This is a genomic window from Klebsiella ornithinolytica (genome assembly GCF_030505655.1).
Taxonomy (GTDB): domain Bacteria; phylum Pseudomonadota; class Gammaproteobacteria; order Enterobacterales; family Enterobacteriaceae; genus Klebsiella; species Klebsiella ornithinolytica.
In genome coordinates this window covers 1-40,525 of sequence record NZ_CP130155.1, presented here as the reverse complement: position 1 = coordinate 40,525, position 40,525 = coordinate 1, and the positions used below count along the sequence as shown (strand labels likewise).

General features: G+C 48.4%; 46 protein-coding genes and 2 pseudogenes. 25 read left to right on the top strand and 23 right to left on the bottom strand.

Annotated features, from left to right (window positions below):
* Positions 1–77 precede the first annotated feature (77 nt).
* Positions 78–449 carry a hypothetical protein gene (locus Q1L34_RS28360; protein WP_053389858.1) on the bottom strand — a complete coding sequence of 124 codons (372 nt, stop codon included), beginning with the start codon at positions 447–449 and terminating at the stop codon, positions 78–80.
* A gap of 308 nt (positions 450–757) precedes the next feature.
* On the opposite strand from Q1L34_RS28360, the gene Q1L34_RS28355 reads away from it, so the two are divergent.
* The 3 genes from Q1L34_RS28355 to Q1L34_RS28345 all read left to right on the top strand — a co-directional run bounded on the left by Q1L34_RS28355 (position 758) and on the right by Q1L34_RS28345 (position 3,103).
* Entirely contained in the window at positions 758–1,012 is a 255-nt protein-coding gene (locus Q1L34_RS28355) for a hypothetical protein (protein ID WP_053389859.1), read from the top strand.
* A gap of 184 nt (positions 1,013–1,196) precedes the next feature.
* Positions 1,197–1,388 (top strand): ribbon-helix-helix domain-containing protein, encoded by a 192-nt coding sequence (locus Q1L34_RS28350; RefSeq protein WP_072161072.1) that lies wholly within the window; start codon positions 1,197–1,199, stop codon positions 1,386–1,388.
* Positions 1,389–2,479: 1,091 nt separating this feature from the next.
* On the top strand, positions 2,480–3,103 hold the full coding sequence (locus Q1L34_RS28345; protein WP_234857347.1) for a tyrosine-type recombinase/integrase: 624 nt from the start codon (positions 2,480–2,482) through the stop codon (positions 3,101–3,103).
* Positions 3,104–3,127: 24 nt separating this feature from the next.
* Here the strand turns inward: Q1L34_RS28345 and Q1L34_RS28340 are convergent, their stop codons facing one another.
* The gene (locus Q1L34_RS28340; RefSeq protein WP_001143760.1) at positions 3,128–6,133 is read right to left on the bottom strand and encodes a Tn3-like element Tn3 family transposase; all 3,006 of its coding nucleotides are present in this window, start codon (positions 6,131–6,133) and stop codon (positions 3,128–3,130) included.
* A gap of 163 nt (positions 6,134–6,296) precedes the next feature.
* On the opposite strand from Q1L34_RS28340, the gene Q1L34_RS28335 reads away from it, so the two are divergent.
* From Q1L34_RS28335 to Q1L34_RS28325, 3 genes are all read left to right on the top strand, one after another.
* Entirely contained in the window at positions 6,297–6,854 is a 558-nt protein-coding gene (locus Q1L34_RS28335; RefSeq protein ID WP_001235713.1) for a recombinase family protein, read from the top strand.
* A 182-nt stretch (positions 6,855–7,036) separates the two neighbouring features.
* Positions 7,037–7,897: a broad-spectrum class A beta-lactamase TEM-1 gene (locus Q1L34_RS28330; RefSeq protein ID WP_000027057.1), complete on the top strand. Its 861-nt coding sequence runs from the start codon at positions 7,037–7,039 to the stop codon at positions 7,895–7,897.
* Between the two features lie 258 nt (positions 7,898–8,155).
* Positions 8,156–8,632: a WbuC family cupin fold metalloprotein gene (locus tag Q1L34_RS28325; protein ID WP_013023839.1), complete on the top strand. Its 477-nt coding sequence runs from the start codon at positions 8,156–8,158 to the stop codon at positions 8,630–8,632.
* A gap of 46 nt (positions 8,633–8,678) precedes the next feature.
* Here the strand turns inward: Q1L34_RS28325 and Q1L34_RS28320 are convergent, their stop codons facing one another.
* A complete protein-coding gene (locus tag Q1L34_RS28320) occupies positions 8,679–9,554 on the bottom strand; it encodes an extended-spectrum class A beta-lactamase CTX-M-3 (RefSeq protein WP_011091028.1) in 876 nt (291 codons plus the stop codon).
* Between the two features lie 339 nt (positions 9,555–9,893).
* Between Q1L34_RS28320 and Q1L34_RS28315 the strand changes: the two genes are divergently transcribed.
* Positions 9,894–10,598 carry an IS6-like element IS26 family transposase gene (locus Q1L34_RS28315; RefSeq protein WP_001067855.1) on the top strand — a complete coding sequence of 235 codons (705 nt, stop codon included), beginning with the start codon at positions 9,894–9,896 and terminating at the stop codon, positions 10,596–10,598.
* A 53-nt stretch (positions 10,599–10,651) separates the two neighbouring features.
* Here the strand turns inward: Q1L34_RS28315 and Q1L34_RS28310 are convergent.
* Positions 10,652–11,283: pseudogene (locus Q1L34_RS28310) on the bottom strand (transposase); the annotation flags it as partial.
* Between the two features lie 394 nt (positions 11,284–11,677).
* Here Q1L34_RS28310 and Q1L34_RS28305 point away from each other — a divergent pair.
* Positions 11,678–12,334: a quinolone resistance pentapeptide repeat protein QnrS1 gene (locus Q1L34_RS28305; RefSeq protein ID WP_001516695.1), complete on the top strand. Its 657-nt coding sequence runs from the start codon at positions 11,678–11,680 to the stop codon at positions 12,332–12,334.
* Between the two features lie 318 nt (positions 12,335–12,652).
* On the opposite strand, the gene Q1L34_RS28300 is transcribed toward Q1L34_RS28305, so the two are convergent.
* Positions 12,653–13,267 (bottom strand): recombinase family protein, encoded by a 615-nt coding sequence (locus Q1L34_RS28300; RefSeq protein ID WP_014839983.1) that lies wholly within the window; start codon positions 13,265–13,267, stop codon positions 12,653–12,655.
* A gap of 161 nt (positions 13,268–13,428) precedes the next feature.
* On the opposite strand from Q1L34_RS28300, the pseudogene Q1L34_RS28295 reads away from it, so the two are divergent.
* From Q1L34_RS28295 to Q1L34_RS28240, 12 genes and pseudogenes are all read left to right on the top strand, one after another.
* Positions 13,429–13,611 (top strand): annotated as a pseudogene (locus Q1L34_RS28295) (DUF4158 domain-containing protein); the annotation flags it as partial.
* Positions 13,612–13,701: 90 nt separating this feature from the next.
* On the top strand, positions 13,702–14,292 hold the full coding sequence (locus Q1L34_RS28290) for a plasmid pRiA4b ORF-3 family protein (RefSeq protein ID WP_012477564.1): 591 nt from the start codon (positions 13,702–13,704) through the stop codon (positions 14,290–14,292).
* 136 nt (positions 14,293–14,428) lie between these two features.
* On the top strand, positions 14,429–15,001 hold the full coding sequence (locus Q1L34_RS28285) for a recombinase family protein (RefSeq protein WP_001493762.1): 573 nt from the start codon (positions 14,429–14,431) through the stop codon (positions 14,999–15,001).
* Positions 15,002–15,037: 36 nt separating this feature from the next.
* Entirely contained in the window at positions 15,038–16,429 is a 1,392-nt protein-coding gene (locus tag Q1L34_RS28280; RefSeq protein ID WP_014839878.1) for an ISKra4-like element ISKpn19 family transposase, read from the top strand.
* Between the two features lie 356 nt (positions 16,430–16,785).
* Positions 16,786–17,238: an antirestriction protein gene (locus Q1L34_RS28275; RefSeq protein ID WP_121585871.1), complete on the top strand. Its 453-nt coding sequence runs from the start codon at positions 16,786–16,788 to the stop codon at positions 17,236–17,238.
* A gap of 167 nt (positions 17,239–17,405) precedes the next feature.
* Complete coding sequence (locus Q1L34_RS28270) at positions 17,406–18,059, top strand: ParA family protein (protein ID WP_075849262.1); 654 nt, start codon at positions 17,406–17,408, stop codon at positions 18,057–18,059.
* An 86-nt stretch (positions 18,060–18,145) separates the two neighbouring features.
* Entirely contained in the window at positions 18,146–18,409 is a 264-nt protein-coding gene (locus Q1L34_RS28265) for a hypothetical protein (protein ID WP_053389863.1), read from the top strand.
* A gap of 61 nt (positions 18,410–18,470) precedes the next feature.
* Positions 18,471–18,752, top strand: a complete 282-nt coding sequence (locus Q1L34_RS28260; protein ID WP_234857349.1) for a hypothetical protein — start codon at positions 18,471–18,473, stop codon at positions 18,750–18,752.
* Positions 18,753–18,847: 95 nt separating this feature from the next.
* Positions 18,848–19,051: a hypothetical protein gene (locus tag Q1L34_RS28255; RefSeq protein WP_075849260.1), complete on the top strand. Its 204-nt coding sequence runs from the start codon at positions 18,848–18,850 to the stop codon at positions 19,049–19,051.
* A 108-nt stretch (positions 19,052–19,159) separates the two neighbouring features.
* Positions 19,160–19,447 carry a hypothetical protein gene (locus Q1L34_RS28250; protein WP_053389866.1) on the top strand — a complete coding sequence of 96 codons (288 nt, stop codon included), beginning with the start codon at positions 19,160–19,162 and terminating at the stop codon, positions 19,445–19,447.
* Between the two features lie 71 nt (positions 19,448–19,518).
* The gene (locus Q1L34_RS28245; protein ID WP_053389867.1) at positions 19,519–19,959 is read left to right on the top strand and encodes a hypothetical protein; all 441 of its coding nucleotides are present in this window, start codon (positions 19,519–19,521) and stop codon (positions 19,957–19,959) included.
* 12 nt (positions 19,960–19,971) lie between these two features.
* Complete coding sequence (locus Q1L34_RS28240; RefSeq protein WP_129486049.1) at positions 19,972–20,397, top strand: hypothetical protein; 426 nt, start codon at positions 19,972–19,974, stop codon at positions 20,395–20,397.
* Positions 20,398–21,916: 1,519 nt separating this feature from the next.
* Here the strand turns inward: Q1L34_RS28240 and Q1L34_RS28235 are convergent.
* The 15 genes from Q1L34_RS28235 to Q1L34_RS28165 all read right to left on the bottom strand — a co-directional run bounded on the left by Q1L34_RS28235 (position 21,917) and on the right by Q1L34_RS28165 (position 32,896).
* On the bottom strand, positions 21,917–22,189 hold the full coding sequence (locus tag Q1L34_RS28235) for a hypothetical protein (RefSeq protein WP_129486047.1): 273 nt from the start codon (positions 22,187–22,189) through the stop codon (positions 21,917–21,919).
* 4 nt (positions 22,190–22,193) lie between these two features.
* Entirely contained in the window at positions 22,194–22,520 is a 327-nt protein-coding gene (locus tag Q1L34_RS28230; RefSeq protein ID WP_053389841.1) for a hypothetical protein, read from the bottom strand.
* Between the two features lie 2 nt (positions 22,521–22,522).
* Positions 22,523–22,882: a TrbM/KikA/MpfK family conjugal transfer protein gene (locus tag Q1L34_RS28225; RefSeq protein WP_108193612.1), complete on the bottom strand. Its 360-nt coding sequence runs from the start codon at positions 22,880–22,882 to the stop codon at positions 22,523–22,525.
* A complete protein-coding gene (locus Q1L34_RS28220) occupies positions 22,883–23,575 on the bottom strand; it encodes a lytic transglycosylase domain-containing protein (RefSeq protein ID WP_121585863.1) in 693 nt (230 codons plus the stop codon).
* Entirely contained in the window at positions 23,572–23,769 is a 198-nt protein-coding gene (locus Q1L34_RS28215) for a hypothetical protein (RefSeq protein WP_053389843.1), read from the bottom strand. The genes Q1L34_RS28220 and Q1L34_RS28215 overlap by 4 nt, the downstream gene beginning before the upstream one ends.
* A gap of 9 nt (positions 23,770–23,778) precedes the next feature.
* Complete coding sequence (locus tag Q1L34_RS28210; RefSeq protein ID WP_053389844.1) at positions 23,779–24,297, bottom strand: pilus assembly protein PilL; 519 nt, start codon at positions 24,295–24,297, stop codon at positions 23,779–23,781.
* Positions 24,278–25,720, bottom strand: a complete 1,443-nt coding sequence (locus Q1L34_RS28205; protein ID WP_053389845.1) for a TraB/TrbI/VirB10 family type IV secretion system protein — start codon at positions 25,718–25,720, stop codon at positions 24,278–24,280. The genes Q1L34_RS28210 and Q1L34_RS28205 overlap by 20 nt, the downstream gene beginning before the upstream one ends.
* Before the next feature lies 1 nt (position 25,721).
* Positions 25,722–26,567 carry a TrbG/VirB9 family P-type conjugative transfer protein gene (locus Q1L34_RS28200; protein WP_053389846.1) on the bottom strand — a complete coding sequence of 282 codons (846 nt, stop codon included), beginning with the start codon at positions 26,565–26,567 and terminating at the stop codon, positions 25,722–25,724.
* A gap of 4 nt (positions 26,568–26,571) precedes the next feature.
* Positions 26,572–27,294: a hypothetical protein gene (locus Q1L34_RS28195; RefSeq protein WP_053389847.1), complete on the bottom strand. Its 723-nt coding sequence runs from the start codon at positions 27,292–27,294 to the stop codon at positions 26,572–26,574.
* Between the two features lie 10 nt (positions 27,295–27,304).
* On the bottom strand, positions 27,305–28,279 hold the full coding sequence (locus Q1L34_RS28190) for a conjugal transfer protein TrbL (RefSeq protein WP_075849268.1): 975 nt from the start codon (positions 28,277–28,279) through the stop codon (positions 27,305–27,307).
* Between the two features lie 49 nt (positions 28,280–28,328).
* The gene (locus tag Q1L34_RS28185; RefSeq protein WP_053389849.1) at positions 28,329–28,784 is read right to left on the bottom strand and encodes a hypothetical protein; all 456 of its coding nucleotides are present in this window, start codon (positions 28,782–28,784) and stop codon (positions 28,329–28,331) included.
* Positions 28,784–29,524 carry a hypothetical protein gene (locus Q1L34_RS28180; protein ID WP_327204595.1) on the bottom strand — a complete coding sequence of 247 codons (741 nt, stop codon included), beginning with the start codon at positions 29,522–29,524 and terminating at the stop codon, positions 28,784–28,786. The genes Q1L34_RS28185 and Q1L34_RS28180 overlap by 1 nt, the downstream gene beginning before the upstream one ends.
* A 71-nt stretch (positions 29,525–29,595) precedes the next feature.
* Positions 29,596–32,175, bottom strand: coding sequence for a VirB4 family type IV secretion system protein (locus tag Q1L34_RS28175; protein ID WP_053389851.1), 2,580 nt, complete (start codon positions 32,173–32,175; stop codon positions 29,596–29,598).
* A 15-nt stretch (positions 32,176–32,190) separates the two neighbouring features.
* Positions 32,191–32,550 (bottom strand): hypothetical protein, encoded by a 360-nt coding sequence (locus tag Q1L34_RS28170; protein WP_053389852.1) that lies wholly within the window; start codon positions 32,548–32,550, stop codon positions 32,191–32,193.
* Positions 32,528–32,896 (bottom strand): hypothetical protein, encoded by a 369-nt coding sequence (locus tag Q1L34_RS28165; protein ID WP_227521351.1) that lies wholly within the window; start codon positions 32,894–32,896, stop codon positions 32,528–32,530. Before Q1L34_RS28165 ends, Q1L34_RS28170 begins: the two co-directional genes overlap by 23 nt.
* Positions 32,897–32,967: 71 nt before the next feature.
* On the opposite strand from Q1L34_RS28165, the gene Q1L34_RS28160 reads away from it, so the two are divergent.
* Positions 32,968–33,309, top strand: coding sequence for a transcriptional regulator (locus Q1L34_RS28160; protein ID WP_053389853.1), 342 nt, complete (start codon positions 32,968–32,970; stop codon positions 33,307–33,309).
* Between the two features lie 102 nt (positions 33,310–33,411).
* Here Q1L34_RS28160 and Q1L34_RS28155 read toward each other — a convergent pair whose 3' ends face one another.
* Genes Q1L34_RS28155 through Q1L34_RS28145 form a run of 3 tightly spaced genes read right to left on the bottom strand, consistent with a single transcriptional unit; the run spans position 33,412 to position 35,598 of the window.
* A complete protein-coding gene (locus Q1L34_RS28155; RefSeq protein ID WP_129486046.1) occupies positions 33,412–33,831 on the bottom strand; it encodes a hypothetical protein in 420 nt (139 codons plus the stop codon).
* Between the two features lie 10 nt (positions 33,832–33,841).
* Positions 33,842–34,858, bottom strand: a complete 1,017-nt coding sequence (locus Q1L34_RS28150) for an ATPase, T2SS/T4P/T4SS family (protein ID WP_121585877.1) — start codon at positions 34,856–34,858, stop codon at positions 33,842–33,844.
* Between the two features lie 11 nt (positions 34,859–34,869).
* Positions 34,870–35,598, bottom strand: a complete 729-nt coding sequence (locus Q1L34_RS28145; RefSeq protein WP_234857350.1) for a hypothetical protein — start codon at positions 35,596–35,598, stop codon at positions 34,870–34,872.
* A 1,007-nt stretch (positions 35,599–36,605) separates the two neighbouring features.
* On the opposite strand from Q1L34_RS28145, the gene Q1L34_RS28140 reads away from it, so the two are divergent.
* The 4 genes from Q1L34_RS28140 to Q1L34_RS28125 are packed head-to-tail and all read left to right on the top strand — an operon-like array spanning position 36,606 to position 40,518.
* On the top strand, positions 36,606–38,645 hold the full coding sequence (locus Q1L34_RS28140; RefSeq protein ID WP_219989701.1) for a type IV secretory system conjugative DNA transfer family protein: 2,040 nt from the start codon (positions 36,606–36,608) through the stop codon (positions 38,643–38,645).
* A gap of 2 nt (positions 38,646–38,647) precedes the next feature.
* Positions 38,648–39,484: a ParB/RepB/Spo0J family partition protein gene (locus Q1L34_RS28135; protein WP_129486050.1), complete on the top strand. Its 837-nt coding sequence runs from the start codon at positions 38,648–38,650 to the stop codon at positions 39,482–39,484.
* Positions 39,477–39,932, top strand: coding sequence for a hypothetical protein (locus Q1L34_RS28130; RefSeq protein WP_053389857.1), 456 nt, complete (start codon positions 39,477–39,479; stop codon positions 39,930–39,932). The genes Q1L34_RS28135 and Q1L34_RS28130 overlap by 8 nt, the downstream gene beginning before the upstream one ends.
* Positions 39,916–40,518 (top strand): hypothetical protein, encoded by a 603-nt coding sequence (locus Q1L34_RS28125; protein WP_223307985.1) that lies wholly within the window; start codon positions 39,916–39,918, stop codon positions 40,516–40,518. Before Q1L34_RS28130 ends, Q1L34_RS28125 begins: the two co-directional genes overlap by 17 nt.
* Positions 40,519–40,525: the final 7 nt, after the last annotated feature.

The following is a 40,525-nucleotide window of genomic DNA, read 5'->3' as shown; positions in this document are numbered from 1 at the left end:
TTTTCTCTTACCTTCCTGTTTTGTCCTTGCCTGCACATAAAAAAAAAGGGATTGAGCATAAGCTCAATCCCCTGTGATCACTTAACCATATCGGCTAAATGTTTCCTGTATTGCAGAACTACAGTCTCGATATCGAGATGTAGTAACGCTGATTTACTGACCATAAAGAAAGTAAGATCAACAGTTCTAGTCTGCGGATAAAGGCAAGCATGAATGATAACGCGATCAGTCAACCAGGCACGTTTGTACACAGTTGAATCGCTAAAATCATCAAGGTTCAGTTTTTGCAGAATAAATCTACGTTCGCTTAAATAAGCTTCAAGATTTTGATAAGTATCGGAACCGGAAAACTGAAGTTCAACTACTTCAGAATCTATCTCTTTCGCAACATTCTGAACATTCAGAGCGGTTTGATATTCATAGAAAGCTTTTTCGATTTGATCGATCATGATTGATTACCTCGGAGGCAATCTTCATGTGCCATAAGGCAACATGAAGAAGCCTTTGGCAGATAGGGTTAATTAAGTGCGTTGCAACCGGCTATAGCGCACGTTGACCGGTACACTGATAGTAACAAAACGTCGTATATACAACAAGACGAATAGCTCTATATTAATTCAGCAATTATTTTGAGTAGGATTTAAACTGGTAATGCTATTTATGTTAAGCAGACTATTCTTAGAACGTCGCACTAAACATAAGCAACTGAATTATATAGATAATAAATAGAATTATCTTTTAAAATGCCGGAGCATAAATGAAGAAATTCATCGTAGGCGGTACAATTTTTTATATGTTAGCTGACGGCGAAAGGATGCAATCTGGGGATATGGATTACGATTGCAGTTACCATTACATCATCTGGCCTTCTAATGACTTCTGGCGAGTCAAATATCGTTGTTCGAAGGAATGGGAAAGTATTACAGATAAGGTATTCGATACAGAAAATGCCGCTTTTAATTGCGCCTATGATCATTTCTTAAACGCTACTAAGGCACTGTATGGACGATAATAAAAAAGTCGCCCTAAGGCGACTTGAAAGGTGCTTATTTTTATAAATCCCTGGTGCCGGTTGGCATAACTATAATTGCACTATATAGGCACTATGTGCAACATGTTAGTGACTATCTGCAACCACTTTATTCTATCTCCTGTCACCTTACACTACCTCCATTTTCCATTAAGGTAGTTTTGACATGGCAGAACCCTATTTAAAGAACCGTCGCCGCTTTACATCCTCTCTTGAGAACCGCCTTGTGCCGCTTTTTGATGAACTGGCAAAGAGTTCTCGCATCCCTAAGAGCCGGTTACTCGATGAGGCAATAGAGGACTTACTCCTAAAGCATGGTGTATCGATCACGCCGCATACTGAATCAAATGGTGATTGACAGTTACTTGTTAATTAGAAGCCGCCGCCAGGCGGTTTTTTTACGCCTCTGTCCAGGCATTCATCCCCATTCTGCCGCATTTGCCATGCCAACAAAAAAGCCGCCCCGGTGGGACGGCCTAAAACGTGAAGCTGTTTTATGTTCCCGAAGGAACTTTATCTCCGATTAAAGAAACTTTTCGATCAGGGACAGTATGACTGCCACCAGATTAATCACTGCCGTAATAAGCTCGATCATAACCCGCATCCTCATGCTGATGCGTGGCGTTTACCTACCTCCCGCCGTATATGCGCCCAGAAGGTTTCGGAACTCCGCTTTCGCTAAGAATGAAGTTAACCACACATATATTGCCCCCGGCCCAGGGATGCGACCCCCTTCGTCTGGGACTCCTTCCTTACAGCTCGTTCCCTCTGCTACCAATAAATCAGTTTTAACTAAGGAGATTAAAATGACTGATTGCCGCAATGTTGCGCGGCTTTTTTACTGAAGCAATATATGGATTCAACTTAGCGATGCGGAAGTATAAAGCGTAAGCACGACTTAACAAAGCGGGATTTGATAAGGTAGGTCATATGACGTACACTGAAAGAGCTAAGAATGAAGTTAACCACACCGTTATGCCAGCCTGCGAAACTGACGTAACGGTAAGAAACCCCGCCCTAGAGCGGGGTTTCTGCCATCTGACCGCCGCCAGGCGGTTTTTTTACGCCCTTCTCCGGGCATTCGGTAAAACGCCTATAACACCGAATTGCCCCCCGCCCCGCGCCGCTGCGGCGCAGAACACTACGTGTTGTGCCTGTCTCAGCTGAGATGCATACAATATATAGTGATCCGGCCCTCTGAGCCGGGTCGGGCCGCACCGGTTTTCCCACTGCGCTATTCGGTAAAACTCCGATGAGAGAGGGTTTCCCCGAATGCGATTTACCGCCAGCGGAGTTTTTCTTCGCGCACAGCCCGCCCGGTTACGTCAAAATAGACGTAACAGGCCAGTGGTGCGGAGATTTAAAAAATTGAGTAGCTTCCCCCCCGAAATCCTTCAGATTTCACGTAGCGGCGTCACGACGCCCGGAACCCCGTCGGCACGGTTTGGTATGGATTACCCTCTTGCCGCCGCCATGCGCGACCTTGCCGCCGAGACAACCGGCTATCCGAAATATCTGCTTGCGCCTGAAGTCGGCGTGTTGCTCGATGCCGTGGGCGACCTGCGCCAGCGGATGCTGTTTGATTTCCTCTGGAACAGCGGAGCACGGATTAATGAGGCATTAGCCGTCACCCCGGCTGATATTGTCCTCGATGCCAGAAGGCCGTATGTCGTGCTGTATACGCTTAAACAGCGACAGCAGCCCCGCACCGGACGCCCGCGCAAGGGAGAGCCGGTTAAACGCGCCGTGCCGCTGCTCGATGAGGCGTTTGTTGTGCGGCTGCGCGATCACCTGGCGACCTTCACCCGACACCGCACAAAGCCGGTATGGGAGATAACCGACGACACCGCCCGTCACTGGCTGCAAAACGCCCTGGCTGAGTGCGGGCTGCGCGGCGTTAGATTCACTATTCCCGCGATCAGCCCGAAAACCTTCCGGCACTCTTTTGCGATGCACCTGGCGATGAACGGGGCGCTGCCGGTTGCGTTGCAGGCGTACATGGGGCATAAGGATTTCAAAAGCACCCAGCACTATCTGCGCGTGTTCGCGCTGGATGTCGGAATTGGGGTCTGACGCTCAGTGGAACGAAAACTCACGTTAAGCAACGTTTTCTGCCTCTGACGCCTCTTTTAATGGTCTCAGATGTCCTTTGGTCACCAGTTCTGCCAGCGTGAAGGAATAATGGCCGAGCATATTGATATGTCCGTGGCAAAGCGGGGAGAGGCGTGCGATATCTTCATCATTCAGTGTTTCACCCTGCGCCCGGAGATGATCCAGGGCTGCCTGCATATAAATAGTGTTCCATAACACGACGGCGTTAGTGACCAGCCCCAGTGTGCCCAGTTGATCTTCCTGACCGTCGGTATATCGTTTTCTTATCTCACCTTTTTGACCGTGACAGATGGCTCTGGCAACGGCATGGCGACTTTCTCCCCGATTAAGCTGGGTCAGAATGCGCCGGCGGTAATCTTCATCATCAATATAATTAAGCAGATACAGCGTTTTGTTGATGCGCCCCACTTCAATGATTGCCTGAGTCAGTCCGGAAGGACGTTCACTTTTCAGCAATGAACGGACCAGCACTGAAACCTGTACTTTGCCCAGCTTCAGGGAGCCAGCGGTCCGGATCATTTCGTCCCACTGAAGGACTATTTTTCGGGGATCTGATTGCCCTCTGGCAATATCATTCAGCACGCCATAGTCGGCATCATGGTCCATTCGCCAGAAAACCGAAGCACCGGCATCAGCCAGGCGTGGAGAAAACTGGTATCCCAGCAGCCAGAAAAGGCCAAAGACAAGTTCGCTGGCACCTGCTGTATCGGTCATAATTTCGGTTGGATTCAGCCCGGTCTCCTGTTCCAGAAGACCTTCCAGCACAAAGATAGAGTCCCTCAGCGTCCCCGGTATAACGATGCCATGAAAGCCGGAATACTGATCGGACACAAAGTTGTACCAGGTGATCCCTCTGTTATTACCAAAGTATTTGCGGTTCGGTCCGGCATTGATTGTTCTGACTGGCGTAACAAAGCGCATTCCATCTGCAGATGCCACTTCTCCTCCACCCCATATCTGTGCCAGTGGCAGCGTTGCCTGAAAATCAACCAGTCTGGCATTAGCGCTGGTGATAGTTTCAGCCCGCAGATAGTTCGCTTTTGTCCAGTTCAGCCGGTGTCGGGTCAGTGCAGGAACATTTGATCTGATCAGTGGTTCCAGACCGATATTGCAGGCTTCAGCCATCAGCACGGCGCTGATGCTGACGGGCAGATCATCAACTCTGGCACTGGCTTCACTAGCATGGAAAAACTCATCAGCAAATCCGGTATGGGCGTTAATTTCGAGCAGCAACTCCGTTAAATCCACCGGAGGGAGTAGATCACTGATCATTTTGCTCAGTCGTTTCAGACTGTCCGGCTCATCAAGACTGGCGAGGGGAGAAATTGTCAACCGGGGCTTCGGGCCAGAAACATCGAGTTCGACAGCCTCATTTTCGCAAAGACGTGCAGCAACCTGTCTGTAACGACTATCAAGCTGATGACCCAGAGATTTTATTGCTTCCTGCGGGTCTGTCGGGTGCCCCAAAGAACGATAAACCTTAATCCGGTTTGCCTGCCAGTCAGCACCCTGTAGTAATCTTGCACGAGGATCTCCCCACCGGTTACTGCCGGTAACGTAGACATCCCTCCGCCTCAGACTATCCTGCAGTTTACTGAGAAAGCAGAGCGTGTATCCCCTGCGGGTGATATGTTTTTCCTTGTTAATCACCAGCCGTTTCCATGACCGACTGATAATTTCCGTTGGTGCGTCGTCAAAAAACTGCCGCCGTGAGCTGAACTCCCGGCTGAGGTAGTCACAGGCATTCAGAGTGGTAACCCCGGCAGGTGCGGATGAAAATTTAACGGTATTCAGCAGATGGGGCAGGAAACGACGAACGCGCCCGTACTGCTCCACCATTTCTTCATGAAAATTATCGTCTGAGGGCCGGGCAATTTCACGGACAAGCGTGATGATTTCAGCCAGCTTTTGCCTTGGGATGTAGCTGAACACCTCAGCACGAATCGATTCGTCCGGTGTTTCTTCTTTCAGCAGGTACGAACATGCGCTGGCGAGCGCCAATGCAGATTTATCCAGATCCTTCAGCGAGCGGAGCCGTTTTTTCTGCCCAATCTTTCTGGCGTCACGGATGATAACGGCCAGCATGGCGTCCAGAACGTCCAATGCATCATCCAGCGCCAGCGTTTCCCATGCAAGGACAAAGGCAACCAGAACCGCCATCCTTTTCTGCGGTGACATCCTGGCAATATTGAACACCGAAGTCATACCAGCATAACGTGCGAGATTTTTCAGGCGCACAGCCGGGAGTGTACTCAGGTTTTCAGCATGCAGGCCAAAATCGTTCAGAGTTTTCCAGCGTTCAATTGCTTCATTAAACGCCGGACCACTGATGGTCACAGGGCCCTTTTTCAGTGATTCCAGTAAAGACAGGCGGCTGCAATCAGTTGGCCCCAGCAGCATCTCCAGCTGTGAACGCTGTTCGGCTGACGGTATCAGTGCCAGTTTGTTCCACAGGCGCAACGTCGCCTTTTCCCTTACCTCTGAAATCAACCGGGTCAGCGTAGTGGCTCCGGGGAGAATAATACGATGTTGCATAAGCCACCCTGTCGCCAGATCGAAAAGCAGGCCAGGACGTTCGTTGCTTATCCAGCTCCGGGTATATAAAAGACGGGTAAGGCGAAATGTCCAGGGCCAGGCAAATTCACGATACTGATAGTGCTGACGTATCAGCGCTGCATGCTCACGGCGGGTATTTTCCCTCTGACCGTATTCTGCAAGAACGGTGATATCACGAATCCCGAGCTGTCTGGCGGTAAAATGCCGGACGCCGGAAGGAATATGATTCATATCGGTGAGGAAGGTGCCCAGAAAACGGACACATCCAATTTGCAGGGCAATGCCCAGACGGTTGTGATCACCTCTGCTTTTTCCGATAAATTCCTTGTCTGCTTCATCAAGGTGAAAATATCGTGCCAGCTGAAGCTCATCCGGTTCACCGGTGAATCTGCCATAGCTTTCAGTCTGCTCAGTGGTCAGAAAGTCAACGGGCATATCGGCCTCCCTGCCTGACGGGCATTTAGTAACATTTTTCCAACCGTACGAAATGTTATAAATTATCGGACATCGTAAAACTGTTACATTAATATGTCTATTAAATCGTAAATTTGTAATAATAGACATGAGTTGTCCGATATTCGATTTAAGGTACATTTTTATGCGACTTTTTGGTTACGCTCGGGTCTCAACCAGTCAGCAGTCTCTTGATCTTCAGGTCAGAGCACTCAAAGACGCAGGTGTGAAAGCAAACCGTATATTTACCGATAAGGCATCCGGCAGTTCAACAGACCGGGAAGGGCTGGATTTGCTGAGGATGAAGGTGGAGGAAGGTGATGTCATTCTGGTTAAGAAGCTCGACCGTCTTGGCCGCGACACTGCCGATATGATCCAACTGATAAAGGAATTTGACGCTCAGGGCGTGGCAGTCCGGTTCATTGATGACGGGATCAGTACCGACGGTGATATGGGGCAAATGGTGGTCACCATCCTGTCGGCTGTGGCACAGGCTGAACGCCGGAGGATCCTAGAACGCACGAATGAGGGCCGACAGGAAGCAAAGCTGAAAGGAATCAAATTTGGCCGCAGGCGTACCGTGGACAGGAACGTCGTGCTGACGCTTCATCAGAAGGGCACTGGTGCAACGGAAATTGCTCATCAGCTCAGTATTGCCCGCTCCACGGTTTATAAAATTCTTGAAGACGAAAGGGCCTCGTGATACGCCTATTTTTATAGGTTAATGTCATGATAATAATGGTTTCTTAGACGTCAGGTGGCACTTTTCGGGGAAATGTGCGCGGAACCCCTATTTGTTTATTTTTCTAAATACATTCAAATATGTATCCGCTCATGAGACAATAACCCTGGTAAATGCTTCAATAATATTGAAAAAGGAAGAGTATGAGTATTCAACATTTTCGTGTCGCCCTTATTCCCTTTTTTGCGGCATTTTGCCTTCCTGTTTTTGCTCACCCAGAAACGCTGGTGAAAGTAAAAGATGCTGAAGATCAGTTGGGTGCACGAGTGGGTTACATCGAACTGGATCTCAACAGCGGTAAGATCCTTGAGAGTTTTCGCCCCGAAGAACGTTTTCCAATGATGAGCACTTTTAAAGTTCTGCTATGTGGTGCGGTATTATCCCGTGTTGACGCCGGGCAAGAGCAACTCGGTCGCCGCATACACTATTCTCAGAATGACTTGGTTGAGTACTCACCAGTCACAGAAAAGCATCTTACGGATGGCATGACAGTAAGAGAATTATGCAGTGCTGCCATAACCATGAGTGATAACACTGCTGCCAACTTACTTCTGACAACGATCGGAGGACCGAAGGAGCTAACCGCTTTTTTGCACAACATGGGGGATCATGTAACTCGCCTTGATCGTTGGGAACCGGAGCTGAATGAAGCCATACCAAACGACGAGCGTGACACCACGATGCCTGCAGCAATGGCAACAACGTTGCGCAAACTATTAACTGGCGAACTACTTACTCTAGCTTCCCGGCAACAATTAATAGACTGGATGGAGGCGGATAAAGTTGCAGGACCACTTCTGCGCTCGGCCCTTCCGGCTGGCTGGTTTATTGCTGATAAATCTGGAGCCGGTGAGCGTGGGTCTCGCGGTATCATTGCAGCACTGGGGCCAGATGGTAAGCCCTCCCGTATCGTAGTTATCTACACGACGGGGAGTCAGGCAACTATGGATGAACGAAATAGACAGATCGCTGAGATAGGTGCCTCACTGATTAAGCATTGGTAACTGTCAGACCAAGTTTACTCATACTGAAATAATTGGGGGGTGATTACCACCGTAAATTTTTCCCAGACGGTAAAAAGAATTACAGACTTTTATCAACTAAAAAAGTGGCCTGAATATCAGCACTACCGTCAATACCATTTCAGTAAATCAGGATAGGGAAAAATTGGCAAACCCAGTTCTTCACTTGCTCTGCGGGTTCTGTCACCCTGACGTCATACGGTAATCCCCCCCAATTCATTAATCGACAAGGTCATCCTGATGAAACAAATTACCATGAGCGATATGCAGCAACAGAGCGCAGCGGCTGTGCAATCGCCTCGGCTCCGCGCGCACCGTAATTTCCATCCAGAATTAAGCGATTCGGTCCAACGTCTGGCTATTGCCATGGAACCTGGGACCTACGTGCGCCCGCACCGACACCCTCACACCTTCGAGCTACTGTTGCCATTAAGGGGTCGTTTCGTGGTGCTGAATTTTGACGATCGGGGTACCGTCACCCATCGGGCGATATTGGGGGAAACCTGTACGGTGCTGGAGATGGCCGCAGGAACCTGGCATGCCGTGCTGTCGCTGGATACCGGTGGCATAATTTTTGAAGTAAAACACGGTGGCTATCAACCCGTGGCTGCCGATGACTATGCGCACTGGGCTCCAGCGGAAGGAGAACCAGGAACCACGGAGCTTATGGCCTGGTATGCGCAAGCGCAGGTGGGCGACAGCACTTTTGCCGTCTAAGGCGATAAACAAAAACGGAATGAGTTTCCCCATTCCGTTTCCGCTATTACAAACCGTCGGTGACGATTTTAGCCGCCGACGCTAATACATCGCGACGGCTTTCTGCCTTAGGTTGAGGCTGGGTGAAGTAAGTGACCAGAATCAGCGGCGCACGATCTTTTGGCCAGATCACCGCGATATCGTTGGTGGTGCCATAGTCACCGCTGCCGGTTTTATCCCCCACAACCCAGGAAGCAGGCAGTCCAGCCTGAATGCTCGCTGCACCGGTGGTATTGCCTTTCATCCATGTCACCAGCTGCGCCCGTTGGCTGTCGCCCAATGCTTTACCCAGCGTCAGATTCCGCAGAGTTTGCGCCATTGCCCGAGGTGAAGTGGTATCACGCGGATCGCCCGGAATGGCGGTGTTTAACGTCGGCTCGGTACGGTCGAGACGGAACGTTTCGTCTCCCAGCTGTCGGGCGAACGCGGTGACGCTAGCCGGGCCGCCAACGTGAGCAATCAGCTTATTCATCGCCACGTTATCGCTGTACTGTAGCGCGGCCGCGCTAAGCTCAGCCAGTGACATCGTCCCATTGACGTGCTTTTCCGCAATCGGATTATAGTTAACAAGGTCAGATTTTTTGATCTCAACTCGCTGATTTAACAGATTCGGTTCGCTTTCACTTTTCTTCAGCACCGCGGCCGCGGCCATCACTTTACTGGTGCTGCACATCGCAAAGCGCTCATCAGCACGATAAAGTATTTGCGAATTATCTGCTGTGTTAATCAATGCCACACCCAGTCTGCCTCCCGACTGCCGCTCTAATTCGGCAAGTTTTTGCTGTACGTCCGCCGTTTGCGCATACAGCGGCACACTTCCTAACAACAGCGTGACGGTTGCCGTCGCCATCAGCGTGAACTGGCGCAGTGATTTTTTAACCATGGGATTCCTTATTCTGGAAGAGACGAAATAACAACAACATGAATAGTCAATATTTTACCTGAAGCGAGCCACAACGCGTCCGATTTTATGCTTCCGAAAGGCAAATACGGACGTCGCCAGAATGAAACCTAAATTCCACGTGTGTTTTTTATTAGCTTCAAAAATCACTATTTCACGAAGAATTTAGACTGCTTCTCACACATTGTAACATTATTTACAACCACCTTTCAATCATTTTTGATAAATCATTGATTTCATCTTTGCTGCAATGATACTGGCACTGTTGCAAATAGTCGGTGGTGATAAACTTATCATCCCCTTTTGCTGATGGAGCTGCACATGAACCCATTCAAAGGCCGGCATTTTCAGCGTGACATCATTCTGTGGGCCGTACGCTGGTACTGCAAATACGGCATCAGTTACCGTGAGCTGCAGGAGATGCTGGCTGAACGCGGAGTGAATGTCGATCACTCCACGATTTACCGCTGGGTTCAGCGTTATGCGCCTGAAATGGAAAAACGGCTGCGCTGGTACTGGCGTAACCCTTCCGATCTTTGCCCGTGGCACATGGATGAAACCTACGTGAAGGTCAATGGCCGCTGGGCGTATCTGTACCGGGCCGTCGACAGCCGGGGCCGCACTGTCGATTTTTATCTCTCCTCCCGTCGTAACAGCAAAGCTGCATACCGGTTTCTGGGTAAAATCCTCAACAACGTGAAGAAGTGGCAGATCCCGCGATTCATCAACACGGATAAAGCGCCCGCCTATGGTCGCGCGCTTGCTCTGCTCAAACGCGAAGGCCGGTGCCCGTCTGACGTTGAACACCGACAGATTAAGTACCGGAACAACGTGATTGAATGCGATCATGGCAAACTGAAACGGATAATCGGCGCCACGCTGGGATTTAAATCCATGAAGACGGCTTACGCCACCATCAAAGGTATTGAGGTGATGCGTGCACTACGCAAAGGCCAGGCCTCAGCATTTTATTATGGTGATCCCCTGGGCGAAATGCGCCTGGTAAGCAGAGTTTTTGAAATGTAAGGCCTTTGAATAAGACAAAAGGCTGCCTCATCGCTAACTTTGCAACAGTGCCGAAGCAGATTATGCGTTCTCATAATGCGATACACCCGCTTTGCATTAACCACAGGCAGGCCGTCCCGCTCCGACTCCCGTCGCAGCAGCGCCCACACACGGCGATAACCATACGTCGGCAGGTCAGCCACCGCCATGTTTATCCGGGACAATACGGTGGTATCGTCAGAACGGGGCTGCCGTCTGCGATCCTGTCAGTCAGATGGCCGGTGAACCCGAATGCTCAACTGCGCACGCGACACGCCAAGACTTCTGCAAACGTCGCTTATTCGTCGTTCCCAGGCAACGAGGGCGCATGCGCAATCCATTTTTTTGCCCGGCCGAACTCCACGGCCTCTTTGAGTATCTCGGCTTCCATCGTCTTTTTGCCCAGAAGGCGCTGGAGTTCGCGAATTTGCTTATTGGCGGCAGCGAGTTCGGAGGCCGGCACCACTTCCTCGCCCGATGCAACAGCCGTCAGTGAACCGTCTTAATATTGCTTGCGCCATTTGAATATCTGGTTTGCATTGATGCCATGCAGGCGCGCGACATGAGACACGGTCATACCGGGCTCCATAGTCTGCTGAATAATGGCAATTTTTTCCTGCGGTGTACGACGCCGACGCCGCTCAGGTCCTGATAACACTCCAACCATCTTATCGTTCTGACTGGTATTAAACATAGTTCCAAGACTACCTCTTATTTTAAGAGAGTCGAAGTGTCTGGTGATCTATGGGGCCAGTCTAGCCCTCTTCCAAGTGTAGGGAGATATAGTCAAAGTTTGCTTCTCCGCCGATGAGTCCGCCCTGCGTCGGATAGTCCGATTTTTTACCGGCGAAGCACGGCTCTCCTAACCCTATCTAAAGCGAATAACTTTTTTCAACAGGGCCGCGTGCCAATGCAAGAGCGATAGGCGCTCTACGCGCCAATTTGACCACTTAAAACAGGTAAATTGAGGGGTTGTAATGTGTTGATGTAACAGGCTTTTATTTTAATGTCTTGGCATATGTATAATGGTAGTCTAGCCCTCCTTTCAACAAGGAGTACTCATGGAAACCTACAATCATACATATCGGCACCACAACTTTTCACATAAAGACTTAAGTGATCTCACCTTCACCGCTTGCACATTCATTCGCAGCGACTTTCGACGTGCTAACTTGCGTGATACGACATTCGTCAACTGCAAGTTCATTGAACAGGGTGATATCGAAGGCTGCCACTTTGATGTCGCAGATCTTCGTGATGCAAGTTTCCAACAATGCCAACTTGCGATGGCAAACTTCAGTAATGCCAATTGCTACGGTATAGAGTTCCGTGCGTGTGATTTAAAAGGTGCCAACTTTTCCCGAACAAACTTTGCCCATCAAGTGAGTAATCGTATGTACTTTTGCTCAGCATTTATTTCTGGATGTAATCTTTCCTATGCCAATATGGAGAGGGTTTGTTTAGAAAAATGTGAGTTGTTTGAAAATCGCTGGATAGGAACGAACCTAGCGGGTGCATCACTGAAAGAGTCAGACTTAAGTCGAGGTGTTTTTTCCGAAGATGTCTGGGGGCAATTTAGCCTACAGGGTGCCAATTTATGCCACGCCGAACTCGACGGTTTAGATCCCCGCAAAGTCGATACATCAGGTATCAAAATTGCAGCCTGGCAGCAAGAACTGATTCTCGAAGCACTGGGTATTGTTGTTTATCCTGACTAATTGCTTTGATGTGTGATTTTAAACGCTCAAATTTATAAAACGAATAATATTGTCAACCTTGCAATAATAGACATAGGGACAACCATGTATAAATTTTTACCCTCAGGCGTCTTCACAATAGAGCCATATAGCAGTGGGTCACTTAGTGGGCTTAATTTTTCCATTAAAGATAATATTAATATTGCTCAGTATAAAACATCATATGGTAGCCCATCTTGGCAAGTAAACATAAGGCTGCCATTTATAAGGCACTGTTGCAAAAATGTGGAGGTGATAGGGGTACTACGCCGGAACCCCAGATTTTTCCGTCCGTTCAAATTATCCACGGTTGAACAGCTTGATCCCGTCCGCCCGCAGTTGACCAACAGGGGAAATATGCCTGTACAAAGTTTGCCGGGTTATCCCAAGTTCCTGGCATAGCGTACTGACCTTTGTTTCTGATTGTCCCATTGATGCCATTGCCAGTCGCAGTTTGACTGGCGTCATTTTATAAGGTCGGCCGCCGTTCCGCCCACGGGCTCTTGCTGATGCCAGACCTGCAGTCGTTCTTTCAGCAATCAGTTCGCGCTCAAACTCCGCCAGTGCGGCAAAGATACCGAAGACAAGCTTGCCAGCGGCCGTTGTTGTGTCGATAGTCGCCCCGTGACCGGTCAGCACTTTCAGACCGGTCCCCCTCGCGGTCAGGTCGTGCACTGTATTAATGAGATGACGAAGATCACGACCGAGGCGGTCCAGCTTCCATACGACCAGCGTGTCTCCGGGTCGTAGTGCTTTCAGACAGGCTGTAAGTCCAGGACGCTCTTCTCGTTTGCCCGATGCCCGGTCCTCATAAAAATGTGCGGCATCAACACCTGCGGCGATCAGTGCATCACGTTGTAAATCATTCGTCTGCGAACCATCCGCTTTTGACATCCGAATATATCCGATGAACATATTTCCTCTGTCACATATACGTTCGATTATGTGACATTCTGATTTGGGTACCATAATCTGTCAACGGTAGTCACATTACCCGTAATTTAAATTATGACACGTAAAGGTTCTATGTTAATGATAATGTGACAAGCGCGTTTAAATAGGCATAAGGATCAGAGATGCCTACTAAAAATAAGCTCCTCAGTATTCTTTCGGACGCCGAGCAGGAAGCGCTCTATGGTCTACCTGATTTCGATGATGCACAGCGGCTGGAGTTTCTGGCGCTGAATGAATATGAACTGGCGCTGGCCTGCAGTCGCCGGGGGCTTCACGCTCAAATTTATTGCATCATCCAGATCGGAGAGCATGAAAAACCTCGGGGCAGCCATCGAATGATGCCATCTACAGGGGTTAAAATAACCACCATCATTTCATAACAATACCTGCTGACTATGAAGATCTACGTCATCAAAATAGCAGTTCATGGAGTCAGTCCGATGGTCTGGCGTCGGCTGAGAATTGCTGCCGACACGTCACTGGCCGCGCTTCACTTCATTTTCCAGATAGTGCAGGGCTGGGGGGACGACCATCTCCATCAATTTCACATTTATGGCAAAGATTACGGTATCTCCTACGAAGGAGGCATCGGTTTTGTCGATAATCCGTTCCGGGTCGTGATTGATGATTTTGCTTTTGATGCTGGCGATCGCTTTACCTATGAATACAATTTCTTTGAGCACTGGCTTCATGACATTCGTGTTGAGGCCATTTATGAAAACTCTACGCTGAAAGCGCCGTTTTGTATAAGCGGCCATGGTATGCCCGGAGCCACAGCTGCGGATGAGTTCGATAAAACCCTGGCGTTTCTTGAAGCTATCGTTAATGCGGATGATGAAACAACGGTCGGCGAGATCCGCCCTTTTGCTGACGACCTGGATGCTGTCAGGTTCAACCGCCACAAAATCAACCGGCAACTGAGCAGGCTCGACCTTGCATCTCCGGTACTGGAGCCTGAAGTTATCTGGCTGGGCCGTCGTCGCTGACTGATGTCTATAAAGGTATACGTTTTCAGCATGCCTCTCAGATCCCCGAAAAAATGTCTATAAACCTCCCTAAATCAGTGTTTATGGATTATTCTTTAAATCTCTATGATGTTTAAAGACCTTCCGGAGGTTTTGCGTGCAATATGCCTACATCAGGGTAAGCTCGGCCGATCAGAATACGGCCCGTCAGGAAGAGGCATTGTCAAAGGCGGGTTTTCAGCCTGATAAAATTTGTGTTGAGCATGCCAGCGCGAAGGACACAAACCGCCCGGGGTTACAGGAACTCCTGGGGCAATTACGCCCTGGTGATACGCTTCTGGTTCATTCCATCGATCGCCTTTGCCGGAATATGTCGGATATGTGCGCTGTCACCACCCGGCTTCGTGACCAGGGCGTTACCCTTATTTTTCTGAAAGAGCAGCTGACGTTCAGCGCCGGCACAAACAATCCGATGCAGGAACTGCAGCTGCACATGATGTCGGCATTCAGCCAGTTTGAACGAGCCTTACTGAAGGAAAGGCAGGCCGACGGCATCGCCGCGAAAAAAGCACGGGGTGAAAAAACAGGGCGCCCCGGCGCCGATATCAAAAAGATCCAGGAAATTGACGCACTCAGAAGCAGAGGGGTCAGGCTCAGGATCGCCTGCGACCATGCGGGCCTTGGCGTTTCCACATATTATAAGCTTCGTCACCAGATGAACAACCAGTAGCCGGGAGATAGTCATCCACCACAGCAGGAGGCAATGATGCAACTGACGCTCCAGATAGTCATCACCGATGAATCAGGCTCCAGTCGAACGGAGGAACTGATGACAATCCAGAAATCAGGGGAGACCCGGAACGACATCGGATTATCGGTGTCAGAATCCAAGCTGTTGCTGAATACGGTCCAGCAGTCGGTGGTCCAGCTGCAGGCAGACGAATATACTCAACACCATATCCGGTGCCCTCACTGCCTTGCTGCGCGCAGAATCAAAGGCAAACAGAAAATACGGTACCGGACGCTGTTTGGCGTTATTCCGGTATCCGGGCTTCGGGTGTACCGGTGCCGTTGTGAAGAGAGTGATACAAAGACAGTCAGTTTGCTCAGCGACTGGGCCGGCGATTATTCTCACCCGGCACTGAAATATATTGAAACCCGCTGGGCCTCGATGATCTCCTATGAAATGACGACTCGTCTGCTGAAAGATATTCTGCCGGTGGGCCACAGCCTGAATGCCTCAACGGTGAGGAATCATTTATGCCAGGTGGCGCAGCGTCTTGACGCTGAGGCTGAAGCTCATTCAGGTTTTCTTTCCGGCTGCCCCCGCGACTGGGGGAACCTGCCCAGGCCAGGAAAACCGCTTGTGGTGGGTATAGATGGTGGTTATGTTCGCGATCGGGATGACAAAAAGCGTAATTTTGAAATTATTGCCGGGAAGTCTTTTTCCGTTGGTGCGCCTGCTGACACCCGCCGCTTCGGTTTTGTTCAGAAGGATGACTGTCATCCGGAACGCAGGCTCATGACCCACCTTTCAGCGCAGGGAATGCAGGCCAACCAGCAGATATTTTTTCTGTCCGACGGCGCGGATAATCTCAGGGACCTCCAGTTCGGTATGTACCCTGAGTCAACGCATGTGCTGGACTGGTTTCATATCACCATGAGGCTGACGGTGCTCATGCAATATGCCCGGGGACTGCTGGTATCAGATCCAGAGGCGGGGAGTAAAGTTCTGGCACTGCTGGAAAGCATTAAACGATATCTCTGGCATGGCAATGTTGTCGCTGCGCTGGAACATATTGATAATTGCGTTATGTATTGCGATGACCCTGAACTCAGCTATCCTAGCCTGAAATCCCTGCAAAAACATCTGGATGAAATGTATACCTACATCCGGAATAATAAGATGATGATCCCAAACTACGGCGAAATGCGTCGGTACGGAGAGCCGGTATCAACCGCGTTTGTGGAATCCACGATCAATGAAGTGATCGCCAGACGAATGGCCAAAAAGCAGCAGATGCAGTGGAGCAGAAAAGGGGCTCATTATTTGTTACAGACCCGGACCGCCGTTTTGAATAACGAACTGCAGGATAAATTTGTCTGCTGGTATCCGGGTTTTCAAAGTGACGGGAAGGGACCAGCGATGGCAGCATAGCTCACGCTGCCCCAATATTTTTTATGCTCTCCGAATTGGCCTAAATCACACAATCCGCTTTTCGTACCCGCCAGAAAACCCGCTGCGCTTACCCTGATTTGCAATCACCAGAACGCCCTGCAGGGCGATCTGGCCGTGAAATTTGCAATCATCCGGGGCGCGAGCTGCGCGGCGCCGGTCGCAGATTTGATTGCAAAATTGCCCCCCTGCCCTGTCCTGGTGAGTCGTGCCATTCATTGTTATGATGAAGCTACCGGTCAACGTGCGCTATAGCCGGTTGCAACGCACCTTTTAATCCCTTCAAGCTACGGCGAACTGTATCGCCGCTGGCGATATGGTTCCCGTCAGGAGCCATTATGAAAACCCTACCCCCTGAAATTTCCGCAATCCGTAACAGCGATGAGTTTTACCTTTATACGGTTGAGTCCAGGCTGAAAAGCTGCGTTAACGGTAAGGCCGTTATGCTGGAAATGCTGATACACCGGTTGTTTGATAAGTACGTCACCGGTCTGCCTGAGTTTCACCGGCAGGGCTGGTCATTCATGGAACTGAGCAACGGTGGTTTCTACTTCTGTCCGGCAGATGAACGGGTTTTTACCATCAGGATCGGTAACTTCTCAGTGTCGATAGATAACCATCAGCTAGGCATGGCGCTGACGTTTGATGTGCTTACTGCTGTATTTGAGCGCACCCGCGACCAGGCTTTTCAAGATGCGTTACTGGCGCTCGAAGCGTTTTTTGTGGAAGCAGACAGGAAAAACCAGGCTGACGGCATCAGGGCTTACCTGAAGTTTATCAAGCTGGTTTAACACAGGTTAATGCCTGATCAGCCGGACACTCTCTGAGTGTTCGGTTTTTTTTTGCGCTGCGCTAAAGACTCCTTATGGAAATCTTAGGGAAATCCCTAATAAATCCTTTGAACATCCAAAAGGTTTATGTAATATATCCCTATCCAATGCACACAAGGAAAACGGCTATGACAGTTATCGCAGCAGCACACAACAAAGGCGGCACCGGGAAAACCACCACGTCAGTTCACCTCATCGGCGAGCTGCGCCCAGATGACGTTATCGATATCGATGTTCATAAGGGGATCAGCATCCTTAACCGCCTGCGCCCGGATGAGGCGAAATGGCCTGTTTCGACCTTCAACAATAAGAAAGAGCTGATGAGCTACATCCGCGAACGCGACGAGGCCGGTAAGCTGGTTTACGTTGACTGCGGCGGCTTTGACTCCGAGCTTACCCGCTCCGTGGTGGCGGTCGCTGACCTGGTGATTGTTCCGGCGAACGACTCCCCGACCGAGCTGATCGGCCTGGCGTCTTTCGATCACGTCCTGGCAGATATCAGCAAGCAAATCGGCGTTGAGCTGGTCACTCATGTTCTGCTCTGCAAGACGCCGCCGAACAAAAAGAACTTCCCGAAGATGGAAAGCCAGATAGCCGAAAGCCGCCACATGAAACTGCTCTCTAACCGTTTGCCTTATCGCACCGGTCGCTATGGCTTCCAGGAAAGTCTGGAAACCGGGCAGGGGATCACTGAGCTTAAAAACGGCAGGGCATCACCGGCAGGGCGCGAGCTGCGGAAGGTTGTCGCTGAGATTCAGGCGCTGCTATCCAGCGAAGAATGATATACAATGGAATCCTTACGGGAATCCTTAAAACATCCTTAGGATTCCTAATATAATTCCATTATGCACTATCTGAGGTTTCCATAATGACCAACAAGAAAAACAAAACAAGCCTGTATCAAGCCGTTGCGGATGAACAGATCGGTGATGCAATGCTGAAAGTGAACACGCCAGCGCCAGCCGATGCACCGGCTAAAAGAGAAGTACGCACGAAGACGCTCAAGGCGATTCCGGCGAGCTACTTCGACGCACACCAGGCACTGCGCGATTCAAACCGAACCGTTCTGGACTTCTCAAGCTACATCATGGAAGCGTTAAGAGAAAAGTTCGAAAGAGACGGGGCGCTGTAATGCCTTTAGGGAATCCGTGGGATTTCCTAAGAAAACACTAAAGACATCCTGAGGAAATACGATGAGTCAGTACAGACTGAATGGAGAGACACCGAACGGCACAGTAGAGGTATTGCTTGGATGGGATGAGCCGATGAGCTGGTTCTTTATGGTAATCGATCCTGATGCCGATGAGCCGCTTTACAGTAACCTGGATGAATACGCCCCGGAAAACCTGACACTGGATTACTTCCAGGGCGTTTTAGACCGTTTCAACATAACCAACATTTCGTTGTTACCCGGTCACAAAAGTCGCATGTATGAAAAACTTATGTCTGATCGTGAAAGCGGCAGAATGAGTTAAGAGTCCTTATATAAACCCTAAGGAAATCCCTTAGGATTCCTTTGGAATCCCTGAGAACATCCTAAGGGTTTACCTAAGAATGCTAGGTTTTAAAGATGGAAATTTCTACCAAAGAGTTCGCAGACTGGCTAAACATCAAAGAAGGTGAGCTGATCCACAAATACAGGACAACGGGTGAAGTGTATGGCGTTGCGTTGCCGCCTGCGCTGTATCACCAGACAGGCCAAACCCGCAGGTTTCGGTACGCTGACGTGCTGAAATTCATGAAAGAACTGAAATCGGTTAAGGGTAACGAATAAGGCTTTTAGTGGGGTTAGTCTGAGCCACAAAAGCGCAACTGCTTGATATAGTTACGCCCGAATACAGAAAGCCGCCCGACCGGGAAGGCTAGTTATTCAGGAGTAACGATGAGACTGCAAGATGTAGCCAAAGTCTCTGTAAACGCGCCAGACGCTGATTTCTGGATTGTGCGCAGAGGAACCGTGAAAGCGGTAGGGGAACCCACATACACGTTTAATCCTGAGCATATCGGGATCAAGGTAGTCAGGACGGATTTACTGCTTCCACGCTACCTGTTTTACTGCCTGATGCACATACATGCACAGGGCATGTGGGAACCAGTTGCTACCGGCACACTGACTTTAGTGAACATACGCGTTTCTGATATCAAGCATATCGCGCTTCAGCCGCGTTAAACCTATCGCGTTAGGACGCTATCAAGCATAAGGGCAGGTTACTGCCCTTATTTCTCCACAGAGAGGATTGTATGAGCATTTCAATAGATCTCCCTGGTATCGATGAACAACGTATGTTGCTGCTTCAGCGTGGTGCTGAAGCGGGCTGTGATCAGTTACGGGCAAACCTGAACGCCCCGCGCTATCCGGCTGCGTCCGGCATCGATGCCGCTGCCTATGGTGACAAACACCTGCGCACCCTCGATGAGGGCTGGGAACCGCCCGCTGCGGCGCTCGTTTCTGCGTGGTTCACCCATTTTCAGAGCTGCTTCCCGGAATATGCTTCAGAAAACAAACTAGCGGCGCTGCTTGGCCTGTCCGGGGCTAATGGCGGTCGTCGCATACGCGCATACACATCCGGCGATGAGAAGATCCCCTATGGCCCGTGGCGACGCTTTCTGGTGCTTACCGGTCGCGCCAGCCAGGAAATTATCCCGGTGCTGGGTATTTTTGACATGGAAAAGCCGTTTTAAGGAGGGCAGGGGATGAGGATAAAAACCTGGATAGCTGCCGGTTGCTTCTTAATCGCTGGCTGCGATCAAGTACAGAACACAGCAGATAGCGCATTAACGGCTGCTTTTCACGATACCAGTATGAAAAAGCCAGGTATCGCATTATCGCCTGGCCTTAACATCGACGATCACGGCAAGAAAGCGGTGTTGTACGGCACTAAAAAATGTCCTGAATCGCTGATGAGTAAGGCGGTAGAGTCTGGCTGTATCATCATAGAGCCGGATGATAAAACAGTCGCGGTGACACTCAGCACTGCCGGGGAATCACTGAAAAGAGAGGTCTGGTCGATAGAACGCGAAGGCCAGTATCCGAAAGAAGTGATTCGCCTGAAGCGGCCTGACGGTTCCTATGTAATGCCCTGGGGCAATGAAGCAGTAATCGCTAAGAGCCCTGGCTGAGTTGCGGCATCGTGCCAGTACCCTATGGATAAGTGGACAATCGCAAGCGACCGGCTCTTAAAGGGTATGGACAACCTTGATGGACAGGCTAGGACAGCAAGCTGACCAAAGCCTGACCACAAGGATTGACCACACCCACGAGCCTTTGACCACTTACCCACAGGGACAAGAGAGTAATAATTTCCCTTATTCATTCTGATTCCTTTCTGACTCACCTCAATCAGACCTTCCGCGATCATCCTGTAGTTACATCATAATCTAAGCTGCTTTAAAAAAACCGCCTGCCAGCGCGAGGGATCAGGCCGCGCACACCCTTTTTTCATAGGCTCCGCCCTCCTGACAGAGTTCACATAAACAGACACTTTTCAGGCGTATCTGTGGGAGCAAAGCTCAACCGTGAATCTGTCAGAAGTGGCGAAACCTGACACAGCTTAAAGATCCCCGCCGTTTCCGGGCGGGTCGCTCCCTCGTGCGCTCCTGTGTTCCTATCGTGCAGTTTACCGGAATCTGACCGCCGTTCTCCCTTACGGGAAGCGTGGCGCTTTCTCATAGCTTACGCTGCTGATTCTCGGCTCTGTTTAGATAGTTCGCTCCAAGCTGGGCTGTATGCACGAACTCCCCGTTCAGCCCGACCGCCGCGCCCGTCCAGTAACAAACACATGATCCCAAACTGGACAAACACGAATAACGCCAGAGGCGGCAGCCGCTAACGGGGAAGCACAAAAAATAGTCAGATAGGGTTAGTTGACTTTCACGAGCGTGAACGTCTAAAATTGAGGCAGTGAACCTTCACAAGAGGTTGGTTACGCTGCATCAGTTCCTAGCTAACTGGTGCTTCCCCCGCCCCCTGGTTATCTCCTACTCGCCAAAGTCAGGATAACCGGGGGGTTCTTCTTTCTGCTGCTAATCATAACTAATCACTTTACTTTTATCTAGGATAGAAAGATCCAAAAAGGATCCCGATCTGGTTTTACCGGGAATCCCGGTAGGCGTCACAGATCCTCTGTGATGCGTAGCGGGATTGAACAACCGAAGGGCGTTAGTTCCCTTGACCTACTCGAACAAGGCTCTCTGCGCGTCTCTGAAGCGCTCTATGCGGCTCTTGTAGCTGTCACACTCTGTCTGTACTTTCCTGAGTTCTGCCCTCAGTGATGCAATCTCGTCGCATAACGCCCTGTGCTGCATGAGACATTTGAGCATGGTCTGTGATCGGGTTTTCTCGCCGATACGCAGTCCTACAGCGTCCAGCTCGGCCTCGTGTACTTCCTTCGTTCTTATCGTTAGCGCCATATAAAACCTTTGATAGCAAATTTATTTTACCGGGCTGCGTCCGGGCACGTGGAACGCAATCATTTTCAAGTTGGCCAGCTCGCCGGCCGCGTCTTTTTTGCTATCACTTTTCATCTGGCCATGTTGCCGGCAGCGCAAAATCTGATAGCAAAAAAAACCTTCACATCGTCCTGCAGAACATCAGATTGATAGCAGGACCGCAAATTTATGTGCGTGTCCTGCTGATCGGTCAGTCATACACAAAGAAAATCGGACCTCTGAAAATACTCTCATAGGAGCGTTTCCGGTCTTCCGGCAGCGCCCGGAACGTGTCTGAGTGTTCCTCTGCAAGTTTCGCCAGTGTCCCGGTCTGTGCGATAAAGGACGGGGTAACGCTTTTTATCTCTGCGAGAATTTCACGTAATACGTTCATAGTTACTTCCGGCAGCGGGTCTTCTTCCATCATTGCCAGGTACTCATCTATCGTCATACGGAAGCGTTCTAAATCCTCTTGCTCTTTCATGACTCTACTCCTGTTGGCGGCGAATTTCGTTCATGGTTTCGTTATATGCGTTTTCAGTCTGCTGCTGTCCTTCCAGGGTGAGATCATAACCATGCCTTACCGCCTCTTTTCTCACGTATTCCGCATCGCTTTTATTCAGCGTGTCCAGTTTATAGAGTGCGTCTAGCAGGTTATCGAGGCAAAACCTCTCATAGATTTCGTAATGACAACCGCAGCGCTTACCGGCGTCCTGACCGATACGCTTAAAAAAGGTATCGATGTGAATCCCGTCATTTTCTTTTGACCAGGGATTGCGGATAAAGCCCTCTCGGTTCTGTGATGATCGAATCATAGTTACCCCCTCAAACGACCGAATTTGCCGAGAATTTTTGATACGTGCGCCGGGTCAGCAGCCGGACAGCTATTTAACTTGTCCTGGCGTTTTTTTAAGGTTTTCCACGGATCGAACCCATGCCGCCCGATTTTTTTTATGGAAAAGAAGTAGGAGATAACCGGTTCACACGCCTTGCTGTGCTCGCCGTACAGCTTTTCACTCATGCACATAAAAACCGTGCAGGGATCTTTGGGCTGAATCTGCATGTCTTCTAAAGCCTGCTCCTGCTCATCTGCGTAATCGTCGTACTCATCGGCAGCGTGGCTTAACGGAGAAAAAAGGGCAGCAGCCAGAGCCGCACATAAAAAAGCGTATTTCATTTAGCCTCCCAAAAGAGCCATGATTTTTTTGACATAAAGCTGCGTTTCCTTGAAAGGAGGAATGCCGCCGTATTTGTCTACGTTGGTTTCTCCGGCGTTGTACGCTGCAAGCGCCAGCTCCAGATCGTTGTATTTGGTTAAAAGATGCGAGAGGTAGCCCATGCCCGTTTTGACGTTCTGATCCGGGTCGTAAGGGTCTACACCTTGCTTGTCGGTATGTATCGGCATGAGCTGCATCAGCCCTTTTGCCCCCGCAGAGCTGATAGCTTTCGGGTTGAAATTAGACTCCACCTGAATCAGGGCGCGGATCAGGACTTCACTGACGCCGTACTGTGCAGCGTACTTTTTAATAATGGCGTCAATATCGCCGGGAACATCTCGCTTAACCCCGTTAACGACAGGATGTTTAACAACCTCCTGGATTTCGCGCACTACCGCTTTCTGTACGACTGCCAAATCGCTTAAATCGCGGGTTTTGCCCCATGCACGCTGCATAGCTGTAGTCCATTCAGCAGAAGCCTGTTCCTGATCGCCTTGCTCAGAGAGGGCAGCAGCGGCTACAGCAGGGCGGGGAGAATCAGCTTTCTCGCCGTACAGCGATGAATAGATAGCTTCTGCGTCACTATTACCGGCAGCCCATACAGGGCTGCCAGCAGACAGAAGCAACGTTATCAGCAGCGTTGCTTTTTTCATGGCGCAATATCCGGGGCGGTTACGTTCTTCTGACGAACGGGTTCATTACCCAGGCTTACCGGAACGGTGAGATCACGGTAAACCACGTTGCGCTGCGAGAGCTGGAAAAGCTGACCGCTACCGCCCTGAAATTTCTGAGTTGTACACCCAGCCAGCAGAAGCAGGGAAAGCACAATGAGAGCTGATTTTTTCATGACAGTTACCTATTTTTGGAAAGACACCAGGTGATGCGCGTGATCAACGACAACGCTGTGATCAAGCCCGACAAGCATCTGAAGGGCATCGAGAACCGGCATAGTGCGGTGTACTTTAGCGATCGGTGGAATCGGCTTATCGACCAGCAGCGCCGCCTCTCGCGGTGCAGGGTAGCGCGTCACCAGGCGATAACCGGTAGGCTCAAGCAGGTATTCAACGGCCTGACGAACGGTCTGCACGTCTTCAGGCCATACGGTACGCATATAGACGGTAAGCGGATCGACGTAATTCCAGCGCGGGTCTTTAGCGTTAGCCGCAATATTGCCGCCAGGGGTGAAAGGACCGTTTACATTTACGTCATAGCCGTACTGAGCGCCGCGGTTAACGGTGCTTTCCTGCGTCACACGATAAACCGGCTTTGCCTCTGTAACGCGGCTGCTGCTAAATGGGTTGCTGGCTGCGCTGGCGGTAAAGGAAAGAGCTAGCGCACAGGCTACGGTCAGAGATTTAGTTAACATAGCTTTCATAAAGCATCTTCCACGGTTTAATAAACATTTCATCTTCAGTAATGATGCGAATCGGCGCACCGGCATGAATGGTGGCGGTTGGCACTACCTGGAGATATTTCTGAGCGATACTGTTCGACTGCTGACGCGCACCCTCACCGAAATTACCGGCGAAAGATTCATTACCGTCGCCCGTTCCTTCATAACTGGTCTTCGTCCCGATCAGGGCGTAGGCCGTGACACCGAGAATCTGAGCGGTAACGTGATAGTCCACTTCATCCGCTTCAACCGCTGGCGTACCCATACGATCAAGGACGCTGGCCTTCCGAAAATCGATACGCTTACCATCCGGCAGAACCAGCCAGCGGACAGTAAAGGCAAGGCGGTTTTGCAGCATTTCATTAACGTTGGAAGCCTTCACAACCTTGATTAACAACTGGCTTCCCTTCGGGGCCAGGATGTAGGATTTAGTGGCATCGTAAATGTCATTCGTGACCATCGCTTTCATCGTGCCGCCGGTATAGTCAGAGATAGCCGTATAGGTCGTGATAGCGTTGATTTCAGCACCAACCGGCAGCTTCACCTTTCCTTCAGTGCTGGCTTTATATTCGTTGTCTGCTGAGTAACCTACAATGTCCTCCGGTACAGTTGCGCCGCCCTGAGTACCGCCAAAATCGCCGCGCATACCTGAACCACCGTTAGCCGCGCTGCTGCTACCACCTGCACCCGCTTCAGCTCGTTGTGCATCAACGTCTCTCCGGGCTGCTGCAAGGTTTTGACGCGCTTCTTCATCCCCGTTTGCGGCCTGCGCCTCCATCATTTTGATTCGGCTCTGAAGCTGGCTTTGTACCTGGTCAATCTGCGCAATCCGGCTGGCGTTATCATCCTTGTTGCCGCGTAACGACCGCGACGAACCAGACGACGCCCCAGGCGCACTGTACGGGCTTACTGAAGATGATGAGCCTACCGCGCTACCGGTGTCGCTGTAGCGTGTCTGACGGGCTTTAAGCGCACGCAGAACTTCTTCAGCTTCAAACCGGCGCTTGGCTTCAGACACAAGATCTTTTCCACCGCCAGAGCCCTGGCTTGATTCACCGTCTGCGCCGCCGTCCGTCCCTTCAGACTGTGCCGCTTTCGACGGCAGTTTTACGCCGTCATAAGGGCTTTTCGCAGCGGGGGCGCTGGCTTTTTTATCCAGCTCCTTTTGACGCGCATCGAGCAGGCTTTTAAAGCGATCAGGATCGTTGTTTGCCGTGTCGCCCTGTGTGGCTGCTGGCTTATCCTGTTTGTTTCCCTCTGTGTCGTCTTTCTTCTGACTGAGGCTGTAAAACATATTGATGGTGAGAAGCAGCGCGATTACCCCTATTAAAATCAGTAGGTACATCTGCCCCTTTTTTTTGTAGGTAGCGGGTTTTTCATCTACCCGGTTTTGGCGTTCTTCCATCTTATGATTCCCCGTTAGTCGCATTGTCGGCGCGGGTGACTTCCAGCTTCACGCCATCAAGCGTTAAGGTAAATTTCGGGTAAATGCCGGACATGCTGTAGATCGCATAGGCATCGTCATAATCGGTCGGCACTATCGCAGGTTTACCGCCCACTTCAGCCTGCACAGCCATTAACCCGCGATTTGGGTTAGTGAGACGGATATAGGTAAAGCGCCCGTCGTCGTACACGTCTGCAATGACGTTTTTACCGGCAAAGCCTTTACCGGTAGACCAGTTGTAGCGGGTGAAAATGTGATAGCGGTACTTGCGCAGTGCTTCCACTACGGCTGTCCGTTTGTTCTGGTCAGCGTCAAGGCGCGCTTCGTTGAGCTGCTCACGCAGTGCGCTCGCCTGTTCCGCTGCGGCGGCATTACCAGCACCCATTGAATAGGAGTTAATCGCGCTGCGGTCTGAACGGCTCAGAATGTTGCCGCCACGGATCACAACACAGGGCTGATTAGCCCCAGATGCTACGCGGGTTCCTTCAATGTCCAGCGCCTGTCCGTTTGTCAGGAAAACGGTCGCCATAGTTTTCTCGCCGCCAGGTTGGTCAGAAGTAGGGCGAATAAGAACCTGGTTTGCTGCGCCGTCAACGTCCCACAGAGTGTTACTGTTCTTGGGTTGCTGAGTAACAATCTGCGTCCCCTCCGGGAGCTGGACGCGCGTACCGAGGTACAGCGCAGAGTTCACGCGCAGAACCATGTTTTCCTTCCAGTTGACCATGCGGCACTGCTCGGCCTGTGCATTTGAGTAGGCAAAGGCGCTCAGGACTAAAGCCGTTACAGAGAGAGTGTTTTTGAGTTTCATCGTCTTACCTGTCAATTTCATCTTTGGTTAAAATTTCAATGCCCAGCGGATTAAGGCGCAGCCAGCCATCGCTTTTTTTGCTGATTTCACTTCTGTCGAGCAACGTCCAGGTAATGCGCTGCATCTTCTGAACCGGCGGTTTTTTCGTGCCGTCTGCTTTATATTCTTCTTCGTTCCAGGTGATGGTTGTACGTATCACCGGCTTTTTCGTGCCTGAGAAATCCCCTTCGATTTGGTCATAATGGTCAAACCGAACATTGGTTATGTCTTTTCTTGGCTTACTGTCCGGTTTATCAGCGATATCAGATGCAACCTGAATCGCATAAAAACCGTCTTTGCTTGTGAAATCGGCAAACAGTTTATCGCCCAGGAAAACACCGGCTTCCGCATAGTCGCGCTTGATAGTTTCAGCGTGAACCTGATAGCGGGACTTAATATAGTGATCAAGTCCGGCGTTAATAGTCCTGATAAATACCGGCTGCTCATCTTCAGGTTTAAAATTGCTGACTTCGTTGCTTCCATTGGGAAGTAACTTAACCCACACCACCTCACGCGTATTTTTCGCGTTTTCAACCGCCACACCAGAGCGATAAACAGACCAGCTATTTACCAGCACCATAAAGACAAGACCGACAAGTAAATAGGTTCTCTCTGTCTTCAAAACTGCAAACTTAGTCTTATCAGCAGTGCGGTTTTGTTTTTCAATCGTACTTTTATCTACAGGCATATTATCCTACCTAAATAACCAGTTTAATTGCTTTGACTGCGAGAGCCTTAGCGCCATTACTTGCTGCACCGCTAGCACTTCCGACACCTGAAGCCAGTTGTTTAGCAAAAGCGAAAGAACTAAGAACCAGGACGCATGCCATAATCCCGAACACAATAAGAGCAATCAAAAGCTCAATATTATCCATAGTGATAACGATAGGAGCTGTTACGTTGTAATTCCCGTCCATAAAACTTTGCCCCGGATTCTCAAAGGAGCCAGCCGCGTTAATTGAAGCCTTCATAATAAGCATTGCCAGCAAGCACGTTAGCCTTAAAATGATTCCGCAAATCCCCCAACCGATAAAGAACTGAAACCATCCATCAAATATTTTCCGCGTCCACGGCGCAATGACAAACGGGATAAAAAGCACACCAATCATCTGAGCAAGCGAGATACCGAGCGTTGCGTACACGTCTGATAGATAGAAGCAGAACTGTAAGATGACTGACACTATTCCCCACAACGCTGCCATGAGCCACATCCAGATAGAGTCTGTAAAACCTACGTCTGGAGCCTGTATAGCCTGAAGCAAGGTGCGATCTATGAAGTCAGAAAGAAACATCTTGTCTCTTGATCCAATAGTCAGGTACTGGAATTCTTCCTGAACCTCAATGAATATATGTTTAATGACTTCCGTTACACTGAAATAGCTGGCAATAAATGCCATTGTGCCAAACCAGATAATGATAAGGGTTGCGATACTCACCCAATCCACGTCACCACCAATGAATTTTACAACCTCAATTACAAGGCACGTAAAAAGCAGAAATGTAGCAACAGCCATAACGAGACGGAATATATTACTACCGTTCGAGGATAATATTGCGCTGACATATTCACCAATATTCTGATCTATATTAGCGACAAGTACGTTCGTACCAGCAAAGGCCGGGAACGCAGCAAACAGCGCCGCAAAAATAATCAAGCAGGTTTGTTTAGACAAAGGAATCTCCTTACGGCTAGCCGTAATTTTTTCTAAAAACGGCGCTTAATTAATTAAGCGATGCGCCGACATACATTTTAGCCGTATAAATATCCGGCATGGATTGATCAAGCCTGTATGACATAATCCATTTAATCTCAGACTCAATCTGGCGCTGAGTGATTTTTCCGTCCCACGACGCAGAACTCTGCCCATCCAGCTTGTCATATAAAGCAACAAGCTCTTTGACTTTGTTTTTTGCCTGTGCCTTATTCAGCGAACCATACTGACTCTTTGAATAAGACACACTGCCACGATTGGGTACTTCATCACTCGCTTTTGATTTGGCTTCCAGAAGACAACTTACTTTGTTATTTGCCGTACATGATTTCTTATATTTAGCAACAAGCGCCTTATGTTTCTGGTCAATCTCCTTTTGTGCCGGGTCAATATAATTACTGGCAGCTACTGCGTTAGCTGACAGTAAAATCATAGACAGTGAAACAATCAGGATATGCGGCTTCATTAGTTGCCCTCTTTGTAAGCTTTGGACATGGCTTTTTCGCGGCGCTCGCGGGCTTTTGCCATGTTGTTGAAATAGTCGTTTGCGATCTGATTCGACATTTTGAACTCAGTATTTTTCTGAGCCTGCATTTCGAGATTTTGATCAATAATCATCTGATTCTGGCGAGCCATAAGCTGCTGTGTTGCAAGCGCATCGTTATCACCTAAATCATCCAGTGCAGAACCCAGCTCGTCGGCGCGTTTAGTCTGCTCAATCAGTGACTCGTCAGTTTTACGGCTGGCAAGATCCTGACGTACAGCACCCTCAGCTTTGCGTTTCCGGTACTGGAAGATTTCTTTGGCGCGCTCCCTGTCGTTAGCGGTATAAGGAATTTCAGAGTTCATCTGAGACCATTCCTCATCAGACATGCCCCAGCCGTTGAGCAATTTATTACGTTCTACCGCATCATCCCACGGCTGATCGCCAACATGCGCATCATCCCCTCTGGAGTAGCGCGGATCGTACATATCAATCTGCTTCAGACGGTTCAGGAACGTCTCCAGATTCTGTCCCTGAAGCGTCGCTTTAAGGCGCTGTGCTTCACGTAATACCTGCTTATAGTCGGTCAGCATCTGGTCATAGTCTTTATAGGCTTGCAGGAGCTGACTGTTACTGAGTCCGGTCTGTTGCAGGTACTGGTCATAATTACGCAGTCCCTGCGACAGCTCGCGTATCTGACCTGCAATCTGTGCGCCGTCCATGACAGGAACGCCAATAGCGAAAGCCTGACCGCTTAAAACGGCTGAGATTAGGAGTGCTAAAAGGCAACGTTTCATTGGTAAATCACCTCTTCTTCATCAGTATCTTCTACCGGCGTTTTTGGCAGTTTCAGCGTTGCCAAAATTTCGTCAATGGCGGCGTCAATGTCGTCATGTTTCTGATAGGTACGCTCCGCAAGCGCGGCTTCATGCGCTGTAGAAGTACATATAACGTACTGTTCAGCTTCGACAATCAGATTCACGACCTTAGCAATTTGCAGGTCTGGAATGATGATGTAGGCCTGTTGCTTAGGCTTCATTGTGCGGATGATCTCGACTTCTTCAGGGTCGAGGTCGAAAGCTTTTACGTAAGTCTCAGTAATCGCTTCCTGATCGGGCATAAATACAAATACTGAGGCAGATGAACGCAGCGTCTGCCATTCGTCGAGGTTGCTGTAGTGCTCCGGGTTCTGTGTCCAGAAGCCCATACCGCCGCCATGTTTAAACCAGGTACGTGCTTTAGCAATCGCCCAGTCAGCAGCACCCGGAACCGAGAGCGTATATTGTGCTTCGTCAATATCCATGAATTTAGGAGTTTCACGATATTTGGCTGATTCGAACAGGCGCACAGTACGGAAAAAGATCTCATGTTGCAGGAGCTGCGCGAGCTGCTTTTTATCCTTCACAGAGGCGAGGTTATAAACTGATACCGGGCGATCAAGCTTCCCGATAGCATCATCCTCATTGTCAAAAAGTCGTGCGTAATAACCATCGCCATAGAACGATGCCATCTTATTTTGTATAGAGGACGGGCATTTAGACATAAGCGTTTCAAGACGGTTAACAGACAAGCGCCCTTCAATGCCTGAGTATTCCTGGTGCAGTAATCCCTGTACGGCAATAGAAAGATCTTTGGTTTCTTCCGTTGATAACGTGCGGTCTTCTTCACGGTCATTGAATTGCAGCATCAGCTTAATCTGCTCAATGACGTGAATAATAAATTCGCTGTCGTTATCACTTTCCGCAGTCGAAAACGTGTTCATACCGGCTTTTAGCTGGTCTGAAAGGGTAAATGCGGCTCCATCACCCTGGAAGAAGTTGGCTAAAGGAATGGTTCCCTGATCAACGTCGAGCGAACTGTAGATACCGCCAATCTTGGTGAAATGAGAGGCTATTGTATTTTTGAAGAAAGACTTACCGGTACGGGTTGGCCCCACACCTATAACCAGGCTTTTCTCGCCGATTACCTGCGTGAAATAGAAAGGAACGCCGTCGTCAGATTCCAGAATGTAAATAGCTTCTTCATCTTCCATGCCTTTCTTCCAGCGTTTAATGCCCTGATGAGAACGGAAAAACAGGGAAGCCGCGCCAGCCTGAGACGTGTTAAAAGTCAGCGTCCTGAAAGTGGATTTTGCATAGCCTGGCTGCATGGCAAAGTAAGCAGTTTCAAGGCCTGCACCTTCCCACACCAGAGTCATATTGTTACTGAGAATCCCGTCCAGCGCCTTTGAGGAATTAATAAGTGCCTGAGGGTCAGTATCAAATACGGCGACACATGACACGAAGTAGCCGAGTCTGTCAGCCGAGTAAGTCGCCTCAGACAACTCATCTTGCATGGCCTGAAGGTGAGGATTAGCCTTGATTTTGCCTTCCAGACGTTCCGCACCAATTTTGTTGGACATTAAGTCTGTAAGCTTAATCTGGTTCCGAACCAGCTCGTTTTCCTTTGCTGCAATGATCAGGCTGCGCTTAAAGGATGAGGCCGGAGCGTAACGGGTAAAGTAGACATAGTTACCTTTAGCCATGACCGGCGCTTTACCGCTTTCCTTGACCGACCAGACCGCCTCCGGGACATGCTCTTTACCGAATTGCGTCACACTTGCGATACGCAGATAAACCGGCTGTGCACCGTCGATTTTGAGCATGGGAACGCCATTGAACATCACGTTCGTGATGTTTTCACCATCCAGCGCAAAGTGATCCCAATCTTCTACAGGTAACGGTGTTGGCTTATTGGTCATGTAGCGAGGATTGAAGTTAGCCAGGAATTTTTGCAGCTTCCAGATACCCTCAGCGCCTAATTCTTCATTTTCAGGCGAAAAGAAAGACAGACGGAGCTGTAAGTCGTTCAGGGTATCTTTGAGTTTACGGCACTGTTTCTCAAACTCCTCTATTTCCACTTTAAAGGCATCACGCTCTTTAAAGACAAGGCCGATGCGCTTACGGGCGTCTTCATCAAACACACCGTTAAAAAGGTTTTTGAAAAATGTAGTCGAGAAAATACTGTTCAGGTCTTCATCCGGGCTGACCTCGATCAACCAGAAAAGACGGGAATCGTTGAGGTTCCTCACTTTATTGAGGAATGATTGCCTACGTTTTGATAAAAGCTGGCTACGCGGATTTTCACGCGCTGCCAGCTTTACCTTAGCGCCTTCAAAGTGAACATAGTATTGCGACAGCGTAACGTTAGCCGGTAACAACTGGATAACGTTGCGAATGAGCAGACTGATAGTCTTGCGCATTGATTCAGTCACCGATGAAGGGTCTAAGCCCTGAAGGGACAGACCACCAATCACAGAGCCAGTATAGGTAAAGGCAACATCGTTTTCGTGACCAGCTAATGCAAGCTGTTCGTTATACTGTCCTGAAGGCATAAGGATCGTTCTCCGTTACTTTTGAAGCGAGGCGATAACCAGCGCAATGTTGAACAGGATGATACCGCCCGCCGCGCATCGAGCCATTAAGCCCATTGCCTGACCAGAATTTTTGGGAACCAGAATCCAGAGGGCAACTGCGACACAGGCAGACAGGAACACGATAAGCAGGACACCGGCACCGCTGACAGCATCTACAATTGACTGGAAGAACTGAATGCCTTTGTTGAGCCAGTCAAGATCGGAAGAAGGCAGCGTTACTTCGTTGTTTGCCGCCATTGCTTGTTGCGTCGCCAGCATCGCAGAAACCGTAATCAGTGCGGTCTTTGCGCGCTGGAAATTCGCAGAAATTTTACTTAACGCGTTGTGAATCATGTACATTACCCTTAGTTGGATTTAACGAAATAAAACGGACTTTGCGAACTTTGGTTTTGCTGTTGTTCATATTTCCTGAGCCAAAAATGACTTTGCGCCAGACAATATGAGCATCACGATCTTCACGGTGAATGAGGTACATAGGCATGACCGTAACGACCGCGAACAGAGCCATGCCCAATCCTGAAAAAATGCTCCAGTATTTGATGGCAAGGAATAGCGCGAAAAGATTTACCAGGAGCAGCACAAGCACCATCTCCTGCGGCAGCCCCCACTTCTCACGGCGGGAGTTGAAAACTCGCGAGTTTTTCAGGTTTGGGTTGAGTTCAGTCTTTGTGTCTTGCATGTCTTATGTAAACCATTCACTATTACATAATGAATTTATAGCATCGAACGTTTAACGGTTCAACACTAACGATGAATAAACTTTACGATTACATTGAAGCGCTGAAGCGCCACACGAATTTGAATACGAACGCGAAGATTGCTGACTACCTGGACGTGAGCAGGCAGTACATCACCACGCTGAAGTATGGGAAGGTTTTTTTAAGCCGAGAAAAGTGCTTAGTTATCGCTAAAGCCCTGGGGATAGACGCTACAGAAATCGTGATGACGATAAACGCAGAAAAAAGCCAGTCCCTGGACGAAAAGGAGCACTGGCTTAGTCTTGCAGAAAAAGACCGTACTCCTATTAACCCCCCGCCCGAATTTAAGCCTGATGGCTCGCCGAGAAGAAGGTCAGCGCCAAAAAAGAAGTAATCAAATTTGGCGGAGAGGATTTTACAATTTTTACAATTCGCTATCAATAAAAACCTGAAAACCGCACCTTCTTATCAGAAAAGGTGCGGTTGTGATTGCAAATTAATCTGACCAGTCGTTAATAATTTTCCTCATTAACAACTCTAAGCCTAACAATAACGCTAATAAACAAAATATCAGGAACGGATATGATTGATACCATGACAGATATGAGGATGGATCAATAAAATCCGGCAGGTTTGTATACCTAATAACAGGCCACCACGAAAGAAAATGGAGGCTTAATATTACCGGATATGCGTACCAGTATAAGGGTGATGAATATGAAGACCAGGTATCGGTTGCAGAGCGGTAATGAAAGTAAACAAGAGCGCCGGTTATCAGCAAAAGTGCGACGTTCTTAGCAACGAACGTTGACGCTGTAGAAAAGTCCAGGCTCGTAGACGAAACAAGAGCGCCAGACAGAAAAATAACAGCAATCATAACCCCTGCGGCTATACCCAAAAAACTACGCTCGCTCATAACATCCTCCTTAGAAAAGTTTTTCGTGCTTACCGGTCTTGGTGTTGAATTTAAACAGCAAACGAACCTCTCCGTCTACCAGTTCGCCAATCTCAGTAATTACGCGTCCCCACTGTGGATCACGATGCGTCTGAATGATTACATCAATCGAGTCACGTAACAGCACACCGGTTAACTCATAGCTGACCTTACCGGCAGATGCCAGAAGATACTGAAGGCGTGAAAGCGCGTGTTTAACGCTTTTACCGTGGAAGGTAAACGCACATCCACGAACGCCGGAATAGGTTATCTGAAGTGTGGCATCAACAGCCGCTGCTGTACGCAACTCACCAACCCAAACGCGGTCGGGTTGCTGACGCATAGTTGCCTGAATGAGTATTGGCAGCGTGATAGAACTACCTTTTCGCTGGGGCGCTTCAAGTGCCCCCCCAAACGGAAAGTTTTTGTTAATATGCAGCTCCTGCGTATCTTCAGCAGTAACCAGCCTGGTTCTTTTGTCGACGTAACCTGACAGAAAACGCAGAAGTGATGTTTTACCACTCCCCATGTTCCCTGAAATGCCGAAGGTCTTTTGTTCGACGATCATGTTAATCATGTAGTCGAGCATTTCTTGCGTGAACATACCTGAGTCTAAATACTGCTGGGCGGTCAGTATTTTTACAGGGGCTTTACGTAAAGAAATCGCCGAGCCTTGAGGGGATACTGCTTCGTGTACTGCGTTTATACGGCTCCCGTCAGGCAGACGGGCATCGAGTATAGGAGAATCAATATCAAAGCGATTTTGATCAAGAGTCATTGCAAGCTGATTGATGAACGACAGCAGTGTTTTTTCGCTCTCAAATTTATTCTTCACCTGTATAAGCTGACCTTTCTTCATGACGCTGATACGGTCAAATCGGTCAACAAAAACATCGGTAACGGCATCGTCAGAGTACAGGTCTTTGATTGGGTACATCTCATCCTGTACCAGCTTCCACGCCGAAAGCTTTGGATGATTATCAGGGATGATCCCAAATGCTAATTGCATCAGATTTACTCCTATAGAACGTATGAATCGAACTGGTGAAAATAGATGAGTCCGTGGTTATGGACGTTGCTAGGATCGAACGATCCCGCTCGCGTAATGTGACGAACGTTTCCAGTTGCTGATATAAATTTAGGCCAGGGATTTTTTTGATAAAGCTCGTCGTAATGGTCGCGTACAGAAGGCGATGAAAAAAGATAGATGACATGCGCAAATTTTTGCTTCTGCCAATCCTGCACATGACCACCAAAGTTATAATAAATCCGGTTAACATCCTTCTGCGTCAGCTCGACCTCAATAGCGATTCTTATCCCGGACTCGTTAACGATAATCAGATCCGGGCGTCTTACAAATGTCTGAGTAGCTAACTCAGCCTCACTATAAAATTCCTGTACACCTTTCTGACTAATCAAAAATGACTGAATGGTATAACCGTGAATCAGCGTATGTAAGGGAAATTTTTTGAAGTTCTTAATTGCCAGAGCAGGCTCGTAAATTTTCGCTTGCCTTACTCCGTCAGGAGTTAACGTAACTACTCTTTTTCTTGTACCGGAAACATAAGCTTCCTTCGTGATCTCATCTTCAGAAAGCCGCTTAAAAAAAGCGGCTTGCCCTTCAACCGCAACACCCAACATATGTGATAAAAGTTCACGCGTTGAGAATCCAAATTTAGCAAGCCAGAGGACAACCTTTCGTCTTTTCTCTGCGTTGATTTCATGACCGTTCAAACCATCCTCCAACATCGTTCTAGTTGCTGCTTATGGAGCAGCAGAAGAATTCGCTTATCGTAGCTTGCAAAAAATAACGCAAGCACGATGGATTTACGTAAAAAATCACGTAACCACGTAAGCAGCACAACACCAACATAATGCACCAACAACAAGCCCCCATAAGGGGCGGGTGAAGCCTTTAAAGAGATTGAATAGATTGTTCCCGCGCCCACGCGGGGACAAAGTAAATTTTCGCGCCCACGCGACAATTTACGGTCTATCCCGGAACATCCCGTTCAGGGATGTGCAGGGGCGCGGAGCGTTCAATCCGCGCTATCCGCGCGGCGTCAGGGCTTCGAGCCAAAGGCGAAGACGCCTGACCACCCCCCTTAGGCTGGCGCAAGGTTCCCCGCTAGGGGGAACCGCCGCGCCCCGCAAGCGGAGTGAGCACAAACGGCGAAAAGCGCGCTTGAGGCCGCAAGGCCGATTCGCGCCTTTTCGACCGTGCAGGGCGACACGACGCTAAGGGCAAGTTTACACCCGAAGCTTTCGGAACGAAAGCGAGCGTGTAAGCGCAGCAGCCTTAGGGGGGTGGTCAGGCGTCGCAGACGTCTGACGCCGCGCGGGGGAATTCTATGCAGGTTCGGCGTCCAGCCGGGCCGGAATAGAAGGGGGTGGAGCGGCGAGCGGAATCCCTAAGGTGTTGATTTACGTCCAGTAAATCAGCACCGCAAAGTGTTTTGAAGTCGCAATGTAATCGCCCCGCCGATTACATTGCGACGTTCAAAACATGCCCTTGACTTGGTATTTTTACTCCTATTTTTACCCCTTTGCTTTGCAATGGGTAAAAATAGGGGTAAAAATATAAGGTGTCGTACTAATTTTATACAGCATAGCTGATTAAAATTTGCACAAAGTTTACGCGGAGTAAACTTCTGCCTCTATCTTCTGAAGTTTACGCAGAGTAAACTTATGCCGTTGAAAGGAGTTTACGCAGAGTAAACTCTTGCAATCTTACAAGAAACAAAATTAGGTGGATTATGGATTTTGACGCGATTGGTTTTTTGAGGTGGGTCTATGATCATGCTTACCCTAGCATGACATTTTTATTCATATTTGTTCTAGCTATTTTAATACAATTTACCTTCAGTGGTCACATAACTAAGCGCGATAGCTTGAGCGCTTTAGATCACATCATAGCTTTTCTAAAAACAAAAATACTCATTGCTTACATAGCCTCTTTTGCTTTGTTCAACGTCTTTGTGCTGATGCTTGCTTTCCAGCAATTCGGCAAGGAACAAGGCGTAAAATATCTGCAAATGATTTATAGCAATGTAAAGCTACAAAGTTTCAATTTCAGTTCTGTACTTTCCATCATAACTATTTTTATTCTTCCATACTTTTTTCAGGTGGTTTACAGACGCTTGATCGCGCCTAAAATTTCAGCGTGGAAACGTAAATTCAGAGTTAGTCAGACGGCTGATAATGTCAGTGATATTCGAGTCGAGAATGACCGCTTTCAGTCTAAACAATTTAACCCGCGAGATTATTATAAAGATGGTCATATGTTTATGGGTTTAGGAACTAATGATGAGCCTATTTACATTACGGACGACGAGTTTAAATCTAAAAATATAAAGGTTATTGGAGCTACTCAAACCGGTAAAGGTGTATGGCAACAGGTAGCTATTGATCAATGTATTTGGAAAGGTTGGGGAGTATGGTTTTTTGACCAGAAGCCGGATGATTTCATTTATTCGGTAATGGTTCAATCATGTAAAGACTGGGGCAGGAAATTACCCTCAGTTGTGGATCTTACTGGCGAATCGGGTTTAGGCGACTACTCACCATTTGAAGGAGGTTCAACACGAGAAAGGCTAGAGCGTTTCTATAAAGCATTTGGTCTGAACAAAGGCGGCACTGATGCCGACCACTATAAAAACATGAATAAAGAGGTAATGTCTTTCATCGCTGATTATTGGGATGGCACGTTACCGCATTTAGAAAAACTGCTATCAGGTAAAGACAGTTCCATACCTGAAAACAAAAAAGATTGGGTCTTTGAAGCATCTTCAAACATAAGAACAGAGCTGGCTATATGGCGCTTACTTCTCAACCTTTTCCCTAAAAAGGGGGAAAGCTTCAGTGTGGATAAGGCTATCGATAATGCCGATGTTGTGTATGTAAGAGCCAGGCAGGATGATGATCTTATTCGCCAGATTACAACATCTCTTTTAGTTGAATGGAAAGATTATGTTGTTAAGACATGCCCGGCAATTCATCAATTCTGTATGCTTGATGAAGCACGTTTCATAATGTCTGATAACGTAGCGAATGCCTTAGCTACTGTGCTTTCAAAAAATGCAAACATGGGGCTTGCATATCAACAACGTGACGACTTACAAAAGAACCCTGACAAGACTGTTAATGGCGAAGCATTACAGGCATCCGCTGAGACTAACACCCTTCTGACACTCATCTATAAATGTTCTTTCGATACGGCTGAATGGATCGCGCAGGAATCAGGAACGAAACCGATAACAGTCACAAAACTTGAAGACGTTGAAACCGATGGTTTCGGGTCTGAAAGATGGGGCGGTAAACGGATGATAGGACAGGTAGAAGAACACTTCATCACTACAAACTCTATCCGCGCACTTAAAAAAAGAGTCGGCGTGTTTGATAACAACGAGGGTCTTATGCAGTTCCTTTTCACTTGCTGGATTCCGCTACGTGAAAAAACTGATTTACCTGTTAAAAAAATAAATCACTCTGCTTATATACCTGAAGCACCTGAAAAATCGCAAACAAAAAACAATAGAAAGGAAGGTAAAAAGCAGAAAATAAATACCCCTTCAGATTCTGTAGTCGTGGAAAATTCTTTCAATCCTGAAGATGATCCTGACCTTATGCGCATGTTGGAAGAATCAGTGAGCCAGCAACAAGATGAGAACATTCCGGTAGATTATTATGATAATATCCCGCTGGAAGAAACACCTAAATCAGAACCAAAACCGGCTAAGAAGCCGCCAGTTGATGTTAACAGCCTAATTTCCACTATCGGTAAGAAAGAGGACTAACAATGAGTGAATCTATGACTGTCAAGCTAAGCCAGCTCAAGTCTAAAAGTAATCAGGATCGTAAAGACTGGAATAGCCCTTCAGCAAGGGAACATATTGAGCAGCTAAAGCGTTCTATCGGGCTTGAACTGCCTAACGGTAAGATTTACGGCATCCGTGAGCCTATCGTGGTTAAGCGCGGCCAGGACGATGATAGCTTTGTTATTCTTCGTGGTGAATCACGCTGGAGAGCAGGTAGAGAAGTTGAAGAAGAAAAGAGCATTGAGCTTGAATGCGAGATTAAAATTGTCTCTTATGATGACAAGGTATTAGAACATCTTGATCACGTTTCTGAGAACACTCTCAAGCGCCCTTTAAATATTTTTGAGAGAGCCGCTTCGATTAAAAAAGATAAGGATAACGGCCTTTCTACTGAGCAAATTATTGCTATTCATGGGCTGTCTAATAAAACCGTTGTCAGTAAATATATGAGTGTTTTCCGCTTATCAAAAGCACAACAGAAAATTATTCAGGACTCTTTCATTAATGATTTAAATCTTATTAATAAACTCGCGAAAGTATCTGATGATGATATTAAAGAATTGCGTCAGCGCTGTGAAAGCGGAGAGCAGGCAAAAAAAGTAATTAGTGAAATACTGAACCGTAATATAGAGCGTGCTCCTAAAGAGCCAGCTTACCGTCTTTCTCTTTCTAAATCTCAATATAGCGTCATTCTGGAATTGTTAAATATCAACCCTGAAGACCTTGATAACCCTGATGAGGATATTGAGACTATTCTTAAAAACAAGCTTGAAGAACTTTCCAGTCCCGAAATAAGCGAAGTAGCAGACAGTGAGTAATATTTTCAGGCTCGCGCGCAAAGAGGACTATTCTTATATCCCTGAGCTGGGACTATGGGAATTAAACTTTGATAAGCGCCCCGTTCGGGGCGTTCGCTGCGATGATCCTGAGGTTGGGGCTTATGATTATAACGAGTCCCGGATGAAGTTTAAAAAGGCGCTGATAGAGAAACAGATGCCGGATTATAAATTTGATTTCGATTCTGTTTTAAAGTGGGCTGCTGCTGACGGCTCCCCCGCACAGTGTCGGATCATACTTAACCTTTTTCATGCTGCAAATTTGGATGAATACAAACGCATCGCAATCTGTTTTATTCAGGATGATAAAAAAAACTACCCTTACCATCTTGATTTTGCGATTTTTTTTACAGGGTTCAACACCAGGTTAACAACCAACATCGACTTAATAGACCAGGTAGAGAAAAAAGCCTATGAGCAAGAACGTTAAAATTCCAGTCACGTTTCATGACATTACAACTGTCCTGATGTGGGATGATAGCTATAACAAGGATGATGTAAGAAGCCGTATTCCATGCGGAAAGACGGTTTCTTACTGGCTGGCTCGCGCATTTACACTGGCTAACCTGAAGAAATACGCAGACAGGGGGCAATACGCGCTGTGCTTCTTCTATCAGAAAAAGCTTCCGGTAACTGAAGAAAGCCTTAAAGAGTTGCAGGAATTTTATCAGAAAGAGATCCGCAAACTCAAAAAAGAGGTATCTCAAAACACCCTGAGCGCGGCAATTGATATTAAGTCGATAATTGAGCCGGTAGAGCTTAAAATCGAGATTATGCCCTGCCCGCCTGTTTTGATGTTCGTACGCCTCAACATGCTTTGTGATGAAGCACACAGTGAGCTGAGAAAGCTTTATCAGTTCGGCACAATTACTAAGAGTGATTATTTCCGCAAACGCAGAGAACTATTTAAGCCGTTGAATAAGTTCCGCGCTGACTTCGCTACCACTGTGACTGAGGCCGGTAAACTCCTGCGTTCGCTGACAACTAAAGAAGCGACAAACGACGCCTCCAGTTAATCACTCC

Bases quoted from the DNA above. Each gene is read 5' to 3' on its own strand.
- Q1L34_RS28360 (WP_053389858.1), bottom strand. From the start codon at position 449: ATGATCGATCAAATCGAAAAAGCTTTCTATGAATATCAAACCGCTCTG.
- Q1L34_RS28355 (WP_053389859.1), top strand. From the start codon at position 758: ATGAAGAAATTCATCGTAGGCGGTACAATTTTTTATATGTTAGCTGAC.
- Q1L34_RS28350 (WP_072161072.1), top strand. From the start codon at position 1,197: ATGGCAGAACCCTATTTAAAGAACCGTCGCCGCTTTACATCCTCTCTT.
- Q1L34_RS28345 (WP_234857347.1), top strand. From the start codon at position 2,480: ATGGATTACCCTCTTGCCGCCGCCATGCGCGACCTTGCCGCCGAGACA.
- Q1L34_RS28340 (WP_001143760.1), bottom strand. From the start codon at position 6,133: ATGCCCGTTGACTTTCTGACCACTGAGCAGACTGAAAGCTATGGCAGA.
- Q1L34_RS28335 (WP_001235713.1), top strand. From the start codon at position 6,297: ATGCGACTTTTTGGTTACGCTCGGGTCTCAACCAGTCAGCAGTCTCTT.
- Q1L34_RS28330 (WP_000027057.1), top strand. From the start codon at position 7,037: ATGAGTATTCAACATTTTCGTGTCGCCCTTATTCCCTTTTTTGCGGCA.
- Q1L34_RS28325 (WP_013023839.1), top strand. From the start codon at position 8,156: ATGAAACAAATTACCATGAGCGATATGCAGCAACAGAGCGCAGCGGCT.
- Q1L34_RS28320 (WP_011091028.1), bottom strand. From the start codon at position 9,554: ATGGTTAAAAAATCACTGCGCCAGTTCACGCTGATGGCGACGGCAACC.
- Q1L34_RS28315 (WP_001067855.1), top strand. From the start codon at position 9,894: ATGAACCCATTCAAAGGCCGGCATTTTCAGCGTGACATCATTCTGTGG.
- Q1L34_RS28305 (WP_001516695.1), top strand. From the start codon at position 11,678: ATGGAAACCTACAATCATACATATCGGCACCACAACTTTTCACATAAA.
- Q1L34_RS28300 (WP_014839983.1), bottom strand. From the start codon at position 13,267: ATGTTCATCGGATATATTCGGATGTCAAAAGCGGATGGTTCGCAGACG.
- Q1L34_RS28290 (WP_012477564.1), top strand. From the start codon at position 13,702: ATGAAGATCTACGTCATCAAAATAGCAGTTCATGGAGTCAGTCCGATG.
- Q1L34_RS28280 (WP_014839878.1), top strand. From the start codon at position 15,038: ATGCAACTGACGCTCCAGATAGTCATCACCGATGAATCAGGCTCCAGT.
- Q1L34_RS28275 (WP_121585871.1), top strand. From the start codon at position 16,786: ATGAAAACCCTACCCCCTGAAATTTCCGCAATCCGTAACAGCGATGAG.
- Q1L34_RS28270 (WP_075849262.1), top strand. From the start codon at position 17,406: ATGACAGTTATCGCAGCAGCACACAACAAAGGCGGCACCGGGAAAACC.
- Q1L34_RS28265 (WP_053389863.1), top strand. From the start codon at position 18,146: ATGACCAACAAGAAAAACAAAACAAGCCTGTATCAAGCCGTTGCGGAT.
- Q1L34_RS28260 (WP_234857349.1), top strand. From the start codon at position 18,471: ATGAGTCAGTACAGACTGAATGGAGAGACACCGAACGGCACAGTAGAG.
- Q1L34_RS28255 (WP_075849260.1), top strand. From the start codon at position 18,848: ATGGAAATTTCTACCAAAGAGTTCGCAGACTGGCTAAACATCAAAGAA.
- Q1L34_RS28250 (WP_053389866.1), top strand. From the start codon at position 19,160: ATGAGACTGCAAGATGTAGCCAAAGTCTCTGTAAACGCGCCAGACGCT.
- Q1L34_RS28245 (WP_053389867.1), top strand. From the start codon at position 19,519: ATGAGCATTTCAATAGATCTCCCTGGTATCGATGAACAACGTATGTTG.
- Q1L34_RS28240 (WP_129486049.1), top strand. From the start codon at position 19,972: ATGAGGATAAAAACCTGGATAGCTGCCGGTTGCTTCTTAATCGCTGGC.
- Q1L34_RS28235 (WP_129486047.1), bottom strand. From the start codon at position 22,189: ATGAAAGAGCAAGAGGATTTAGAACGCTTCCGTATGACGATAGATGAG.
- Q1L34_RS28230 (WP_053389841.1), bottom strand. From the start codon at position 22,520: ATGATTCGATCATCACAGAACCGAGAGGGCTTTATCCGCAATCCCTGG.
- Q1L34_RS28225 (WP_108193612.1), bottom strand. From the start codon at position 22,882: ATGAAATACGCTTTTTTATGTGCGGCTCTGGCTGCTGCCCTTTTTTCT.
- Q1L34_RS28220 (WP_121585863.1), bottom strand. From the start codon at position 23,575: ATGAAAAAAGCAACGCTGCTGATAACGTTGCTTCTGTCTGCTGGCAGC.
- Q1L34_RS28215 (WP_053389843.1), bottom strand. From the start codon at position 23,769: ATGAAAAAATCAGCTCTCATTGTGCTTTCCCTGCTTCTGCTGGCTGGG.
- Q1L34_RS28210 (WP_053389844.1), bottom strand. From the start codon at position 24,297: ATGAAAGCTATGTTAACTAAATCTCTGACCGTAGCCTGTGCGCTAGCT.
- Q1L34_RS28205 (WP_053389845.1), bottom strand. From the start codon at position 25,720: ATGGAAGAACGCCAAAACCGGGTAGATGAAAAACCCGCTACCTACAAA.
- Q1L34_RS28200 (WP_053389846.1), bottom strand. From the start codon at position 26,567: ATGAAACTCAAAAACACTCTCTCTGTAACGGCTTTAGTCCTGAGCGCC.
- Q1L34_RS28195 (WP_053389847.1), bottom strand. From the start codon at position 27,294: ATGCCTGTAGATAAAAGTACGATTGAAAAACAAAACCGCACTGCTGAT.
- Q1L34_RS28185 (WP_053389849.1), bottom strand. From the start codon at position 28,784: ATGAAGCCGCATATCCTGATTGTTTCACTGTCTATGATTTTACTGTCA.
- Q1L34_RS28180 (WP_327204595.1), bottom strand. From the start codon at position 29,524: ATGGACGGCGCACAGATTGCAGGTCAGATACGCGAGCTGTCGCAGGGA.
- Q1L34_RS28175 (WP_053389851.1), bottom strand. From the start codon at position 32,175: ATGCCTTCAGGACAGTATAACGAACAGCTTGCATTAGCTGGTCACGAA.
- Q1L34_RS28170 (WP_053389852.1), bottom strand. From the start codon at position 32,550: ATGATTCACAACGCGTTAAGTAAAATTTCTGCGAATTTCCAGCGCGCA.
- Q1L34_RS28165 (WP_227521351.1), bottom strand. From the start codon at position 32,896: ATGCAAGACACAAAGACTGAACTCAACCCAAACCTGAAAAACTCGCGA.
- Q1L34_RS28160 (WP_053389853.1), top strand. From the start codon at position 32,968: ATGAATAAACTTTACGATTACATTGAAGCGCTGAAGCGCCACACGAAT.
- Q1L34_RS28155 (WP_129486046.1), bottom strand. From the start codon at position 33,831: ATGAGCGAGCGTAGTTTTTTGGGTATAGCCGCAGGGGTTATGATTGCT.
- Q1L34_RS28150 (WP_121585877.1), bottom strand. From the start codon at position 34,858: ATGCAATTAGCATTTGGGATCATCCCTGATAATCATCCAAAGCTTTCG.
- Q1L34_RS28145 (WP_234857350.1), bottom strand. From the start codon at position 35,598: ATGTTGGAGGATGGTTTGAACGGTCATGAAATCAACGCAGAGAAAAGA.
- Q1L34_RS28140 (WP_219989701.1), top strand. From the start codon at position 36,606: ATGGATTTTGACGCGATTGGTTTTTTGAGGTGGGTCTATGATCATGCT.
- Q1L34_RS28135 (WP_129486050.1), top strand. From the start codon at position 38,648: ATGAGTGAATCTATGACTGTCAAGCTAAGCCAGCTCAAGTCTAAAAGT.
- Q1L34_RS28125 (WP_223307985.1), top strand. From the start codon at position 39,916: ATGAGCAAGAACGTTAAAATTCCAGTCACGTTTCATGACATTACAACT.